Raw genomic sequence first — 54,446 nt, 5'->3', positions numbered from 1 at the left:
TCTCCAGGACCGACGGGCGCAACAGCACGAGACCGCCGCGAATTTTTTCGGCGAGGCCTTCGTCGATCATGGCCGAGAGTTCGCGGCTGACCTGTTCGCGCCGACAACCGATACGGGCGGCGAGATCATGCTGAAATGGCGGCGGCGATACGATCGACTGTCCCGTCGATCCCTTGCGCGGCGCCGACATGCGCAACAATTCGGAATAGAGCCGATGCTTGAGGTCGAGCACCGAGCGCTCGAACAGGCGCGTATTCAGTTCCCGCACCCGCGCCGTCAGCAGACGCAACAGCCGCTCGCAAATCTCCGGCTCGCGAAACAGGATCTCCTTGAAGACCACTGGCGGCACCAGCAAAAGTTCCGCGTTGGTGAGCGCCGTCACATTGGCGGAGCGCTTGGCCCCGTCGACCGCCGCCATCTCGCCGAAGAATTTGCCCGGTCCGAAGTCCCCGAAGATCATCTCCTTGCCGGCGGCGGTTCGTATCAGCACTCGAACGTCGCCACTGACGATGAAATACACATCGGTCGAAGGATCGTCGAAATCGAGGACCAGCTCATGCTCGGCGTAACGCCTGCGCACGCAATGGCGCGCCAGCTGCTCGCCGCGCGTCGGGTCAAGGCCAACAAAGAAAGGAATCCCGTCAAATAGGGACACATCGCGCTCCTGAATTGGAAATAGCGCCGATATTGCCGCTAAATGTCGACGTCGTCGAGGCGCAATCTGCTGGCGGACGCAGACTCTTCGGGCGATGATTGATGATGCAAGCGTTCCGAGTCGCGACGTTCAATCTGGAAAATCTCGATTGGTCGGGGACCAAGCCGGCGGCGTTTGCGCGCCGAACCGACGCGCTACGGCCCCTGCTGGAGACGCTCGACGCCGATATATTGTGCCTGCAGGAAATTCATGCGCAGAGGCGTCACAAGCACGACGCGCGGCAATATATCGCGCTCGACCAGTTGCTTGCGACGACCAGATACGCGAATTTTCATCGGGCGACGACCGTCAGGCCCGGCGGCGACGCCCCCGCCGACGTGCATAATCTGGCAATCCTTTCACGATGGCCGATGCGCGCGCAACGGCAGATCCACCACGACATTGTGGCGCGATGGGCCTGGCCGCCGCCGCGGGAGGCCGACGGCTCCCAGCAGGAGCCGGTGGAGATCGCTTGGGACAGGCCCCTGCTCTACGCTGCTGTCGAGCTTCCCAACGGTGGCGCGCTCCACGTCGTCAATCTGCATCTACGCGCGCCGCGCGCCATTCCTATCGCGACGGCGCGCGGCCTCGGATCGAGCCGCGCACAGATCGAGGGCCAGTTCGTGGCGGCGCTCAAGCGCGAAGGCCAGGCGCTGGAGGCCCGGCTGTTCGCCGAAACGCTCTTTGACGCGGAATCAGAGGCGCAGATCGCAATTGTCGGCGACTTCAACGCCGACGAGCATGACGCGCCGACCAGACTCTTGCGCGGCGGCGGAGACGAAGCGGCGGAAGGCGACCGGGCCCTCGTCGCCTTGGAAGAGCGCGTCGCGCCGTCGCGACGCTTCACCGTAGTGCATGCGGGACGTCAAACGCTGATCGACCACCTCCTCGCCTCGCGCGCGTTGGCCGCCAGTTGGCGCGAGACCACGATCCTCAACGAAGGGCTGCAGGACGAAGTCTATGCGAAAGAGCCTGTCGAAGGATCGCTTCACGCGCCCGTGGTCGCGCAGTTTGAGCTGGCGGCAAACTGAACCGCGGCGCCGCTTGGGAATCCAAGCGCGCCGCTCAAGCGTAAGGCCGCCGTCACGCGGAGGCGAACGATCTCAACTGTTCGGCCAGGGCGCGCGCTTCGCGCCAGTCCAGTTTGACGTCCGCTTGACCTTCGGAGGAGACGAGGATGCCGCTGTGCTCGACCCTCGCATCGAAGTCATGATCGCTGGCGATGGGGCTCATATAGATTTGCTGTTCGCCGTGGTCGCCCTTCGCGACGGAGTCGAGGGCGCGCGAAAGGATCGCCGCCTCTTCTTTGGTAAAGCGCCGCAGGGGGTGGCCGCGAAGGCGGAGCGTCGCCAATACGACAAACGATCGATGCTCTGAGGCGACAAGCTCGAAGAGCTGAGACATTTTCAAGATCCCATCCGCAGTTCAACACAGCAAGAGACGAGTTTTTGCACGCCGCGCGCAGGCGCGCTTCTTGAAGGACGGTCAGGAGCCCGCCTTTCGTGCATGAGCGCATCAAATTTCATGCCTACGATTCAGCCAAGGATCTCGCCGTGAGAGAAACAGATGAATGACAAGCGCCTCTTCGCGCCATCGACCGCGCGCAATCGCGGCCGATCCTCGACGTCCTGCGCAACGTCTTACCGGCTAAAGGGGTGGCGCTCGAGATTGCGAGCGGCGCAGGAGAACATGTCACATTTTTCGCGCAGCATCTGCCCGGAGTGACATTCTGTCCGTCGGACCCGAACGCTGAAGCGCGAGAGAGCATTTCGGCCTGGACCGCCTCGACGCGACTCGCCAATGTGAATGCGCCGCTCACGCTGAACGTCGAGTGTTTTCCTTGGCCGATCAGCACGGCGGACGCCATCATCTGCATCAACATGATTCACATTTCGTCCTGGAGCGCGACCGAAGCCTTGTTCGAAGGCGGTATCAGGACCTTGTCCGCGGGCGCGCCGCTCTATCTATACGGTCCATACAAGCGCGGCGGCGCGCATACAGCGCCCAGCAACGCTGAGTTCGATGCGAGCCTTCGCGCTCGCAACGCCGCGTGGGGCATCCGCGATCTGGAAGATGTCGTGGCCTGCGCGCGCGCGAAAGGATTTGGAGAGCCTCAAATCGTGGACATGCCCGCCCATAATCTCAGCGTCATCTTTCGCCGGTAACGAAAACGTTGACGCGCATTAGCCTTGAGCCAGCGTTGCTTGCGACAGGACCGCCGCGTGTCTCAAAATGACGACACGAGCGCAGCCATGCCGATGGAACCCGCGAACGGGCCCCCTCGGCACGTAGTGAAGTGAAGCCCACCTGGGAGAAAGACCATGGAACGTCGCGAATTCATCGCAGTCGGAACCGCCGCCGCCGTCGCATCCGCCACCCAAGCGTTTGCTCAGGCAACCGGCCAACAGGACAGCGCGGCCAAAATGGATGATATGCATCCGCCGCTCTACAAAAACCTGGAAAACGCGAGCATCGAATGCGTCTCCACCGGCAATGACTGCCTTCGCCACTGTTTCGGCATGTTCGCGATGAAAGACACGAGCATGGCTGAGTGTGCGGACGCCGCTTACCAGCTTGTCGCGGCCTGTAACGCGCTGGCGTCGCTTGCGGCGGTCAACTCCTCGCATGTCGGTCCGCTGGCTAAAACGGTGGCCATGATTTGCGATGACTGCAAAAAACAATGCGACAAATTCCCTAAGGTCAAGGAATGCGTGGAGTGCGGCAAATCGTGCCAGAAATGCGCCGACGAATGCCGTAAGGTCTAGCCGACTCCAAGCAGCACCTCCGGGAGCTTCGATGAAGACCACGCGATACGCATTCGCGCGCGTCGCCGCTTGCGCCGCCATCTCCATCGGGATTGGCGGCGCCTCGGCCAGCGCGGGCGCGCCGCGCGACACTGTCGCCCAGGCGACGGAAAACGCGGAGAAGACGACGGGCCAAGGCGAGGGCGTCGTCAGAGCGGTCGACGCGGACGATCGCAGGCTCATGATCACGCACGGGCCGATCGCCGGACCGCTGGAAATGTCGCCTATGACAATGGCGTTTCGCGTAGCGCCGGGCGTGGATCTCTCCAGCCTGTCGAAGGGCATGAAGATCAAATTTACGATCAGTCGCGACGCGAAGGGCCTCTATGTCATTGAGGACGTGCGGCCGGAAAAACCCTAATGCGCGCTCACGTCCGTGCGGCTATATCCCAGTCCGTCCATGCCGATGCGGTGCATCAGATAGCATAGACAATCCTGCTGCACGGCGCGGTGGTCAACTGTCAGCATGGCCGGAATGGCAGGGCGCGCGAGCCTGATTAGGCCACCCGCGTAGTCGAAATAGTTGATCGGCTGCGTGTCGAACCCCTCGCCGGAGAGGACTTCGAGACGCGCGCCTTCATGGCCCAACGCGCCGAAAGAGGCGCCCGCGCCCAATTCGCTGAAATTCAGATGGTCGATATCCGGGCGGAAAACAAAGTCCGCCGGCGTTCCGTCGAAAGAAAAGCTTGCGCCGGCGGGCGGCTTCACGATGGCGCATGTGCGCAGCAACTCGATGTCCTGCGGGGCCGGCGCGTGGTCGGGAAGCTCTGCGATCGAGAGGCAGGCGTTGAGCAGTTCGACGGCATGCGCCACGCCGGCATCGGCGCCCGACTTGCCGCATTCGACCGTGATCGCCGGGCATAGTTCGGCGAAGGCCGCTGCGCTGGTGCCGCGCGGGCGCTGAAAATGCACGACGATGCGGGAGAAAAGCTGCGCAAGCGCGACATATTTCGGCTCAAGCTTGGTGATGCAGCTGTAGTGAGGATTGAAACCCGTGTTGTTGTGGATGTCGACGGCCGCGAAAGCTCGGCGCTTCTCGACATATTCGTAAATCCAGCGGGCCATATGCGCGAGCGGATCATCGGGAAAGGCCGTGCCGCGCCACACCCGGTTGAAGTCGCGCTGGCTCGGCAGCGTGCGCACATTCGCCGCCGCGGCTTCGACATTGCCGATGAACAGAATGAGCGACCGATTGAGCCCGCGCGCGACGTGACGACGCAAAGTCTCCTGCACGGCGGCGAGCCCGCTCGTCTCATTCCCGTGCAGCAGCGTAGACACGAACAGCGGTTGCGGGTCGCGACCCGGAAGGTCGAACAGCGTCGGTCGGGGAAGGATGTCCTTCAGGCGATTGGCGGGGCAGTCGAGAAATCCGTCAGGCAGCCGGTCGAGCAAGGCGCAAGGCGCGTCGGTCACTGTTCTCGTCATGTTTCCCACTGATGGACGGGGGCGCCGCTCCGCTGGCGCTCGCAATAGGCCGCCATCAGGGCATAAAGGTCCCCGCCGCGCGCCTCAAGGGCTTTTCGCTGCCAAGCCGCCCCGGTCTGCCGCGTCTGCACCCGAGCTTCGACGATATCGAGGAAATCGGCTTCGGCGACGCCCAGGTCGCGAAGCCCCGCCCTGGCGTCGGGAATGAGCCGATCGAGCAGCAGACGATCGGCGGCGATCTCGCCTTCGCCCGGCCATTCGAGCTTGGCGTCGAGGCCAAAGCGCGCGGCGGCGTAAAAATTTCGCTTGGCGTCAGCGAATGCGAGGCCGCCGGCGCCGCCCTCCCCGCTCATGGCGATGGCGCGCGCGAGGCCAAGGTAAAGCGCGGCGTTCGCCATCATATCGATGAAGGTCGGTCCGGCGGGCAGAATGCGGTGTTCGACCCGCAGATGCGGCGCCCCGCCTTCGTCGAAGCCAATCAGCGGACGGTTCCAGCGCCAGATGACGCCATTATGCAACCGCAGGTGGCGCATCGCCTCGGGCGGGTCGTCATAGGCCACGGGAAGCAGCGCCTCATAGTCGCGTAAATTTTCCTCGAAGATCTCGATGAGAGAATGCTCGGCGTAGCCGGAGCCCATGCAGACCCTGGCCGGGCCCGGCATCTTCACTGCTTGTTCAAACAGCGGAATGCGGGTTTCCTCCCATAGCGCCTTGCCGAAGAGAAAAGGCGCGTTGCCGCAGGCCGCGAGGATCGGTCCCGACGCCGCCACCGAGGCGTTGTAATAGAGATGCGCCAGATCGGCCGGGGCTTTGAGATGGATCTGAAAGGACGTCGTCGCAGCTTCGAGCATCACATCTTTGTGCTCGGACGCAAGGCGATCGCGGCCCGCGATATTGACGTGCAACGGCTGCCCGCCGCGCAGACGAAGCACTTCCTGGTTGAGCGCGTAGTAGCGGTTCAGCGGCGACATATTGGCAATAGTCAGATCGCTGTCGCGAATCGTGGGCAGCGTGCCGATCATCACCAGATTGGCGTCGAGCTGGTGAGCCACGTCGTTGCATTTCGTCCAGAGGTCCGTCAGCGACCTGTGCGCTTGCGTCAGCGCATCGCCTTTGAGGTGGAATGGCGCGCAATTCAACTCGACGTTAAAGCGCGACAGCTCCGGCACGACGAGCGGATCATCGAGGGTTTCGAGGACATCCTGGTTGATCGAGGACGGCGCATAATTGTGATCCACGATCCAGGTTTCAACTTCGAAGCCGACCATGTGGCCGTCGCGCGAAAATTTGTCCTGTTCAAACAGGACGCGTGCCAGATCCGTTTCCTGCGCGAGCCGGCCGGCAAAGCGCGCCTTGTCGGCGGGCGTGAAGCCCGTGGTTTTGATGTCCTCGCCCAAGGATCCTCCTTCCGCTCGTAAGCGCAGTTATCCGCGTCTCAAGCGCACCGGCGCAACGGCGTCCGCGACCGAGGTCGCGAGGAGCCCTCAAGGGCGATCCGCCGCAGATCATCTATCTAGTTCTCCCCGGCCGTATCGATAGAGCCCGAAGCGTCGGCAGGACAAGCCGCGAGCGCTGCTGTAGGTTGCGCTTCCTTCTCCAGGGAGCCAACCGTGTCTGATATCGCTTACGTGAACGGCGCTTACATCCCCATCGACGAGGCGCGCGTGTCGATTCTCGACCGCGGCTTCCTGTTCGCCGACGGCGTTTATGAGGTTGCGGCCGTCATCGGCGGAAGGCTGATCGACAATGACTCGCATCTTTCGCGTCTCGAGCGTTCGCTGCGCGAACTGCGTATCGAAAATCCTGTTCCGATGGCGGGCATCGCGGAAATCGAGGCCGAACTTATCGCGAAGAATGGCTTGAGCGAAGGCCTCGTCTATCTGCAAATCACCAGAGGCGCCGCCGCCGAGCGCGAGTTCGGATTTCCCGCGAAAGCGGCGCCGACGTTCGTCGCCTTCGCTCAGAAGAAAAACATCATCGCTTCGCCCGCCGCCGAAACCGGCGTGAAGGTGCTCACCGTTCCGGATCTGCGATGGGCGCGACGCGACATCAAGAGCACGGCGCTGCTCGCGCAGGTTCTGGCGAAGCAAGCGGCGCTCGAGGGCGGCTGCCAGGAGGCCTGGATGGTCGATCAAGACGGTTTCGTGACCGAAGGCTCATCCTCGACCGCCTTCATCCTCACCCGCGAGGACGTGCTCGTGACCCGTCTAAACTCCTCGGCCGTTCTTCCCGGCTGTACACGGAAAGCCGTGCAGGTGCTCGCGGAGCGGCAAGGATTGACCGTCGAGGAGCGCAGTTTCTCGGTCGCCGAGGCCTATGAGGCGAAGGAAGCCTTTCTCACAAGCGCCTCCAATCTCGTGCTGCCGGTCGTCTCGCTCGATGGCCGCCCCATCGGATCTGGCGCGCCGGGCGACACGAGTCGCCTGCTGCGCAAGCTTTACATCGAATGGGCGACGAACGCGGCCGAAGTTCCTTAGCGCTCTTGTCCAGTGAATAAGGCGATTACAGCCGCAGCGAGACGCCACACCGCGTCGAGACCTGAGCAATGGCGAGGCGACGGTATCCGCAATTGTGGGCTCGGAACATGTGCGGTGCAGACGCGTTTTAGGACGAGAGTTCACAAGCGGAGGTCAAAATGGGCAACCTTCTGTATTGGGCCGTCGTGTTTCTGGTCATCGCTCTCATCGCCGGCTTTCTGGGCTTTGGCGGCGTCGCCGGCGTCGCGGTGGACGGCGCGCGGATATTGTTCTGGCTCGCGTTGGTTCTACTGGTCGTATCGGTTGTGCTCGGACTCGTCCGGCGCGCCTGACCGATCATCGTTCCTCGAAGGGTATGGGCCGACCGCTTTTCGTGAGCGGCCGGCTTGTCGTTGTCAGGGAATATCGTCCAGCGAACTCAGCCACGCATCCGCAACCGAATCCGACGGCGCGCGCCAGTCGCCGCGCGGCGACAGGGATCCTCCCGAACTGACTTTCGGACCGTTTGGCAGCGCCGACCGTTTGAACTGGCTTCCCTCAAAGAAACGCTTCACGAAAACGCCGAGCCAATGTTTGATCGTCGAGAGGTCATAGGCAATCTTGTCCTCTTGCGCGAGCCCTGTAGGCCATGAGCCGGCGGCCGCGTGCCGCCAGGCGCGCCAGGCGAGAAAGGCGATCTTCGCCGGCGCAAATCCGTAGCGCGTCGTATAATAGAGATTGAAGTCCTGCAGCGCATACGGCCCGACCGTATCCTCGGTCCGCTGTCTCGCTTCTCCGGGCACAAGCTCGGGGGAAATTTCCGTCGCGAGAACGTCCTCAAGCACCGCCGCCGTTTCCGCGCCAAATCGCGCGTCACGCGCGCACCAGCGGATGAGGTGCTGAATAAGCGTCTTGGGGACTGAGGCGTTGACGTTGTAATGCGACATCTGATCGCCAACGCCATAGGTGGACCAACCGAGGGCGAGTTCGGACAGGTCGCCAGTGCCAATGACGAGCGCGCCATGGCGGTTGGCGAGGCGAAACAGCAGCGACGTGCGGGCCCCCGCCTGCACATTCTCGTAAGTCGTGTCGTAAACCGCCTCTCCGCGCGCAGCCGGGTGATCGATGTCGACGAGCATTTGCTTGCACGCGGCGGTGACATCGATTTCCTGCGCGGTGACGCCGAGCGCGCGCATCAGCCGCCAGGCGTTGGCCTTGGTGCTTTCGCTCGTGGCGAAGGCCGGCAGCGTGAAGCCGAGGACATTTTCGCGCGGCAGACCGAGCGCATCCATCGCCGTCACCCCGACCAACAGCGCCTGAGTGGAGTCGAGCCCACCCGAGACGCCGATCACCGCCTTCTTTATTTTCGTCGCGCGCAGCCGTTGTTCGAGACCGTGCGATTGTATGTTGAACGCCTCGAAACATAGCTCGGCGAGCCGCGTCTCGTCCGCCGGGACGAAGGGAAAGCGTCCGACCTCGCGCAGAAACCCGAGATCGCGGTCGCAAGACGCGGCGAGTTCGAAAGCAATGCGACGGTAATTCGTCGCGCCCTGCTCCACGTCGGCGCAGGCCCCAAACGTGCCTTGCCGCATCCGCTCTGCGAGCAGGCGGCCGATATCGACATCGGCGAGCGTCAGCTGCGGCTCGTCGGAAAAGCGCGGCGCCTTGGCGAGGACCTCGCCCTTCTCGCAGATCAGCGCTTCTCCGTCCCAAGCGAGGTCCGTCGTCGACTCGCCCTGCCCCGCCGCCGAATAGAGATAGGCCGCTAGGCAGCGCGCCGAATGCGCAGCGCAGAGCGTCTCGCGATAGTCGGATTTGCCGACGATCGCATTCGACGCCGAGAGATTGAGCAGCACGGTCGCGCCCGCCAGCGCGGCGCGCGCCGAAGGGGGAATGGGAACCCAGACGTCCTCGCAGATCTCCGTGTGGATCACGAGTCCGGGAAAATCCGTCGCTTCGAGAAGCGTATCGGAGCCAAAGGGCGCTGTTTGTCCGGCGACCTTGGTGTCCTCGCCGAAGATGAAAGCGCCCGAAGCGAAATGGCGCTGTTCGTAAAACTCGCGATAATTCGGCAGATAGACCTTGGGCGTCACGGCGAGCACGCGGCCGCGCAGGATCGCCACGGCGCAATTATAGAGACGGCCACGATGGCGCAGCGGCGCGCCGACGACGATCAGCGGATGAATGCCGCAAGAGGCCTCGACGAGTTCGACGATCGCCGCATCGACGGCGTCAAGCAACGCCTCCTGCTGCAAGAGGTCGTCGATCGCATATGAGGAGATGCCCAGCTCGGGAAACAGCACGAGCGAAGCGCCGTGCTGATCCGCTTGGCGCGCCAGTTCGATCGTCCGTGCGACATTGAAAACCGGATCGGCGACTCGCACGTTCGGCGTCGCGACGGCGACTCGGACAAAGCCATGCGTGTGCAGACAATAGAAGGGATGGGTCATGAAGTCCGCCCGGGCGGCCGAAGGTTCGACTGGAGCGCTCGTCCATCGTGATAATGCAAGACGCTCGCGGGAAAGTCACATGCCTTGGGCCCGTCGCCGACGCCTAGCGCCAATCATCGTGACGCGCAGGCCGGTTCATTTGGCGAGCTTCTCATAAAGGGCGCCGTAGCGCCCAAGGCTCGATCATAGGCGTCCATGACGCGATGTCGCGGCTTCGTCCTGCTGCGTTTTCTGACATAGGTTCGCAGCGCGTCCTCTACGACGCATTCAAGCTGCCGGCCCTCATGCTTTGCAAGCACGCGAATCTCGGCGAGCAAAGCGCTTTCGACTTGGGTCGTAAAGTTCTCGCGAACGCGGGCCATATTCCTGAACCCAGGAGAAGCTCCTGATATTTATTTATTTTCAAAGACAAGTTCAAAAAGAGGGGCGAGGTCTCCCCCGCCCCTAATCGCGTGTCGCGTCGCTCAGTGCGCCAGGATCGCCAGCATCAGCAGCGCCACGATATTGGTGATCTTGATCGCCGGGTTCACGGCGGGGCCGGCGGTGTCCTTATAGGGGTCTCCGACCGTGTCGCCGGTCACCGCCGCCTTATGGGCCTCGGAGCCCTTCTCATGCTTCACGCCGTCCTTGTCGATGAAGCCGTCTTCGAAGGATTTCTTGGCGTTGTCCCAGGCGCCGCCGCCCGACGTCATCGAAATGGCGACGAAGAGCCCGTTGACGATGACGCCCAGCAGCAACGCGCCCAGCGCCGCGAAGGCGTTGGCCTTGCCGCCGAGGATCCAGGCGACGACGAAGGCGATGATCGGCGCCAGCACCGGCAGCAGCGAGGGCACGATCATTTCCTTGATCGCCGCCTGCGTCAGCATGTCGACCGCGCGGCCATAATCCGGCCGGTCCGTGCCGGCCATGATGCCGGGCTTTTCCTTGAACTGACGGCGCACCTCGACCACCACCGAGCCCGCCGCGCGCCCCACCGCCGTCATGGCGATGCCGCCGAAGAGATAGGGAATGAGGCCGCCAAAGATGAGACCCGCGACGACATAGGGATTGGAGAGCTCGAAGTCGATCTTCCCCAGCCCTTTGAAAAACGGCACGTCGGTGTCGATGAAATGCTTCAGATCGTTCGTGTAGGCGGCGAAGAGCACCAGCGCGCCGAGGCCCGCCGAGCCGATGGCGTAGCCCTTGGTCACGGCCTTCGTCGTATTGCCGACGGCGTCGAGCGCGTCGGTGTTGCGACGCACTTCCTTCGGCAGACCCGCCATTTCGGCGATGCCGCCGGCGTTGTCGGTGACGGGGCCGAAGGCGTCGAGGGCCACGACCATGCCGGCGAGGCCCAGCATCGTCGTCACCGCGATCGCCGTGCCATAGAGCCCGCCAAGCTCATAGGTGAGGATGATGCCGAGAACGATGACGAGCGCCGGCGCCGCTGTAGATTCAAGCGACACGGCAAGGCCCTGGATGACGTTGGTGCCGTGGCCCGTCACCGACGCCTGAGCAATCGACACCACCGGACGCTTGCCGGTGCCGGTGTAGTATTCGGTGATATAGACGATGGCGCCGGTGACGATCAGGCCCAGCACCCCGGAGAGGAACAGGCCATAGCCGTGGATGGCTTCGCCATTCGCCTTGCCGATCTCGCCCCAGCCGACGGTAAAAGTCGTCGCCAGGAAGAGCCCTCCGACCGACAGCACGCCGGCGGCGATGAGGCCCTTGTACAGCGCGCCCATGATGGAATCGTCGATGCCAAGCTGCTTGAAATAAGGCGAAGCAAACTTACCCCACGTCGTGTCCTCGTCGTCGCCCATTTTCACGAAATAGGTGCCGGCGATCGACGTGAGGATCGAAAGGCCGCCGATCGCGAGCGGATAGATCATCGCCGACGACAGGCCTTCCTGACCGGCGAAGAAGATCGAGGCGAGCACCATGGTGGCGACCACCGTCACCGCATAGGTCTCGAAGAGATCGGCCGCCATACCGGCGCAATCGCCGACATTGTCGCCGACATTGTCGGCGATCGTGGCGGGATTGCGTGGGTCGTCCTCGGGAATGCCGGCTTCAACCTTGCCGACGAGGTCGGCGCCGACGTCAGCGCCTTTGGTGAAGATGCCGCCGCCGAGACGGGCGAAAATCGAAATCAGCGATCCGCCGAAACCGAGCGCCACCAGCGCGTCGACGACCGTGCGATCCGAGGGCGCATAGCCGGCGAACCAGGTCAGGATCGCGTAATAAACAGCGACGCCAAGCAGCGCGAGCCCGGCGACCAGAAGTCCGGTGACCGCGCCGGCCTTGAAGGCGATGTCGAGGCCGCCGGCGAGCGATTTCGTCGCCGCCTGCGCCGTGCGGACATTGGCGCGCACCGAGACGTTCATGCCGATATAGCCGGCCGCGCCGGAGAGCACCGCGCCGAGCAGGAATCCGAAGGCGACCGCCCAGCCGAGCAGGATGACGAGGATGACGAAGATCACGCCGCCAACCATGGCGATGGTCTTGTATTGGCGGTTGAGATACGCCTGCGCGCCCTCGGCGACGGCGCCCGAAATTTCCTGCATCCGCGCCGACCCCGGATCGGCTGCGAGCAATTCCTGCGAGGTCTTCACGCCATAGACGATAGACATCAATCCGAAGACGATGGTTAGAAACAGAACCATTTTGGCTTCGCCTTTTCGTTCCTCGACCGGGGAATGGCCGAATTGGTCGCGTCGCCGCGAACGGAGTCGCGCAACAAAAAAAGGAGCAGCGGCCCCGCCGAGCGAATCGGGCGGGGACAGCAGCTTTCCAGCGGGCTTTCTGCCAGAAACGTGGCCGCACGGCAATGCTGCGCTACGCCGTATTCTTCAGAAGTGTTGGAAGGACAATTTTTTGAAAAAGACGGGCTTTTTGTGTCCGTCGAGAAAAATCGGCGGCGCGCTTCCCGCTACAAATTCGCCGATCCGGCAGGCGGTCGCGGCAGGCGGCGCTTGGCTCCCTGCGGCGATGAGGATTTCGTAGTCGTCTCCGCCGGTTATCGCTGTCTCGAAGAGATCTGGATCGATGGCGATCGCCTCTCGCGCCGCCGGTGAAAGCGGCACCGAGGCGAGATCGACAACCGCGCTCACGCCGGAGGCGCGGCAAAGCTTGGCGAGATCGCCGGCGAGGCCGTCGGAAATGTCCATCGCGGCGCTGGCGTTGGCGCAAAGCCACGCCGAGAAGTCGACGCGCGGCTGCGGCAGCAGATAACGCCCGATCAGATAGTCGCACGCCTCATCCGACAGTCGTCGCGCCAGCGCCGGGTCACAGCGCAGCGCGAGACCCAGCGCCGCGTCGCCGATCGGGCCCGAGACGAAGATGGCGTCTCCAGGCTTTGCGCCGGTGCGGGGCACGAAGCGCCGGGCGCGGCCGAGCGCCGTGATGGAGATGGTCAGCGGCCCCGGGGTCGCAGCCGTGTCGCCGCCGATGAGCGGCGCGCCATACGCGCGCGCATCCTCGGCGAGCCCGGCGGCGAACGCATCCAGCCAAGCGTTGGTCCAGTCATCGGGCAGCGCCAAGGCCAAGACAAAGCCGATCGGCTCAGCGCCCTTGGCCGCAAGGTCGGAGAGATTGACGCGCAGGGCTTTCTTGGCGATCAGCGACGCGTCGTCATCTGCGAAGAAGTGCACGCCGGCGACGACCATGTCGGTCGTGACGACGAGCGGCGCGCTTTCCGGCGCGAGAAGCGCCGCGTCGTCCTTAAGCCCGAGCGCGGCCGCCCCCGCGATCGGCGCGAACACGTGCGCGATGATGTCGTCTTCGCTATAGCGCTGCGTCATGATTTCTGCCTCGCGCTTCGAGACGCGAGCTTCGCTCGCTCCTCAGCATGAGGGCGAGGATGCGCGCGCCGGCTTCCTCATCCTGAGGAGCGTGCTCAGCACGCGTCTCGAAGGACCAGGAAGCCGGAGGCTACGTTCCTGTCAACTCAACTCCTCGGTGCGCTCCTCATGCGCGATCCTGTCGAGCACCGCGTTCACCATGCCTGACTCGGTCGGACCGAAAAAGGCGCCGGCGACGTCGACATATTCCTTGATGACGACGCGCGCCGGGACATCCTTGCGCGAACGCAGTTCGTAGACGCCGGCGCGCAAGGCGGCGCGCATGACCGACTCCAGGCGCGACAGCGGCCAGCCGCCGGAAAGCGCGCGATCGATCTGCCGGTCGATCGCGACCTGGTCGGTCAGGACTCCTTGCAGCACGTCGCGAAAAAAGGCGGCGTCCGCCGGCTTATACTGCGCGCCTTCAATTTCGCGCCCAATCCAGTGAGACTCGAACTCAGCGAAAATCTCGTTGAGTCCCTTGCCGGCGACTTCCATTTGGTAAAGCGCTTGCACGATCGCCAGACGCGACGCCGAGCGTTGATCGACGCTCATACGACGCCTCGTTTAAGGCGCACGAGCGCGATCGCCGCGCGCGCCGCATCCGCGCCCTTGTCGCCCTGTTTCGGATCGGCGCGCACGATCGCCTGCGCCTCATTCTCCACGGTGAGCACGCCGTTGCCGAGCGGCAGGCGGCGCGAGACGGAAAGATTCATCAGCGCCCGCGTGCTTTCATTGGCGACGAGTTCGAAATGATAGGTCTCGCCACGGATGACGCAGCCGAGCGCAACGACTCCATCATATGGCGCGCTGGCAAGCTCGGCGTCGTCGAGCGCGATCGCGGCAGCAGTGGCGATCTCCAGCGCGCCGGGAACTTCGATCACCGTCGCCTGCGCCTGGAGCGCGCGCAACGCGTCAAGCGCGCCTTCGCGCAACATGGCGACGATTTGGCCGTTGAACTTCGTCGTGACGACAAGAATATGCGCGCCGGGCACGGGCGCGACGTCAGCGTCGTCGGGTGCAAAACCAGCCATTCAGGCGACTCCATGAGTGCACGCAACCCTCTCCCGGCGGGAGAGGATTGGGCTGCGAAGCAGCCAAGCGAGGGTTAGCGTTCTCAATTGCAAAGGTGCGGGACGCGCCGCCGCAGCGAACGCAATATCGCTGAGGCGTGAACCCCGCACCGACCGGCCAAAAGCCTGTCGTTTACAACAGGCGTCCTTACAGACGCCCTTTGGCCGGGCTCCACTCTCCATGTGGGAGGGAAATCCGCGAACCAATTTTCTGGGCGCGTTATGTCACACGCGCGGCGCTCTGTCAGCCAGCATGGCCGTTATACACATCCTCGCCAAAACTCAGCCTACCGCGCTTCGCTCAGCCGCGCTGCGTAGCGCGCCATCAGATCGACTTCGATATTGATTGCGTCCCCTGCCCTGCGCGCGCCGAGCGTCGTAACGCTTAGCGTATGCGGAATGAGCAGCACCGAAAAGCGATCGCCGTCGACCTGGTTCACCGTGAGCGAAACGCCGTCGAGCGCGACGGAGCCCTTTTTCGCGATGAAGCGCGACAGCGCGCGCGGCGACTCGACCCAAAATCTGGACATGCTTGTTTCTTCGGACGGGCGTCCTTCGGGCGCCCTATCGCAAAAGTCGTCGCGCGATAGGATGCGCGCAACGCCATCGACATGGCCGGTGACGATATGGCCGCCAAGTTCGTCGCCGATTTTCAACGCGCGTTCGAGATTGACGCGCGTTCCGCAGGCCCATGTTCCGACCGTCGTGACGGCGAGCGTCTCGGCGGCGGCGTCGACCTCGAAGATCGTTCGCGCGCCCTCGCGCGCGACGGCGACCACGGTCAGGCACACGCCCGAGCAGGCGATCGAGGCGCCGAGGGCGATGCCGTCGGCATCGTATGAACAGGCGATGCGCAGGCGGCGCAGTTCGCCGCGCAGCGTCATCGCAACGATTTCGCCCACATCGGTGACGATGCCGGTGAACATCAGTCGACCCGCGCGTATCGGGTCATCGTGTCGGCGCCGAGCGCGCGCGTTTCGATCAGACGGTAGCGCGAATCGTCCTCGAGGGCGGCGCGCGCCGCAGGAGTCAGCGCCGGACGGCCTGCCCGCCCGAGCGGCTTGACGGCGGTGTGCAGGATGACCTCGTCGGCAAGATCCGCGGCGAGCAGACTTTCGGCGACGCGCGGCCCGCCTTCGCTGAAGACGCGGGTGACGCCACGATCTGCCAAAAGTCTTAGGGCGCTGGTAAGATCAAGCAGGCCTTCCCGCATCGCGATGCGAACAACCTCTGCGCCAGTGGCGTCTTCAAACGCTTTGGCCGCTTCATCGGCGACGGCCGCGCCAGCGATCACGAGCAGCGGCGTTTCGCGCGCGGTCGACGCCAGTCGCGAACGCGGCGACAGCGACAGCTTCTCATCGAGCACGACGCGGAGCGGTTTGCATTGTTGCATCCCCGGCACGCGTACGGTCATCAGCGGATCGTCATCACGCGCCGTGCCGCCGCCGACCATGATCGCATCGTGCAGCGATCGCTGCACATGCGTGAAGGCGTCAGCGATAGGTCCGGTGATGTGCAGGCGCGGATCATGCGCCGCGCCCGCCGCGTAGCCGTCCGCCGTCCGCGCGAGCTTGAGCGTAATCATCGGGCGGCGACGGGTGACGCGCAAAATGTGCCCGAGATGATCGGCGCGCGCGGCGGCGGCGCCAGGACCGACCAGCACCTCAATTCCGGCGTTTCGCAGCCGCGCATGGCCGTCGCCCGAGACGCGTGGGTCGGGGTCCTCGAGGGCGGTGACGACGCGCGCGACGCCGCCGGCGATGATCGAGTCGACGCAAGGCGGCGTCGCCCCATGATGCGCGCAGGGCTCCAAGGTGACGTAAAGCGTTGCGCCGCGCGCAGCCTCGCCCGCCGCCGCCATGGCGATCGCCTCCGCATGCGGGCGCCCGCCCGGCGCGGTCCAGCCGCGGGCGATAACGACGCCATCGCGCACGAGCAACGCGCCCACCGCGGGATTTGGCGCGGTGCGGCCCAAATTGCGCCGGCCGAGCGCAAGCGCCGCCGCCATATAGGCGTCGTCGGTCGCGGTCTGCGGAAAGGCTTCGTGGATCGTCATGCGTTCTCTGGGTCGTCGGCGTCCGGTGCAAAAGCCGCGCCGTCGCCGCCGCTCTCCAATTCGTCGATCACCGCGGAGAAGTCGCGAACTTCGCGGAAGTCGCGATACACCGAGGCGAAACGCACATAGGCGACGGGGTCGAGCGAACGCAGGCCTTCGATGACCAATTCGCCGATGCGCTGACTTTCGACCTCGACTTCGCCGAGGCTTTCGAGCTGACGAACGATTCCGGAAATCATCTGCTCGACGCGTTCCGCTTCGACCGGACGCTTGCGCAAGGCGATCTCAACCGATCGCATCAGCTTGTCGCGATTGAACGGCGCACGGCGACCCGACTTTTTCACGACGATGATTTCGCGCAGCTGCACGCGTTCAAATGTCGTGAAACGGCCGCCGCAAGTCGGACAGACGCGGCGCCGCCTTATGCAGGATGAATCCTCCGCAGGACGGGAGTCCTTCACCTGCGTGTCGACGGAACCGCAATAGGGACAGCGCATGTCGGGCGCCTTTTCCTCTCGCTCGGAGAGGCGGCCCCGCGGCGCGGGGTCGGGAGCTCCCTTCTCCCGCGAACGAGAGAAGGGAGCCGATTACTAGTAGATCGGGAACTTCGCGGTCAGCGCGTGAACCTTTTCCTTCACCGCCGCTTCCGTCGCGGCGTTGCCTTCTTCGCCCTTCGAGGAGAGGCCGTCGAGCACCTCGACGATCATCTGCCCGACCTCTTTGAACTCGTTCTGGGCGAAACCGCGCGACGTCGCCGCCGGCGAGCCGAGACGAATGCCGGAGGTGACGAAGGGCTTTTCCGGATCGAAGGGAATGCCGTTCTTGTTGCAGGTGATGTGCGCGCGGCCAAGCGCGGCTTCCGCCGCCTTGCCGGTGATCTTCTTGGGACGCAGATCGACGAGCATCAGATGGTTGTCGGTGCCGCCCGAGACGATCGCGAGGCCCGCGTCGACGAGCGTCTGCGCGAGCGTTTGCGCATTGTCCTTGACCTGCTGCTGATAGGTCTTGAACTGCGGCGTCAGCGCCTCGCCGAACGCCACGGCCTTTCCGGCGATGACATGCATCAACGGACCGCCCTGCAGGCCGGGGAACACCGCCGAGTTGATCTTCTTGGCGATGGCCTCGTCATTCGTCAGCACCATGCCGCCGCGGGGACCGCGCAGCGTCTTATGCGTGGTGGTGGTGACGACATGCGCATGCGGCAGCGGCGACGGATGAAGTCCCGCAGCGACCAGACCGGCGAAATGCGCCATGTCCACCATGAAATAGGCGCCAACGCTGTCGGCGATCTTGCGGAAGCCTTCGAAGTCCCAGATGCGGGAATAACCGGAGCCGCCCGCGATGATGAGCTTCGGCTTATGCTCCATGGCGAGCGCGGCGACCTGCTCCATGTCTATGCGCTGATCGTCCTTGCGCACCGTATAGCTCACCGGCTTGAACCAGCGGCCGGAGACATTGACCGGCGACCCATGCGTCAAGTGACCGCCGGCGGCGAGATCCAGCCCCATGAAAACGTCGCCCGGCTGAAGAAGCGCGAGGAACACCGCCTGGTTGGCCTGCGAGCCGGAGTTGGGCTGCACATTGGCGAAGCCGCAGTCGAACAGCTTCTTGGCGCGGTCGATCGCGAGATTTTCGGCGATGTCGACGAATTGGCAGCCGCCGTAATAGCGCTTTCCGGGATAGCCCTCGGCGTATTTGTTGGTGAGAACCGAGCCCTGGGCCTCCAACACCGCCTTGGAGACAATGTTCTCCGACGCGATCAGTTCGATCTCGTGCCTCTGGCGGCCGAGTTCGAGTTCGATCGCCTTCGCGATTTCCGGATCGGAAGCGCTGAGGGAGGCGGTGAAGAAACCGGATTGGCTCATTGGAATGGACCTCTATGCCTAACGGCGCTGAACGAAAACAAAAACCGGCTCCCGGTCTTAATCGGCGAAGCCGGTCCCTAGGACGCGCATCGTGAGACGCGTCGCTTATCACGGCGAAGCCGCGACGGGAAGAGCGGCCGTCGTCGCGGTCTGCGGCCAAGCCAAGTCTCGCGCGTACTTCGTCAGTTGTGGGGGCTTTTGGTGGGCCGCGCAAGCTTCGCACGCCAGCGTCTCCGTTTCCTCAAAGCGCCAAAATGACGCATGTTGCGCTCGCCCAAATAGCCAGAAATAGCGCGTAACCGCGCCGCCATAATTTCGCTTCATACGAGCGTTTGAATTTCAATCAGTCGTTTTAAACGGAGGTTCGCTATGGGCGATCATCTGAAAACAAAATTTTCCGCGCTTGGCGCCAAATCCCGCAGGCTGCTCATCGATGCTTCGCTGTGTTTCGTCGCGACCTGGCTCATCGCTTTCCTGCCTCCACAATGGAAAAATGGCGAAGCGCTGAAGGAAATCGCTTTCACGACCGACCCGGTGAGCGGCAAAATCATCGACCGGATCGAGTCCGCGGAGACGGAGCGCCCATCCTTGGAGTTGAAAAGCGCTTCGCCAGCTGCGGCGCTGTTCGCCGTCTATCCGCAGGAGCGCATCTCGGATTGGTCGAACTCGGAGTGGTCGAACGAAGCCGCCGCTGAACAGACGGAGACGATCCCTGTCAGGCCGACGAAAGTCGTCGCCTTGCGCAGGCCGTCTCCGGAAAAGAGAAACCCTGTCGAGTCGACGCCGCCGGCGCCTCCGACCTACAACGCCGAGCCGCCCGCCTCTCCCCAGACAATGGGCGAGAACGCGGAGCAACAGGAACGGAGTTTGTTGGCCAAGCTCGACCCGACAGGGCTCTCATCCAAACTGGCTCCGCTCGGCCGCAAGGCCTGGAATAGCGCGACCTTGCTTGGCGGCGCAGTGTCGAGCCTCGTCAACGCATATCCTTTTTGAGGATGACGCTTTGAGTAATCTGGATCAGGCGCGCGTCGCGTCTCGCTCGACAGAGACGACGCGCGCCGCGCTCATCAAAGCGGCGACGTCGGTCTTCGCGGAATATGGATATGGCGGCGGCTCCGTGCGGCTCATCACCCAAAGGGCGATGGCCAACCAGGCGGCCGTTAATTACCACTTCGGCGGCAAGGACGGACTTTATCGCGAAGTGCTGATGGCTGCGACGCGGGCCTTCGAAGAGAATGCGTTCTTGGACCCCGAAGAGCTCGATGCGCTTTCGCCCGAGGACGCGCTCCGGCGCTATCTGCATCAGTTTCTGCTGCCGCTCGTCAAGCGCGATCGCGTCAGCCGCTTCCTGCGCATCTTCGCCTGGGAAAGCGTGCAGCCGAGCGAAGTCTTCAGCGCTTTCATCGCGCATTCGCCGCCCCGCATCTTTCGTTTGGCGGAACGGGTCGTGCGGCGGTTCCTGCCGCAGGACGCCTCTGCGGAGACCGTCACATTCGCGATGCTGTGGCTCGCCCAGCAGCCGATGTTCTTTGTGCGAGACGCGGAGCGGCTGGCGCAGCCGCCCTTCTCGCTCAAATTCGACGAAGACGCGCTCGAGCGGCTCGTCGACACGCTGGCGGGCTTAAGTCTTCGTGGACTCGCCGGAGTCTAAACTGACCAATCGCTCCCGTCCGCTCGCGGTGCGTCTTAGGGAACAAACATGACAGCTCTGCTGCACAGCAATTATTTCTCCGCAGTCCTGACCGAGACCCAAAAGGCCCTGGAGTTCTCCGCAAACGTGCTCATTCTCGCCGCGACCGTGGCGCTCGTCGGCGCGTTCTTGACGCTGATCAGGGGCGCTTGAACTTTTGGGATGCGGCGGCGGCGGCTTCGCGCGCCGCGACAAGCTCGGTCCGCCGCATCTCTTGCAAACATTCGACGACAGGCGCGGGCGCTGTTTCCGGGTCGCCGGCGCTAAAGGGCGGCTGCGGATCATATTCGACGAGAAGTTGTAGAGTCTCGGCGAGTTCCCTGCCGCGCAACGCCGCGGTAAGAGCGAGTCCGAAATCAAGTCCGGCCGTCACGCCGGCGCCGGTGACCCGATTGCGGTCGACGACAACGCGCTGTTTCACGACTTCGGCGCCAAAAAGCGGCAGCAGATCCCGCACCATCCAGTAGCCCGCAGCTTTGTAGCCGTTCAATCGAGCGTCTCCCCGTCGCGCATGGCGGCGGTGGTCCCCTTCAGCCCGCCAGGAACGAAAAGAATGTCGAGGTCCTTTGGACAGGACTCGAAATCATGATGCGCCGAGTACGACACGCCGAGATCGCTCGTCACCGGCGCGCGGCTCTTCCCGACATAAAAGGCGTTCGCATTCCCAAGACGCTGGAAGAAGGTCTGCGGGCCAACGAGGTCGAGGTCGAACATCGCCGGATAGATCAGAGTCGCGATTTGCAACATGGCCGGCCGTCTCCCTGAACGGTTTCCCCACGCCTGCCGTTCCCACCCGCCATATCGGAGCGCGGCCTTACGCCGCCCGCTTCTGATAGTCCTTCACATCCGAGAATGTGATCGCCGGATTGCGCTCGGCGTCATAGTTAAGCTGGAACGCCGACGAACTCATGAACACCGGCGCGCCGTCGAGATCGTCGGCGATGCTCGAACCATTCGCATCGATGAAGCTTTTCAGCTTCGCTGCATCGTCAGATGCGATCCATCGACAAATGGCGAAGCGCGGCTGTTCATAGCGCGTCTGCAGTCCATATTCCCCCTCAAGCCGCGTCGCCAGCACGTCGAGCTGCAACGCGCCGACAACGCCGACGATCGCGCCAGAGCCGTCGTGCGGCGTGAAGACCTGCACGACTCCCTCTTCCGCAAGCTGCTGCAAGGCTTCACGCAGCTTCTTCGCCTTCATGGCGTCGCCGATGAGAATGCGGCGCAGAATTTCCGGCGCGAAGCTCGGCACGCCGCGAAAGACGATCTCCTCGCCCTCGGTCAGCGTGTCGCCGATGCGCAATTGTCCGTGATTGGGCAGGCCCACAATGTCGCCGGCGTATGCTTCGTCAGCGATCGAGCGGTCGCGCGCGAAGAAGAACTGCGGCGCGTTGATCGGAATGTTCTTGCCCGTGCGAATGAGCTTCGCCTTCATGCCGCGCGTGAGCCGACCCGAGCAGACGCGCATGAAGGCGATGCGATCGCGATGGTTCGGGTCCATATTCGCCTGGATCTTGAAGACGAAGCCGGTCATCTTCGGCTCCTTCGCCTCGACCAGACGCTTGTCCGCCTCCTGCGCACGCGGGCTTGGCGCATATTCCGCCATCGCGTCGATCAGATCGCGAACGCCAAAGTTGCGCAGCGCGCTGCCGAAAAAGACGGGCGTCAAATGGCCCTCGCGAAAAGCGGAGAGATCGAAGGGCTTGTTGCCTTCTTCGGCAAGCATCGCCTCCTCCCGCCATTCATCCGCGCCGCTCGGCAAAAGCGTGTCGAACAGCGGATCATCGAGCCCGCTCGTTTGCAGCAGTTCGGCGTCCTCGTCGATCCGGCGCACAGTTTTCGTCGCGAAGCGGTAGGTGCCGGCAAAGCCTTTTCCCGAGCCGATCGGCCAGGTGATCGGCGTCGCGTCGAGCGCGAGAGTCTTCTCGATTTCGTCGATGAGATCGAAAGGGTCGCGCGCTTCGCGGTCAAGCTTGTTGATGAAGGTGACGATCGGAATGTCGCGCAGGCGGCAGACTTCAAAGAGTTTGCGCGTGCGCGCCTCGATGCCTTTGGCGGCGTCGATCACCATCACCGCGGCGTCGACGGCGGACAGCGTGCGGTAGGTGTCTTCCGAAAAGTCCTCGTGGCCCGGCGTATCCAAGAGATTGAAGACGCAACCGCCGTATTCGAAGGTCATGACCGAGGTGACGACGGAGATTCCGCGCTCGCGCTCGATGCTCATCCAGTCCGAACGCGTCTGCTGAGCGTTGCGCTTGGCCTTGACGGCGCCGGCAAGCTGAATTGCGCCGCCGAACAGCAGCAGCTTTTCAGTGAGCGTCGTCTTGCCGGCGTCGGGATGCGAGATGATCGCGAAGGTGCGTCGGCGTGAAACGGGGTCGTTGGCGGGGGTTGTCAATGCACTGTCGGTTGTGAGGGAAACGCTTGAAGAGGACTTAACGGCAAGCGAGGCTCACGGCAATCTTGCTTCATTAGAGGCCGAGGGCATCATCGATCGCCGCCAAGCGCGGCTTCAGGCAAAATCCTCCGCGAGCGATGCCCGCGTCGCTTCCGACAAAACAGCCATATGGCTGTAGTTGGGATGCGACAGGCCCAAAATCACGCGCGTGTTCGGCTCCCTGAACGCCGCAATCTGCGCCTTCGTGAAGGGGAAGTGCACGAATTGCACGCTGCTGGCCTTGCCTTCAGCCGTGGTGCGATCCTGATCCTGCTCGGCCTTGCCGGCGACGCGCTCGCCGCCGACTTCGATGGAGGCCGTCTCCTCGACGCCGCCAAGTTGCGCCAATACGCGGGCCCGCCGCAGCGCGTCGTCGATCTCGATCATGAACGTCGCGACGAGTTCGTTACCCTTTGGAATCAGCGGATTATATGCCGCAAGCTCGTCCGTGATCTGCGCCTCGCCGCCTTTTTCGATGTGCAGCATCTCCTGCACCTGCAACCACATCGTATCGAAATTCTCGAAGTAGAAGGTGACGTAAGGGCCGACCTCAACCCGGCGATGCCGCTTGAGCGCCGTGATGCGCTTTCGATGTTCCGCGCGGTCCTTGGCGTATTCCGCCCAAGGGAGAATATCGGCGGGGATCAGTTGGTGACGATCTGTCATGAGGCGCCTCGCATCTAACACCCTCCCCTTGAGGGGGAGGGTCGAAGCGCGAAGCGCTTCGGGGTGGGGTGACTACAACGAAAACGAGGGGCGGGCCACCCCACCCCGCGCCTTCGCGCGACCCTCCCCCTCAAGGGGAGGGTAAGGTTCGGGTCCAGCCGCTACGGGTTTGACAACCCGTAAGCTCTCGCCATCAGCACAATCGGATGGCCGACGCGTTCCGGCTTCGGCGACTCGCCGCCGAGCGTCTCGATCTCCTGTTCGATATGCAGTCCGGCAAGCGGGCATTCGGAAACGACATGCTTCTTGTCGGCGTTCTGCAACTGCCGCGCGGCGGGCTTGCCCACCTTCATCGCCGTTTCGAAATTGCCCTTCTTGTAGCCCCATGCGCCGCCATGACCCGAGCAGCGCTCGACCACGGCCACATCGGCTTCAGGGATCAGCGCCAGCAGCTCCGCGCCTTTCTGGCCGATATTCTGGGCGCGCGAATGACAGGAGACATGGAAGGCGACGCCGCCATCGAGTGGCGCCATGCCTTCGGCCAGCCCCTCTTTGCGGGCGATGTCGACGACATATTCGGAAAGGTCGAATGTCGCCTCGGCCAAACGCTTGACGCTCTCTTCCTCCGGCAGAATCAGCGGCCATTCGAATTTCAGCATCAGCGCGCAGGACGGCACCGGCGCGACAATGTCGTAGCCCGCGTCGATGTAGGGCGCGAAGGCCGCGGCCACCTTGCGCGCGGCCTCCGCCACGTCGTCGAGCATCCCCTGTTCGAGCTTCGGCATGCCGCAGCAGGCCGGGTGCACGACTTTGGTGTCGACGCCGTTTCTCGCGAGCACGGCCAGCGCCGACATGCCGATCGACGTATCGTTGTAGTCGCCATAACAGGTGGCGTAGAGCACGGCCTTGCGCGCCTTGGCCGGCGCCGACTCGTCGCGCGCCGGTGGATTTGCGGCGGCCTGCGCTTCAAGCGTCTTGCTGGCGTATTTTGGCAGTTCGGCGTTGCGATCGACGCCCGCGACTTTCTCCTCGAGGCCGCGCATCGTTGCGTTGTCGCGGCGCGTCGCCCAATTGGCCGCGCCTGAGATCAGCGTCGCCCATTTGCCGTAGCGGTCAGTGTCGGCAAGCGCGCGATCGACGGCGGGCACGCCGTTCTTCTTCGCTTCCACCGCGCGGTAGCGCAGGATCAGATGCGGAAAGTCGATGTTGAACTCATGTGGCGGCACATAGGGGCACTTTGACATGAAGCACATGTCGCAAAGGGTGCAGGCGTCCACGACCTGTTTGAAGTCCGCGCTCGCGACCGTGTCGAGCTCGCCGCTTTTCGATTCGTCGATGAGATCGAACAGCCGCGGGAAGGAGTCGCACAGATTGAAACAGCGCCGGCACGTGTGACAAATATCGAAAACCCGGCGCATTTCCGCGTCGAGCTTCGCATCGTCATAAAAATCGGCGCTGCGCCAATCCAGCGGATGCCGGATCGGAGCCTCGAGGCTGCCTTCTCTCATCTTTGTTGTTCCAAAACACAACGGCCGTCATGGCCGGGCTTGTCCCGGCCATCCACGCGGGGATGCTGCAGAGCGGTCGCCGCACGACAGGGATACTGAAGCCCAGCCGCTGGCGCGCGGGTCAGGCTCTGAGCCTTTCGCGGTCCCATCGCGTGGATGGCCGGGTCAAGCCCGGCCATGACGCGAAGGACGTAATTCTCTGCTTACTTCAGCTCGTCCAGGGCGCGCTGGAAGCGGCCGGCGTGCGAACGCTCAGCCTTGGCGAGCGTCTCGAACCAGTCGGCGATCTCCTCGAAGCCCTCGTCGCGGGCCGAGCGGGCCATGCCGGGATACATGTCGGTATATTCGTGCGTTTCCCCGGCGACCGCGGCCTTGAGGTTATCGGCGGTCTTGCCGATCGGCAGGCCGGTCGCAGGATCGCCGACGGTCTCCAGGAACTCCAGATGGCCGTGGGCGTGGCCGGTCTCGCCTTCGGCGGTGGAACGGAACACGGTGGCCACGTCATTGTAGCCTTCGACGTCGGCCTTTTGAGCGAAATAGAGATAGCGGCGATTCGCCTGCGATTCGCCGGCGAAAGCGGCCTTCAAATTTTCTTCGGTCTTGCTGCCCTTGAGCATAGCCATTTTCTTGCCTCCGAGTATCTGAGTCGGCGCGGCCGTTAGGCCCGCGACGCAAGAATTAGAATAATTCAAAACTAGCTTCTGTCCAACCAAAATCCAGAGCGGAGACGCGGGGATTCGTCGCAGGCGCCGTGGACGCGTTCGCGCGCGCGGCGGCTCTATTTGACGCCGACCACCATGGAATCCGGCCCCGTCAGATGCTCAACCCGGGAGCTGGAGAACCCGGCTTCCTTCATCCAGCCCTCGCAGTCGGCCCCCGTAAAGTCGAAGCCGCCGTCGGTTTCGATCAGCATGTTGAGGCTCATCAGCAGGCCGAAAGCGTTCTCGCGACGATCATTGTCGATCATGGCTTCATAGACGATGAGCGCGCCGCCTTCTGGGAGAGCGTCATAGGCCTTCTTCAACAGCATCCGCTTTTGCTCAAGATCCCAATCATGAAGGATGTGCCCCATGATGATGACGTCGGCCTTGGGCAAATCGTCCTTGAAAAAGTCGCCAGGGTGGAACCGCAGTCGCTCCGCGAGCCCATTGGCTGCGACAAATTCCTCGAATATCGGTCCGACTTGGGGGAGATCGAAGCCGCCGCCCGAAAGATGCGGATGCGCCCGCGCAATTGTGACGGGGACCATGCCCTGCGCGGCGCCGACATCGACGAAGGTCCGATAGTCCCGCCAGGAGAATTTGTCGGCGATCGCCTGGGCGGCGCCGGCGCTCACGCCGCTCATCGCGGAGAGGAAGCCGCGCAGACGTTGCGGATCGGCGTAGAGGGCCGCGAAGAAATCGCTCGAGTCCTGATTTTCGCTTTGGCGTCGGCCGGTTTTCAGCGCCTCAGACAGATGTCCCCAGCTCTCGTAGAGGCGCGCATTGGCCATCTCCAGCAGCCCGCCGACATAGCTCGGCCGACCGCGCACAAGGAAAAAATCCGTTTCGGGCGTATTGGCGTAACGCCCGTTGGCGTCGCGCTCCAGAGCTTTCATTGCTACGAGCGCGTCGAAGAAGTCGTGCGCGGAGCGCTTATGTAAGCCGAGTTTCGGCGTCAGCGTCGCAAGGTCGGCGGGGCCGTCGGCGAGAGCGTCGAAGACGCCGAGCTCCACTGCCGAAAGCAGCGCCTTGGCGTTCCAGAACGACATGCCGAGAGCGAGAAGTTTTTCAGGAGAAGGCTTGAGCATGGCGCCACAATCTCGTGAGAGGCGTTATGACACAAGAGTCGCTCAGCCTTTGCGACGTCCTTCGAACGGGTTCTCCCCCGACTTTTTCGAGATCCTGATCGGCACGCCGGGAAGGTCGAAGGTCTTACGCAGACCGTTGATCAGGAAGCGCTCGTAACTCGTCGGCAATTCGTCGAGCTGATTGCCGAAGAGCACGAAATGCGGCGGCCGCGACTTGGCTTGCGTCATGTAGCGTATCTTGATGCGCCGCCCGGAAACCGCCGGCGGCGGCGTCTCCTCGATTTGCGTCAGCAGCCATCGATTGAGCCGCCCGGTGCCGATGCGCTTGTTCCAAATTTCATGAACCGCGACGATCGCTTGCATGAGCTTGTCGAGCCCCTGCCCCGTCGCGCCCGACACCGGAACCACCGGACAGCCGCGCAGCTGCGCCAGCAGGCGTTCTGCGTCTTCGCGCAGCTTGATGAGCGTCGCGTCGCGGTTCTCGACGAGGTCCCACTTGCCGAGCGCAATGACGACGGCGCGCCCCTCGCGAGCCGCGAGGTCGGCGATCGAGAGATCCTGCTTCTCGAAGGGAATCGTCGAATCGACGAGCAGCACGACGACTTCCGAAAACCGCACGGCGCGCAGCGCGTCGGCGGCCGACAGCTTTTCCAGCTTATCGACGACGCGGGCGCGCTTGCGCAGACCGGCCGTGTCGAAGAGCTTCATCTTCCGATCGCGCCACACGAAATCGACCGAGATCGAATCGCGCGTGATTCCCGCTTCGGGTCCCGTCAGCAGGCGCTCCTCGCCGAGAATGCGGTTGATGAGCGTCGATTTTCCGGCGTTGGGCCGTCCAACGACCGCGATGCGCAGCGGCTTCGTGACATCGAGGTCGCTGCCGTCCTCATCGTCGTTGCGCAGATTTTCTTCAATGGCGACGTCGTCTTCGAAAGGTTCGGCGGTCTCCTCGGGTAGAGCCTCGCGCAGCGCGTCATAGAGCGCCCCCATGCCTTCGCCATGCTCGGCCGAAAACGGCACGGGATCGCCAAGACCCAGCGAAAAAGCGTCGTAGACGCCAGGCCCGCCGGCTTTTCCTTCCGCCTTATTGGCGATCAGGATAACCGGCTTGCCGGCGCGACGGACCAGATCGGCGAAATATTTGTCGTCGGGCATGACGCCGGCGCGCGCGTCGATGAGAAAGAGAATTGCGTCGGCAGAGAGGATCGCGTTCTCAGTCTGGGCGCGCATGCGCCCTTCCAGAGTCGGGCCCCGACCTTCCTCCAGCCCGGCCGTGTCGATGATGGTGAAGCGCAGATCGGCGAGCTTGGCTTCGCCCTCCCGGCGGTCGCGGGTGACGCCGGGACGATCGTCGACGAGCGCCAGCTTCTTGCCGGTTAGCCGGTTGAACAGCGTCGACTTGCCGACGTTCGGCCGGCCGATGATCGCGAGCGAAAAGGACATGACTCGTTTCTCGCTGCGCTGCCGCGCCCCTTCGCCAACTATTTCGAGGGCTTCACCTCGAACGGCGCCTCGCCGGACGGCGCAGCGCCTTCCTGTTCCGGCTCGATCACCGGCGTCACGCTGATATTGCCGCCGCTCGGAGCTCCCCCAGCCGCCGCCGCCGCCGGCTTGGGTCCGCGTTTCGCGTGCAGCAGCCCCTGATAGGCCGCGGCGCGCTGACGCACGGATTGCGGAGCGTCGCGATCGCTGAGCAGAACGTTGAAGTCCCTCTCGGCCTCGTCGAAATCGTCATTGGCCAGCGCGTCGAGACCGTTCCATTCTTGCGCCGAGAAGCGGAATGCGCCGTTCGAGGTCATCATGGGCCCGAGCGCGCGTTCCATTTTCTGGCGGTCGCCGCTCTCGAGGATGATCAGCGCGGCGCGCAGCAGCGCGACTTCCTGGTTCAGTTTGTCGACGTTCTTGTCGTCGGCGATCGCGTCCAATTCTTGGAGCGCGCGCGCTTTGTCCTCGCGCAGTTCCGCTGCGCGGATGCGCGCGAGCGTCGCATAGCCTTTGGGAGCGTCCTTGGCGAGCGCGTCGAAAGCGGTCGCCGCCTCCTGAGCCTTGCCTTCGTTGGCGAGCGCGACCGCGGCTTCAAAACGAGCGTTCGCGGCCTCCGCCATTTTCTGACGGTTGGTCTGGTAATAGCTCCACGCGCCGGTCGCAGCGACGATCAGCACAGCGAAGATCAGAATCGGCGTGTGATAGCGCCGCCAAAGGTCCGCCGCCTTGTCGCGCCGGACATCTTCATCGACCTCATGGAAAATATCGGACATGTGCGCCAGACCCTTGACTCCGCCCGAAAAAACCGGGCTGACCGCAGCCGATAGCATAGGCGGCGGCCAAATGCGAGCGCAGCCGGCTAGTCGGTTTCCTTCTTAACCGCGCTTGCCCGCCACACGACGCCGCCGACGTCGTCGGCCACCAGCAGTGCGCCGCGCTTATCGACGATCACGCCGACCGGCCTGCCCTGCGCTTCGCCGCGCTCGTTCAGGAAACCGGTCAGCACCTCTTTGGGGGCGCCCACCGGCACGCCATTCTCGAACTTTACAAAAATGACGCGGTAGCCCACGCGGGGACTGCGATTCCATGATCCGTGCTGGCCGATGATCGCGCCGTTCTGGAACGGCCCGAGGGCGGAATCGCCGACGAAGGTGAATCCGAGCGAAGCCGTATGCGAGCCGAGCGCGTAATCCGGCCGGATCGCCTGTTTGACGAGTTCCCGATCTTGGGGCTGCACGCGCTCGTCGACATGCTGTCCGAAATAGCTGTATGGCCAGCCGTAAAACGCGCCGTCGCGGACCTTCGTCATGTAGTCGGGCACCAGATTGTCGCCGATCTCATCGCGTTCATTCACCGCGACCCAGAGATCGCCTGTCGCCGGGTTCCAGTCCATCCCGACCGGATTGCGTAGTCCCGAAGCGAAAACGCGGGTATCGCCGGTCGCCGGATCGATCTCCAGAATGTCGGCGCGGTTATGCTCTTCCTCCATGCCATTCTCGGCGGCGTTGGAGTTGGACCCGACGCCGACGTAAAGACGCGAGCCCACCGGGTCCGCGACAAGGCTCTTCGTCCAGTGATGATTGCGGCCGGCCGGCAGATCCGCGACATTTTCGGGGGCGGCCTCAATGCGCGTGTCGCCTTCCTTATAGGGGAAGCGCACGAGCGAATCGGCGTTGGCGACATAAAGCTGATCGCCCACCAGCGCCATGCCGAAGGGCGAATTGAGATTTTGCAGAAAGATCTCCTTCGTCTCGGCGACGCCGTCGCCATCCGCATCTCGCAGCAGCGTGATCCGATTGGCGCTGGGATGATCAGAGCCGGCTTGGCGCATATAGAGGCCCATGAAGAAGCCGCGAATGCTGCCGCCGCCTTCGTTTTCGGACTTGGGCGGCGCGTCGGTTTCGGCGACGAGAATGTCGCCGTTCGGCAATTCGTACAGCCAGCGCGGATGATCGAGACCCGTCGCAAAAGCTTCAACGCCCAGCCCCTCGGCGGGCGTGGGTTTTTCGCCGCTTGGCCAGCCGACCGCGCGCGCGATATTCACATATGGAAAGGCCCCCGTCGGATGCGGCGCCGGCAGCGTCGGATTGGGTCCGTAGCCAGCGCTCTCCGGCAGTTCGGGGCCGCGATCGCAGGCGGCGAGCGCGGTTGCGGTCAGCGCAAATATAAATCTTGATAACAATTTCGCCGCCATGGCGACCCCTTCCCCAAACGACCCGGTAGATGCGATCGGCGCAGCTTCTGACGATCGACACCCGGCGACGAAGACAAATATGTTGTCGATGACGCCGCTAAAAATGGCGCAGCAGGGGCAAGTCTCAAGCCCTCGCCAGTCGACACGCCAGACTGGAGCACAAATGAGTCAAAAGACGGGACGCATCTATGTCGGCGTCGGCGGCTGGAATTACGCCCCTTGGCGCGCATCCTTTTATCCCGCCGGCTTGCCGCATAAGCGGGAACTCGAATATGCGAGCGGTAACGTCACCTCGATCGAAATCAACGCCACCTACTATCGCACGCAAAGCGCCGCGAGCTTCGCCAAATGGCGCGATGAGGCGCCCGAAGATTTCATTTTCAGCGTCAAGGCGCCGCGCTTTGCGGTGATGCGCAAGACGCCACGAGAAGCGGGCGAGTCGATCGAACGCTTTTTTGCTAGCGGCGTGATGGACCTCGGGGACAAACTCGGACCCATCTTGTGGCAGTTCCTGCCCAACAAGAAATTCGACGCAGGGTTCTTCGACGCCTTTCTTTCCCTGCTGCCAAAGAACATCGGCGGCCGACAGCTGATGCACGCGATTGAGCCGCGCCATGAGAGCTTCAAGACGGCTGAATTCGTCGCGTTGGCGCGCCGGCATGGCGTCGCCATCGTCATTGCCGGCGATTCAAAATATCCGCTTATCGCCGATCTGACCGCGCCCTTTGTCTATGCGCGCATCATGGGAACGCGTGAGCAAGAACCGCAGGGCTATGACGCCGCCGCCCTCGATGAATGGGCGAAGCGCGCGCGACGTTGGGCGAGCGGCGCTGCGCCGAGCGAACTCAACTATATTGCGGAAACACAACGGAAGGCGGCGACGCCGCGAGACGTGTTCCTCTACGTCATCAGCGGCGCAAAGGAACGCAATCCGGCCGCCGCCATGGCGCTGATCGAGCGACTCTCCCGCTAAAGATCGATATCGGCCCATATCGCCGCATGATCGGAGGCGGCGTCTTCCTTGCGAGCGACTTCCGGATAGGCCTCCCAGCGTTTGGCCCGCGCGCCGGGCCACATGCCTTTGCGAAACGCGCCGCCGCTTGTGACCCTGTCGAACAGCGCCGGCGACAGCAGAATGAAGTCGATCTTATTGCCCGCGGCGCAACTGCCGTAAGTGCCTGGGAAACCGCCGTCGTCAAATTTCGGATGCAAAAAGATGTCCTTCAGATCTGTCCCTTCGATGAGAGGACTCAAAGGTTCGCTGTCCGGCGTGTCGTTGAAGTCGCCCATCACGACGATGTTCTTGATCCCCATGGCGACGCGTTCGTCGTAGATTTGAGCGACGCGTTTTGCCTGCGCGCGACGTTTGGCGTTGGATGAATGCTGCGAGCCGAAACCCTTGCTCTTGAAGTGATTGAGCATCACCAGCATGCGCGCGCCGGACGGCGCCGTCACCTCGAACTCGGCGCAGTCACGCGAAAAGATCGGATTCCGCTCGTCAAGCATTTCGTCGACGTGGCTGCGCAGCACGCCGATGGGAAACCCCTGCCGCGTCAAGAGGCCGACGTCGATGCCGCGCGTGTCGTTGCCGTCGATCACCATTGCGTGCCGGAATGCCTCGCCGCCGAGCGCAGCGACGACGTCCGCATTGAAATCCCGCAGCACCGGCCGGCTCTCGACTTCGACGACGCCGAGAACGTCCGCCTCGACATCTCTCATCACCCGCGCCGTATTCCGCATCGCCTGTTCGTCGACGGGCTCGTCGCGCAACTCGAGCGAGCCGACCCAATCGGCGCGCCCGCTCGCAACAATTTGAACGCCGCCCGACTTGGGGCGTTTGATCAGTCCGCCTCTGTTGCGCCGCAGAATGACGAAATCGCCGACGTCGGATTTTTCCAAATCAAGTTCAATGACAAGTTTCGCCATGCGCTTCTTGTCGTCGGCGCCGTAAGAAGGCTGCGCCAGCAACGTATTCAGTTCCGCGAAGCGTTCGAGAATAGGTTTGCCTTGCGAGAGGCTCTTGAGATTCATCGCGCGTGCGCGATCGAATAGATTCTCAACGTTGTATGAGGCGAGTCTCATGAAATTCCCCAAGCGCAAAAAACAACAGAACGCGCTGGAGGCTAAAGCTCGACGCGCGCCGTGACAAGCGCATGACGGGCGACGCAGGCCTTCGAACTCACGCTACGCCGGGGCCGAACTCGGCTTTTCGCCTGCGCCTTCCGGCGACGGAGGACGCGCTTGCTTGAGCGCAATCTTCGTCGCGAACGCGGCGCCGACAAGCCCCAAGGCGCCCAACCAGGCGGTCGCTTGAAAACCGGCGCAAAAGGCGTCGCGCGCGGCGGAGAGCGTCCGCTCGGCCACTTCGGGAGGCAAGAATTTGACGGCATCCGCCGCGCCGCCGAGCGTCGCGCCGGCCGCCCGCGCGACGTCCGCCGGGAGCCCCGCGACGACGTGGGCCATTTTGGCTCGGTAGATCAGCGTGCCAAGACTGCCGAGCGCGGCGATGCCAAGGGCGCCGCCAAGTTCAATCGCTGTTTCCGACAAGGCTGACGCCGCGCCGGCGCGCTCGGGCGGCGCCGACGTGACGATGATTTCCGTCGTCAGCGCGATCACCGGCGTGAAGCCGACGAGAAGCAGAGACGATAAAAGCACCCCGTAGAATCCTTCCGCCAGCGCGAGGCCGACAAATCCAGCCGCAGCGACGATCAGTCCGCCGGCGAGAAGATTGACGGGCGTGATGCGGCGCGCGAGCGCGGGCGTGGCGAAGGAGCCGATCATGAAGACGATCGCCGACGGCGTTGACCACAGCCCGGCATCGAGCGGCGTCAAACCAGCGACGAGCTGAAAATACTGGGCGAGCAGAATGAACGACCCGAACATGAAGAAGACGCCAAGCATGTTGATGCAAAGCGCGGTGTTCAGCGACCGCGAGCGAAACAGCGCGAGATCGATCAAAGGATCTTCGAGCCGCGACTGCCGGCGCAGGAACAAGAGCGCGAGCGCGACGCCTGCCGCCGTCGCTCCGATCGCGTCGGCGCCGAAGCCCGCCTCGGCGGCGCGCTTCAATCCGTAAACGAAGGACAGCACCGCCGCGAGCGACAGAAGCGCGCTGGCGAGATCTAGCCGGCCCGCGTCGGGATCGCGATATTCCGGCAGAAGCACCGGCCCAAGAATAAGCAGAAGGACCATTACCGGGACGCCCGCGAGAAAGACCGATCCCCAGCCGAAAGACTGAATGAGCGCGCCGCCGACGAGCGGCCCGATGATGGCGCCGGCGGAGAAGCTCGAAATCCACATGCTGACCGCAAAAGTGCGTTCAGACGGATCGCGGAACATGTTGGCGAGCAGCGACAGCGTCGACGGCGCGAGGGTCGCTCCCGCAACGCCGAGCGCGGCGCGCGCAAAAATCAGCATCTGCGCCGATTTCGAGAAAGCGGCGATGATCGATACGGCGCCGAACGCCGCGGCCCCCAGCAGCAGCACCTTGCGCCGGCCGATGCGATCGCCGAGCCCGCCCATGATCATCAGGAAACCGGCGACCATGAAGCCGTAGACATCGATGATCCACAGCAGTTGCGACGCGCTCGGCCGCAGTTCCGCCGTCAGCGCCGGAATAGCGAGATTGAGCACCGTGAAGTCCATCGCATAGACCAGGCAGGGCAGAGCGAGGATGGCGAGCCCGATCCACTCCCGGCGCGTCGCCTTGAGCGAAGGATCGGATGCGTCTGGCGCGGCGCTATGCAAGGAGTCGCTCCGTCGGCCCTCTTGGGCGTGAGCGCGCAGCGTTTATCGGTTTTGAAGAGCGACATCAATAAACGCCCCTGCCCGAGGCGTGGCAGCGCGCCTTGAAAGCACGATTGAGCCTTGAAGTTCACACGACGGGCGCTTGACATCGGCGAGAGGCAATGTCACACGCTATGACATGACGTCATACAAACTGACATCGCTTCGCGAGACGCATAAGGATCATACGCGAACGCGTATTCTCGAGGCCGCGATCGACGAGATGCGCGAGGGAAAGCTGGATGCGTTCACCATCGCCAAAGTGGCTGAGCGGGCGAAGGTGACCGAACGAACGGTCTACCGCCACTTCCTGACCCGCGAGGATCTCTTGAAGGCGGTCTGGCCGCGCATGCAGGCGCGCGTCGGCAGTTCGGGCTTTCCGCAGACCGCTGACGATTTGATCGCCACGCCGCTGCGGCTGTTCCCTCGATTCGATGAAGAAGAGGGACTGATCAGAGCGTCGATCTCTTCCGAAGCCGGACGCGAAATGCGCTTAAGTTCGAACCCGCAGCGTCAGGCGGCGATGCTCGCCTGCGTCGCCGACGCGCTGCCCGAGATGGACGACGCCGCCAAACGCCGGCGGGCCGCGATCGTCCAGCTGATCGACAGCGCCTACGCCTGGTCGGTCCTGAGGGATTTCTGGGGATTGGAGGGCGCCGAGGCCGGCCGCGCGGCGTCCGAGGCGATCGCCGTCCTGCTCGGTCGCCGCTCGGCCGCCGATGACCGCGATTTTTCACATGGAGAAGAGAAATGACCTGCATCGCCCACGCTTCCATCCCAGCGGACAATCCGGAGGTCGTCGCGACGCCCTTCCCGCCTGCGGGGCCAAACTCCTGGATGGCTTGGTCTGGCGACGGCGAAGTCGAGCTTGAGATCGCGCCGCGCGGCCACGTGCTCGCCTACGGCCCTGACGAGGGCTACTGGACCCCGCAAAATCAGGGAACGCGTCTTTCCGAAGCGCATCTCGCCATTTGCGTGGCTCGGCCGGCGGAGGAGATTATCGCCATCGCGACACGGGCCGGCTGGCCGGCGCGGGCTTGCGATCGCGGCGACGGATTGTTCCAGCTGTCGGAAGTGTGGGTCGAAGGCGCATTCATGCTGGAATTCCTGGACCCGGCGCAGACCGCGCGCTATCGCGAGGTTGTCACGCCTGAGAACTGGAAGCGTTTCCTGCAGTCGATGCAGAACGCGGAAGCGACCGCCGGCTGATCCACGCTTACGTCGCGTCCGTGGCGACCTCAAAATATCGCGCATAAGCATGATATACAGAGGCGCTGTTCCGAGGACTTCATGAGCCTATCCGATCTATCCGCTGCGCCCACGATGACGCTTAAGCCTTCGCTCGCCGGGATGACCCGCGCCGAAATCGCCGACGCGTTGCGGACGCTCGGCCTGCCGGAGCGCGAGATCCGCATGCGCGCGTCGCAGATCTGGCATTGGGTCTACTTTCGCGGCGCGCGCGACTTTAACGAGATGCTGAATGTCTCGAAGGCGATGCGGGTCCAGCTCGCCGACGCCTTCGCACTGCGCCTGCCGGAGATCGTCGAGGAGCAGATATCCGTCGACGGCACGCGCAAATGGCTGCTGCGGCTGCAGCCGGTCGACGCCTTCGACAAGGGCGCCGAAGTCGAATGCGTCTATATTCCGGAAAGCGACCGCGGAACGCTGTGCGTCTCCTCTCAGGTCGGCTGCACTTTAAATTGCAGCTTTTGTCATACGGGCACGCAGCGGCTCGTGCGCAATCTGACGACCGCCGAGATTGTCGGGCAATTGCTGGTCGCCCGGCAGCGGCTCGGCGATTTTCCCGATCGCGAGCGGCCGACGGACGGGCTGGTGCCAGCGGGAGAAGGCGTGCGCGCGGTCTCCAACATCGTCTTCATGGGCATGGGCGAGCCGCTCTATAATCTCGACAGCGTCATGGCGGCGGTCGAGGTCATGGCCGACGGCGACGGGCTGTCGCTCTCCAAGCGGCGCATCACCGTCTCGACCTCCGGCGTCGTGCCGCAGATTGAGCGTCTGGGCGCCGAATGCGGGCCGGCGCTGGCGATTTCGCTGCATGCGGTGCGCGACGAATTGCGCAACGAACTCGTGCCGCTCAACAAGAAATATCCGATCAAAGAGCTGCTGCAGGCCTGCCGCGACTATCCCGGCGCGTCGAATGCAAGGCGGATCACCTTCGAATATGTGATGCTGAAGGGCGTCAACGACTCGCCCGCCGACGCCAAGGAGCTGGTCCGTCTCCTGAAAGGCCTGCCGGCGAAGATCAATCTCATACCCTTCAATCCCTGGCCGGGCGCGCCCTACGAATGTTCGGACTGGGAGACGATCGAGCGCTTCTCCGACATCGTCTTCAACGCCGGCTACGCCAGCCCGGTGCGCACCCCGCGCGGGCGCGACATTCTCGCCGCCTGCGGGCAATTAAAGAGCGAGACGGAAAAGCTCAGGGCGAGCGCCAGGATGGCGGCGGGGTGAGTGCTGCCGCGCTTGTTATCCTATTTACATTATTGTATATACAGGACTGGGATATCGAGCGTGGAATTCGAGTGGGACGCGAGCAAGGCGCGGCGAAACGTCGCCAAGCATGGCGTTTCATTTGAAATTGCACGACGGGTTTGGGACGATCCCCTGCATGTCATCCTCCCGGACCGTTTCGAGGATGGCGAAGAACGTTGGCATGCGATCGGCGTTGTTGGGGGAGTGGCGCTTTTAGTCGTTGTGCATTGCTACCCCCACGCAAACGAAGGCGAGCGCGTGCGGATCATCGGCGCGCGAAAGGCGACGCCTCATGAGAGAAGGCGCTATGAGCAAGAAGGAGTTTAGCCCCGAGGAGCTTTGCGAGCTTGAGAAGCTTGCCGCCTTGTCTGACGACAAGATCGATACGCAGGATATTCCTGAAGCGCCTGCCGAAAACTGGGCTTTCGCTCGTCGCGGCGCATTTTACAAGCCCGTCAAACAGCCAGTGAGTATTCGCATCGATGCGGACGTCTTAGACTGGTTCAAGCGCCATGCAGAGGGAAGAGGCTATCAGACAGAAATCAACCAGGTGTTGCGGCGCCATGTCATTGCGAAGGAGAGACAGCGTTGAACTTGCGCCGGTTAAACCGGTAAGCGCAACCCGCCAGCGCCGCCAGCGCCGCCGAGATCGCGACGTTCCAATTCGCCAGCGTCAGGCCGAAAATCCACAAGTTCGGCTCGTCGCAGCGCACGACCTTCACCGACTGAAGCTGCTTCATGAAGTCGGCGACCGATGGCGCGGTCGACAGCGGCCCGGAACAGTCGGATGGCCCGGCGAAAATCTTCCACTCGACGCCCGAATGATAGATTGAAAGTATGGCGTCGCCGGCGAAGAGCAGCGCCATCAGCAGGAAGGCCGCACGGGCCATTCCCCTCCGCCCTGCCTGCGCGGCGAAGGCCGCGAGCGGCGCGAGCGCCAAAGCCGCGTAATAGGGCACGCGCTCCTTGTAGCAGAGTTCGCACGGCAGATAGCCGAGCGACTCATAGGCCCAGGCGCCGCCGATCGCCGCAACGGCGGCGGCGAGGATGAGGAGCGAGGCGTTGCGCGGCTCGAAGATGCAATGAACGACGCTGCGCCACTCCATTCGACTGACTCGCACGCTAAAACATCTTCGCCGCGAGCGCGAAGCCGGCGACGACGATCACCGCCAGCGACGCGATGAAAAGTCCGAAGTGGCTTTCGAGCTTCGAGCGGATCGGATCGCCAAAACGATTGATCGCCGCCGCCAGCACGAAGAACCGCGCGCCGCGCGTCACCATCGACAGCACGATGAACAGCGGGAAATTATAGGCGAGAAGCCCGGAGACGATGGTCACGAGCTTATAGGGAATGGGCGTGAAGCCCTTGACCAGGATGAAGATCGCCCCCCATTGCGCGTAGAAGGCGCGCAGCGCCTCCATCTTCTCGCCGTAGCCATAGAGACTGATCAGCCACTGGCCGATCGTATCGTAGAACAGCGCGCCGAACGCGTAGCCGAGCGCCCCGCCCGCGACCGAGGCGATCGTGCAGATGCCTGCGAAATACCAGGCCTTCTTCGGCTCGGCGAGCGTCATCGGCACGAGGATCACGTCGGGCGGCACCGGGAAAAAGGAGCTCTCCGCAAAAGCGATCGCGCCGAGCGCCAGGGGCGCATGCCGGCTCGCGGCGAGCGACATGGTCCAGTCGTAGAGCTTTTTCATCTGTTTCCGGGGTTGGCGCGGCGCGCTGCCCGCGCATAGCACGTAAGCGTTGAAGAAAGAAGTTTCCCGGGTTGACGGGCGCCGAGGCGCGGCTAATATCCGCGCCGCTTCGCCGGCTTCCCGCCGGCCGGGCCCCTGTGGCGGAATTGGTAGACGCGCTCGACTCAAAATCGAGTTCCGCAAGGAGTGCTGGTTCGACTCCGGCCAGGGGCACCACTTAGTTTCAGTTCATCCTCAATATCAGCCAGTAATTATCAATTCGATGTGTCGGCCCTCGCCAGGCTTGGCTCCCATCGCGACGAGCGCGGAACGAACGCTCGAAAGCCGCGTTATAGGGACGCTCGCTTCCGCAAACGCGACCATAAGCTTTCGATCCGCCGAAGCGACGATTTCCCTAAGATGCTTCAAAGCTTGGCTGAGGGATTGTGCGCATGTACATGACGCCCATCGACTTTATCGATCTCGGGTTTCGCACCTTCATGCGCAACCCATTTTCCAGTCCCGAACAGATCTCGCTCCGGAAAGGGGAAAGTGACTTTCGCTTGTTGGGCGCGCGCGAGGGACTCGTGGTGACGCTCGGTCCGGAGACGTCCTTTTTTGATCGTCCCAGCAGGTCTGTTTGCCGATGGCCCGGAACACGCACCATTCCGCGTCAAAGTCCTCATTTCGTGCCGAAACGCTCCTGGATGATGAACGAGTTCGCCACATTCCTTTACGTGTTCTGCGGCGGCGGAGACGTGAAACTCAATCGGATCGCCACTTCCGAGAAGCAAAGAGAGATTTTGCTGACGGCTGGCGAAGGCAATGTCGTCGAGAAAATCGATCTGACGAAACTTGCAGGCGACAATTCGCTCCCGCTCCTGTTTCTCCAGCCTGCCTATCTTTGTTCATCCGCCAATGTCGTGATTGAATCCGTTCCCTGTGACGCATCGACCATGAGTTGGGCGCGAGCGCCTTATGTCCACAGAACACGCCCTGTCGACGATTCCTCGACGCCCGCGATCTTATGTCTTGCCGGCAAAACCATGATCTGGTGCGAACGGATCGAGCCTGGCGAGAGTCGGGACTACGCTCTGGGAAACGTCATTGCGACAACCGCCAATGTTGTTTCCAAACTGCGGCCAACCAGCCAAGCGCATCCCGAGGATCGCAAGGCCGCCACATCAAAACATGATCGCTCTCGAGCGAACGCAATCGTTTCGGCGTCCGCAAAGACGAGCCGCGATAGTTCGATCCGCGCGCGCCTGCGTGAGTGCGCCGCCGCCACGAAAATCCTCTTTGAATCGATGCGCGCCCGTGAAGGATTCTTTGTGTGCGAAGTGACCAATGAATCTGACGCGCCGGCCCATGTTTTTATCCAACTCAACAAAGGCAATTTTTATGGCGGCTCAGGGCTCGTTGGCATCGTGATAAAACTCGTCTCCAGCATCTTCCGTATGTCGCACTTGTCGCTGGGTCATTGATGGAGCCGCTTGAAGGCAGTCGACGCCAAGGGCCCGAGGGGTGAGATTCCCAGATGCTGTGACTATGCTCGCTTAAATAGGTCTTGGTCCGCCCCCGTGGGTGTCCTCTTACTGGCGACACCGCCGAATATGATAGAATCACTCAGACAAAATTGTCAGCGACTCCTCTATCCTACCGCCCGTAGGCGCCGAGCGGGCGCGGCGCGCCGGGCGCCTCCGGATATTTTGCCGGCTCGAACGCGTCGCCGCGACGTATTTTGGGGCGCCGCAGTCCCTCGCCGACTTTCACCGTCGCGGAGACGGTCGTCCGCCGCGACCCGCCTTGTTCGAGGATGACGTATTCGCTTCGCGGCGAACGCGCGCCGACTTGCTCCGAGGACGCGCCTGTCTGCGCAGGCTTGGCGGCCGCGTCGCGCCGCAGTCCCTCGACCTGACCTGACAGCGCGCCGATCGCGGAATTCGTTTCCGTCTTCATCGCGTCGATACGTTTGCCGAGAGTTTCGACAGCGTCGGCGCCGGGAGACGCCGCTTGCATCGAAGATCGCATCGCCTCCATCTCAGCGCGGAGCGCACGAATGTCCTCCTCCGTCTTCTGCGCGGTTCGCAGAGCGGCGGCGCGCTCGGCGTTTTCCTGCGTCGCCATCGTTCGGACGAGATCCGGCAAGGCGGAGACCGTCGGCCAAGCGGCCTCGGCGATGAGCCAGCCGGCGAGTGCGGCGGCGCCATAGAGCAACGCAGCCCAAAGAAGCCGTGAGCCGTGGATGAAAGCGCTTTTGAACGCCGGCAGCTGGCGTTGCGCGACTTTTGTCTCAGAACCAGCGGAGACATTTCCGGAGATCGCCGCGTCCGCGGACCCTACCTTCAGCTCCGGAACGTCAGCCGCCGGCGCCGCGGCAGGGCTGAGGTCGAGGGCGGCTAATCCCGTTTGCTCGGTCATGGCAAGGCCTCGAATTGGGGACGCATGACTTTTGAGCCTCACGCCGATTGCTTGAGAATGGATTAACGGTCTGCGCGACTTGCGCCGCCGCCACGCCAAGAATTCAAAAACCATGATTCAGGAAATAGATTTGATCCGGAGGAAAATCGTTCGTTCTTCGGGAATAAAAGCTTCTTCATGAGGGCTCCCGGCCCTTTCGCGAATTTGAAAGCCGATCTTCCTCAGTCACGTACAGGCTCGAAGCTGGCGTCAGAAGATTAAGGCGATTTTCGCAGCGCCGAAGCGCGGCGCCTTTCCCAGACCCGCGCAAGCTCGCTGTCTGAAGCATCGTTTACAATTTGATAACAGGATGCTGCTCCCCTCGTCTGCCATTGGATATTCGCCACACAAGCGAGGAGTGAGCTGATGGACGAGGCAAGCTCTTCAACTGAGACCTCCGACGAAGCGGTTACGCGAGCGCGCGAGGACAAAGCTCCGCCAACTCGCGCGGGGGCCGAAGCCGCAGTAAAAATTTCGGCGTGCGAACACGCGACATTGGTCTCTGACAGCGAGAGTTCAGACGCGGGAAGAAAGGTCGAGATCAGGATCAATCTCGGGTTCGACGACCAGACGCTGCAAAGCTTTCTGTCCTCTCTCAAAAACGCGCAAATACAACCGCAGACTTCTGAATATATCAGCCTGACCGCGCCTTATCGGGAAGAGGCTTGCGCCACGCGCAGGCAGGCCGGCGACGAACAAAGCGCGCGCGTTTCTCCAGTCGCTCTAATGCTGATCTTCGCCGTCGGATTCGGACTGAAACTGCACTTCCACGACGTTCATTTTCCAGTTTTTCCCGATCAGGCCGCCTCGTCGCTCAAGGCTCTGGTCGACAGGATCACCATGTCCGAGTCACAGGGAAATCCGGACGCTAGAAACAAGTTTTCCTCCGCGGCCGGACTGGGACAATTCATCAACGCCACATGGATGGCGCTAATCAAGAAACATCGTCCGGACCTCGCTGGCGCTCTGAGCGACAAAGAGATTCTCGACTTGCGCAAGGATCCTGAACTCTCTCGAGAAATGACGGCGCGCTATGTCGAGCAAAACACGTCGATCCTGATGAAGAAGGGTCTGCCGGTCACGCCCGGCGCGCTTTATCTCGCGCATTTCGCCGGACCGGGCGGCGCGGCGGCGATCCTGTCCGCGCCGGAAGCGGTCGATGCGGCGACAGTGATCGCCAGCGTCGACGGACAGCCGGGCAAAACCCGCGAAAAAATCGTCAATGGAAATCCCTTCTTGAAAGGCTTTACGGTGAAAGACCTCAAGAACTGGGCTCATCTCAAGATGCAGGGGATCAGCTTGGAGCTGGGCGCGACGCCGCAGGAGAGTTTGACGCAGCCAGATTGATCGCAACGTCAACGCCTCCGGGCCGCCGCCGCCGATCCGTCGCTGTGACTGAATCGCTACTTCCTGACCGTTCTTCGGACCCCCTCTCTTGATTTCAGCGCCGCTCTGCTTAATTCGCGACTGCGGCTCTTTCACGAGGACTTTGCAATGGCGGATGACAAAAATCCCATCGTTGAGAACAAACTGACCGACGAAAACCCCACCGTTAAAAAGAACAAATATCTTTTCGGCGGCGTCGGAGCCGTTCTCGGCGGTCTGACGGGCGTCGCGATCGGCGGCCCGCTCATCGCAGTCGTCGGGGCGGGACTTGGCGGTCTGCTCGGATACAATATGCTGAAGCGGTTGTGACGCGTTAATCGTCGCGCTGACCGAGAAACAGCATCACCAGCGCCGCGCAGCCGATGAAGCGGAACGCGGCTTGCTCGGCGTCTGGCCAGGACCGCCACATCTGGAACCATTCCCCGCCGACGGCCATGAAGCCGAACAGGTAGAGGCCGACGGCGAGCGCAAGACCCGCAATCGCAACATCCTTCGCGGCGTTGAACCGGGCCGCCTCCGCCTTGCGCCTCAGCAACAGCCGCCACACGCCCGCCAGAATGAGCGCGCCGGCGGAAAATTCCACCGCGATGATGAAGGCGTAAAACATCCGATGCAGCGTGGGACTGGCGATGGCGCGCCACTCCAGCGGGCTGCCGGCCGGCACTTGGGCCATCGACATCACACGGCTGACAATGTCGAAATTCGTGTCGTAGTCGGTCACATTGTTGATTGCGACGAGCAGAATGAGCGCGCCGAGCGCCGCCGCCAGCAAGATTTTCGAATATCTGATCAACATGGCGATCCACTCCCCGGCCCCAGCCTAGCATGACCTGAGCGATTGATCTTGCGACGCGAGGGCTTACAACAGAGTCTGGTCTCCCGTCGGACATGCGTCCATGATCGATCTTCATTATTGGCCGACCCCCAACGGCCACAAAGTCACGATTTTTCTCGAGGAAGCGGGACTCGCTTATCGGATCAAGCCCGTCGACATCACCAAAGGGGAACAATTCAAGCCTGAGTTTCTCGCGATTTCTCCGAACAATCGCATGCCGGCCATCGTCGACCGCGAGACGGCGGATGGCGGCGCTCCGGTCGCGCTCTTCGAATCGGGCGCGATCCTCGTCTACCTTGCCGAGAAGACCGGACGACTTCTTCCCGCGGACCTCCATGCGCGTGCGCGAACGCTCCAGTGGCTGTTCTGGCAGGTCGGCGGGCTTGGCCCGATGGCCGGTCAAAACCACCATTTCGCCAAATACGCGCCGGCGAAAATTCCCTACGCGATCGAACGCTACCGTAACGAGACCGGCCGGCTCTATGGCGTCATGGACGGTCAGCTCGCCAAGACGCCCTATCTCGCCGGCGAATATTCGATCGCCGACATCGCCTGCTATCCCTGGATCGTTCCGCATGAGGATCAGGGCCAGGATCTGCACGACTTCCCGCATCTCAAGCGCTGGTTCGAGGCGATCCATTCCCGGCCAGCGGTGGTCCGCGCCTATGCGGCCGGCGCGCCCTATGAGCGGACGCGTCTCGATTTCACGGCGCTGGAGCGCGAAATACTTTTCGGCCAGACCCCGGAGCGCGACGGCGCGAAATAGGCTATGGCTGCGCGGCTTTTTTGAGAAGGACACGCCGCATCCATGTCGAACGACCGCCAAACCGCCGCGCGAGAGACCGCCAAGGCGCTGATCGAAGTGCAAGCGGTGCTCGTGAATGTCGATAAGCCTTTCATAACCACCGCCGGCTGGGCGTCGCCGGTCTATATCGACATGCGCAAGATCATCGCCTTTCCACGGCTGCGGCGGCGCCTCGTGGATTTCGCGACCAGGACCATCGAGCGCGACATCGGCTATGAATCGCTCGACGTCGTCGCGGGCGGCGAGACGGCCGGCATTCCCTTCGCGGCGTGGATCGCCGACAGCCTCATGCTGCCGATGCAATATGTGCGCAAGAAGCCCAAGGGCTTCGGCCGCAACGCCCGCATCGAAGGCGATGTGATGGAGGGCGGCCGCGCCCTGCTCGTCGAGGATTTGGCGACCGACGGCGGCTCGAAGAAGGATTTCGTGCAGGCGCTGCGCGACTCAGGCCAGCGCTGCGATCACGTCTTCGTGTTCTTCTTCTACGATATATTCGCCGGCGCGCGCGAGGAGCTGGCCGCGCTCGGCATCAGCCTGCATACGCTCGCAACCTGGCGCGACGTGCTCGCCGTGGCCCGCGAGCACAAATATTTCCCCGATGACGCGCTCAACGAAGTCGAAGCCTTCATCGCCGATCCCGTCGCCTGGTCGGCGGCGCATGGCGGCCTCGCCAAGGCGAAGGGATAGCCGGCCGAAGCGGCGGTCTTAGCTGCAGCGGATAAATTCGCGATAAAGCCAGCCCAGCCGTTTGCCGCCCGGGCTCGCCACATAGGCCCAGGGCTTACCGTGATCGTCCTCGCCATAGCGCTGCACGATGATAGTCTTGCCGTCTTCAATAACGCCGATGACAGTCTTGCGCTGATCGTGGAGGGCGATCGAAGCGCCCATGGCGCCCGTCGCCTTGCAACGATCGCCAGCGAGCGCCGTCGCGCCCCATGCGATCGCGGCGGCGAGAGCGGCAAGAGTGAGGCCGGCGAAAGGCGCGAGTTTCTCGGACATCAAAGGCCTCCCGATTGCGTTGGAAAGACCTATAGTCGGGGTTCGGGAGCAGCGAATTGCGCCAACGCACGTGGAGCCGCCATGCGCAGAGTGATGTTTCTTTTTATCGGGGCGCTTTCCGCGCCATATGCGCACGCCGGCGAGCCGCCGCCAGGCTTCGCACGCCTGGCTGACGTTGCGCCGACCATCGTTCAGGAGATGCGCTATGCCGGCGCCGATAATTTCACCGGCGCCCCGGTCCCCGGCTATGAGGCGCCGCAATGCTGGCTGCGCACTGACGCCGCCAAAGCGCTGGCCGCCGCGCAGAAGGATGCGCGCGCGCGCGGGATTTCGCTCGTCGTCTACGATTGCTACCGACCGCTGCGCGCCGTTTCGGCATTCGTCGACTGGTCGCGCAACGCCGACCAGCGGACGAAGACCGAACATTATCCGCGCCTCGCCAAGAGCGCGCTGTTTCCCGAGGGCTATATCGCCGAACATTCCACCCATTCGACGGGATTGGCCGTCGATATCGGCGTTAAAGGCTGGGATTTCGGCACGCCATTCGATTTTTTCGATACGCGCTCATGGACGAAAGCCAAAACCTCAAAGACGGCGCGGGCGCATCGCGACGCGCTCGTGACGCTGATGCGCCGCCACGGTTTTGAAAATTTTCCGCGCGAATGGTGGCATTTCACTTACAAAGGCGCGGACGGCGCGCCGAGCTACGATGTCGAGATCAAGTGACCCGTTCCGCGCCGGCGAGCTGAACTGAACCTTCATGCGTCCTTCCCTGCTCGACCCCTTCTTCGGTCGCGTCGCCGCACTGCCTGGCGTTGGACCGAAAACCGCCAGGCTGTTCGACCGGCTGCTCGCCAAGCCGGGGACGGAAGCGCGCCTCGTCGATCTGCTTTTTCATCTTCCGTCGACCGTCATAGACCGCAGCGTGCGGCCCACGATCGCGGCCGCGCCGCTCGAGACGATGGTGGTGTTGAAGGCGCGCGTCACCGAGCATCGTCGCCCTCAGGGCCGATATTCGAAATCGCCCTATCGCGTGCTCGTCGAGGATGACACCGGCGATGTCGAACTCGTGTTCTTTCTCGCCAACCCCGACTGGATCGAACGCAGCCTGCCGCTTGGCGCGACGCGCTGGATTTCGGGACGCATCGAGCTTTATGACGGGCGCCGCCAGATCGTGCATCCGGACCGCGTGCTCGACGAAGCCGGACTGGCGAAGCTCCCCGCATTTGAAGCCGTCTATGGCCTCACCGAAGGCCTGCAGGCGCGGTATGTCTTACGCGCGACGGAAGAAGCGCTGACGCGCCTGCCGAACCTTCCAGAATGGCAGGACGCCAGCGTTCTCGCCGCCAATAAGCTTCCCGCGTTTGCCGAGGCGCTGCGCGCCGCGCACCGGCCGGCAAGCGCCGATGCGCTCTCGTCGCAGCATCCCGCCCGTCAGCGTCTCGCGCTCGATGAATTGCTCGCGAGCCAGCTCGCGCTGCGCCTCATTCGCGCCAAGATGCGCCGCCCTCCGGGTCGCGCGCACAAGGGCGACGGCCGCTACGCCCGAGCGATCGAATCCGCCCTGCCATTTCGCTTAACGCGCGCGCAGCAGCGCACGCTCGACGAAATCCGCGCCGATCTTGCGTCGGAACAGCGCATGCTGCGGCTTGTTCAGGGCGACGTTGGATCCGGCAAAACTGTCGTCGCGGCGCTCGCCATAGCGAGCGTCGCCGAGAGCGGCCGGCAAAGCGCCTTGATGGCCCCGACCGAGATCCTCGCGCGGCAGCACTATGATCGGCTTACGCCAGCGCTCGCGTCCGCGGGACTGCGCGTCGCGCTGCTGACAGGCCGCGCTAAACCGAGCGAGCGCGCAGCGCTCCACGCCGCCATTGGAGTGGGGGAGGTCGACGTCGTCATCGGCACGCATGCTCTCGTGCAAAGCGATCTCGCTTTTCACGACCTCGGCCTCGCCGTCGTCGACGAGCAGCATCGCTTCGGCGTCGAGCAGCGGCTGGCGCTCGGCGCCAAGGGCGACGCCGTCGACGTGCTGGTGATGACCGCGACGCCCATCCCGCGCACGCTGGCGCTGACCGCCTTCGGCGACATGGATTGCTCGGCGCTCGACGAAAAGCCGCCCGGCCGCACGCCGATCGCGACGCGCGCGCTACCGGCCGAGAGAATCGACGAGGTGATTGGCGGCTTGCGGCGCGCATTGGCGGAGGGCGCGCGGGCCTATTGGGTCTGTCCGCTCGTCGAGGAAAATGAGGAGTTGGACCTCTCCGCAGCGCAAGCGCGCCATGCGGATCTCTCGAAGCTTTTCGGAGCGGCGGTCGGCCTCGTTCACGGCCGCATGAAAGGCGGCGAGAAGGACGCTGTGATGGAAGCCTTTCAGCGCGGCGAGGTCAAAATTCTGGTCGCGACCACGGTCATCGAAGTTGGCGTCGACGTTCCGGAAGCGACGATCATGGTCATCGAGCACGCCGAGCGCTTCGGCCTTGCGCAGCTGCATCAGCTGCGCGGACGCGTTGGGCGCGGCTCGGGAAAATCCTCATGCCTGCTTCTGTACAAGGGCCCGTTGAGCGACGCGGCGAAGGCGCGGCTGATGATCATCCGCCAGACTGAGGACGGATTTCGCATCGCTGAAGAAGATCTGCGACTGCGCGGCGAAGGCGAAATTCTCGGCGTGCGGCAGGCCGGTCTGCCAAGCTTTCGGCTCGCCGACCTTTCCGCCCACGCGCGTCTCCTCGCCGTGGCGCGCGATGACGCCGAATTGATTCTGCGTCGCGATCCCGAGCTTGCGAGCGACAGAGGCCAGGCCCTGCGCGCCCTGCTCTACCTCTTCGAACGCGACGACGCCGTGCGCCTGCTGCGCGCCGGCTGATGCGACGTCAAAAGCGACGCGCGATCACGATTCGGTTGCTGTTGACGCCCTTCACATTGTTGGCGACGCCCCAGCAATTGCTGGTTTTCGTGAAGCTTTGCTCATTGACGAGCACGCCCAATCGCTCGAACGGGAGATCGTCGAGCGCGCGCCAGACCAGTTGTTCGAGCGGCAGCGCCCCGCCCCTGACCTCGCCAACTTCATAAGCGACGTGACCGCCCGGCTTCACGACACGCGCCAGTTCTTGGAAAACGTTGCGAGTCATCGCGCGCCAGTCTTCCGGCGCGCGAAGTTGCGAGAGGCGAATGCTTTCGACGTCGATTCCCGCAAACCAGTTGCGCAGCCAATTGTCGCCGCGATAGTCGACGACGTCGAGAAAAGGGGGCGACGTTACGACGAGATCGACTGTCGCATCGGCGATATGCTCCAAACGGGCGGCATTCGCCACGACGAGTTGCGCGTCGCAGGCAGCCGGCGCGTCCTCCGCCAGAAGCGCGCGCGATTTCTTGAAAATCAGCTCGGCGATATCGCGCCGCGGCGGCGATTGTGCGCGACGCGCATTGATCTTCAGTTGCGCCTTAACGGAAACGGCCTGGTTCGGCGGCATCGTATAGACTGAAAAGAATCCCGGCGAGTGGCCGGTCAATCGATTGAGCGCCACCATGCGAATCCAGCCATCCACGGCGTCGAGGCGGCCATCATTTGCGCGGATCAGCAAATAACGGCGCAGCGCGCATATCTGCCGCAGCGTCTCAGCGTGGTAAAACGCGAGAAGGTCTTCGCGTTCAACCTCGCCGCGCCCCCAGGGCGCGGCCGCAAGCCGCGCCTCGATATCGCAAAGCGCAGGCGGCCGCAGCCGCGGGCGCGTCAGCAGCAGCGACAGCGGATTGGCGTCAGAGCCGATGGGCGTCCGCCCCATCAGCGCCGCCTGCAGGATGGTCGTGCCGCGGCCCATGAAAGGATCGCAGACGACGTCTCCCGGCTGCGTCAGCCGATCGATGAAAAAAGCCGGGAGCTGCGGCTTGAAACAGGCGCGATAGCTGATCTCATGCAGCGGATGCGCGCGTCTTTGCCCGGCGGTCCAAAAGGCGTTGATGTAATAAGGAACGCCGTCAGCGACAACGGCGCGGGTCGCCGCGCCGAATTCTGCGGACCAAAGCAGGTCGTGAAAAAATTCCGTTTCCGCGAGCTTTTGAACTGCGCCCATGCTTCAGTCGCGCTGACGATCGGCGAGGCTCGGCAATGACTTGATCCTCGCTCCGGCCGCGCGGCGCGCGAGCGAAAGCTCATATTGCGTCTGCAACTCGAGCCAATCTTCGGGCTGGACGCCAAACCAGTGTCCGAGTCGCAGCGCCGTATCGGCGGTGACCCCCCGCTGGCCATTAATGATCGCGGTGACCCGATTCACCGGCACGTCGATATCACGCGCCAGATCCGACGCGGTCAGGCCGAGGTCCTGCAGATGACGGGCAAGAATTTCGCCAGGATGCGACATCCCATTCTCCATCGACGCCAGTTTGGATTTTGACGGGCGCGCGCGAACGCTCTCGCGTCGCAGATGCGTCTGCCGACGAGCATTTGCTGGCGCTTCCAGCCGAACGCCGATCAAAAATCTTCTGGTGAGCTCTTCATGGTAGCGGCCCATGCTCCGCCCCCGCCGAATATTGTTTTCGTAAACCATATTATCTGGTCCGTAAACTCGGCTGAGGTGACTTAAGCGCTTTCGCCCTCGATCCATTTGGCGCGCGTCTCGGCGATGAAGTCGGCGAGGCGCCCGGCGCCGATGGCCACGCGCAGGCCTGCCATCAGCTCCTGATAATAGGCGACATTGGCCTGCGTCAGCAGCATCATCCCGAGGATTTCCCCTGCCTTCACGAGGTGATGCAGATAGGCGCGCGAATAGTCGCGCGCGGCGGGGCAGGATGACCGCTCGTCGAGCGGCCGCGGATCGTCGGCGTGGCGCGCATTGCGCAGCGTCACCCGTCCGTGGCGGGTATAGGCGAGGCCGTGGCGGCCGGCGCGAGTCGGCATCACACAATCAAACATATCGATACCCCGCGCGACGGCCTGAACGATGTCGTCAGGCGCGCCCACGCCCATCAGATAACGAGGTTTTGATTCGGGCAAATGCGGGGCGGTCGTCTCAAGCATGTCGAGCATCACGTCCTGAGGTTCGCCGACGGCCAGACCGCCGACGGCGATCCCGTGGAAATCCATGCCGGCGAGCGCTTGGGCGCTTTCGATCCGAAGCCGCTTCGACTCGCCGCCTTGCACAATGCCGAACACCGCCCGGCCCGGGCGTTCGCAAAACGCCTTACGTGAACGCTCGGCCCAACGCAGCGAAAGACGCATGGCGCGTTCGGCCTCTCCTTCCGAACATGGCAGGCGCACGCATTCGTCGAGCTGCATCTGAATGTCCGACCCGAGGAGATCCTGAATTTCCATCGAGCGCTCGGGCGACAGGTGATGTCGCGAACCGTCGATATGCGACTGGAAGGTCACGCCGCTTTCATCGAGCTTGCGCAGCTTCGCAAGCGACATCACCTGAAAGCCGCCGGAATCCGTCAAGATCGGATAGGGCCAGCGCATGAATTCATGCAATCCGCCCAGCCGCGCGATCCGTTCTGCGCCCGGCCGCAGCATGAGATGATAGACATTGCCGAGCAGAATGTCGGCGCCCGCGGCGCGCACGTCTTCAACGAACATCGCCTTCACCGTCGCCGCGGTGCCGACCGGCATGAAGGCGGGCGTACGGATTGTTCCGCGCGGCGTAACGATTTCGCCTTGACGCGCAAGGTCGTCGGTCGCGAGGACAGAAAAGGAAAAACCCTGCGTCACTTGTTGTCCTTCGCGCCGAGTACGGCGAGCTTCACGATGCGATAGCGGCCGCTGTCGCTTTCATTGAACCACACAGAGAACTCTGACCCGACCTTTATCGTCGCTTCGCGCAAGTCAGATCGCCAGCTCTCTCCAACACCGAAGTCGATTCGTCCGTCGCGCCGTAGAATGAATGGACGCAGGCCATCGGCGTCGAGAGCAAATGCGCCGAAAAGATCCCATGTCGAAACGATGCGCGCATCGTCAATCCGCGCATCAATGGTCATCGGCGCTTCTTTCGGATCGTCGCGCCACAGCGCTACAATGCGCACGTCTCGGGCGGCGCTCATTTTTCGCAACGCTGAAGCAAGCAAGCGTCGCCGTAGGAATAAAAGCGATAGCCGCTTTCGATGGCATGCGCATAGGCGGCCTTCATGCGCTCGAGGCCGGCGAACGCGGCGACCAGCATGAACAGCGTCGAGCGCGGGAGATGGAAATTGGTGAGCAGCATGTCGACAGCGCGGAAACGGTAGCCGGGCGTGATGAAGATCCGGGTGCGCGCACCATAAGGCGCAAACCGTCCGGCGTCGTCCGCGGCGCTTTCCAGCACGCGCAGCGCCGTCGTGCCGACCGCGACGATGCGCCCGCCTCCCGCCCGCACCTCGTTCAGCGCCTGCGCCGTTTCAGCGTCAAGTCGCGCGAACTCCTCATGCATCCTGTGCAGGTCCGTGTCCTCCGCCTTCACGGGAAGAAAGGTGCCTGCGCCCACATGCAGCGTCACGCGGTAAAGACGAACGCCGCGCGCTTCGATCGCTGCGAGCAGCTGCGGCGTGAAGTGGAGGCCGGCGGTCGGCGCGGCGACCGCGCCCGCTTCGCGCGCGAAGATCGTCTGATAGTCACTTTCGTCGCGCGCGTCGGCCGAACGCTTGCCGGCGATATAAGGCGGGAGGGGCATGACGCCCGACTGTTCGATCGCCTCGTCCAACGCCGGTCCGTGAAGCTCGAAAGCGAGCGTGATCTCGCCGTCTTCGCCTTTCGCTTCGACGCGAGCGTTAATCTCAGCCTTTCCGATCTCATCGTCTTTCGCGCAGCCTCGGCGCGCGAAGCGAATGCGATCTCCCGTCGTGAGCTTCTTGGCCGGGCGCATCAGCGCGCGCCAGCGGGAAGCGTCCAGCCGTTCGATCAGCGTCGCTTCGACATGGGCGCTCAACGCGTCTCGAAAGCGCCGACCGGAAAGCCGCGCGTGAATGACGCGCGAGTCGTTGACGACGAGCGCGTCTCCCGGACGAAGGTAATCCGGTAGATCGAGAACAATCCTGTCCTGGAAGGATCCGCCGGCCGGAACGACGAGCAGACGCGCGCTGTCGCGGGGATCGGCGGGCCGAAGAGCGATGCTATCTTGCGGAAGGTTGAAGTCGAAGAGGTCGACGCGCATAAGGAGCTTGCAAAAACCATAAGCTCCGTCAGGTCAAGCCAGAACGGTCGGCGGCGCCGATTGCCGATCAACCGGCGCCGCCGCGAGAGCTTATTGGTATGAGCCGACGCGCCGGCGACGCTCGTCGAATCGGAACTCCGGAGCGTTCCGCAGATCGTCGCTAGTCGTGTTCACAACCGCTTCGACCTCGCCATCTTCGTTCCGGGAAACGACCATTGATGACGGGTCAATCGCGATATGGCGCTCGCCGATGCCGAGGAAACCGCCGACGCTGACGATGACCGCGCGCAAATTCCTGTTATTGTCGAAGATGACGTCCTCGATCTCGCCGATGTCGTCATTCTGCAGATTGCGGACATCGCTGCCGATCAGCTGCGACATGCGCATGTCGGTAGGTCCGAGCCTATAAAAAATCACGCGGGCGGAGCCGAGCTGCTCCAATTCGCGCATTTCAGCGGCGGATCGTCCTCTCGTCGTCTGCCGATCCCTGCCCGTGCGGTCCATGCCCGTGCGGTCCATGCCCGGCTGGCTGTCCTGATCGCGCATCCGTTCGCGCGCGGCGCTGCCTCGCCAGCTCGGCGCGGCGTCGTCATCGCGACCCATCTCGCGCCAGCCGCTGCGAGATGTCGTATCCTCCGCATCCTTGACGGCTTGGCCCGGCTTTTCCTGCTGAGTGCTGCGAGACTGAGTCTGATTTTTGCTGGAACTCGCGCCCGTGCGATCGCGCGCTGCATTCGCTGTCACGCTGGCGGAAAGCGCGATCGCCGCTACTGTAGCGATCAACAACTTGAGCGATTTCATCGGATACTCTCCACTGTTCCGCTCGCCCGTCTCGGCGAACGATACTTTGCAACCAGCGTCTGGAGAGATAGTTCCGAATCTCGCGTCGAACTCAGGTCTTTACTGCACATGCGCCCAAGGCTGCGGGCGCATGCTTGAACAGAAGCTCGACGCTGCAGAGTTACTCGATCAACCCAACGTCGCCTTAACGATCTTGTCGGGATCTTTCACCGGTTCGCCGCGCTTGATCTTATCGACATTCTCCATGCCGGAGATCACTTCGCCCCAAACCGTATATTTGTTGTCGAGGAAGCGCGCATCATCGAAGCAGATGAAGAACTGCGAATTGGCGCTGTCGGGGCTTTGCGCGCGGGCCATCGAGCAGGTTCCGCGCACATGCGGCGTGCTGTTGAACTCTGCCTTGAGGTCTGGATATTGCGACCCGCCCGTGCCCGTGCCGCGCGGGCATCCGGTCTGAGCCATGAAGCCGTCGATCACGCGATGGAAGACGATGCCGTCATAGAAGCCCTCCGAGACGAGCTTCTTGATATGCGCGACATGATTGGGCGCGAGGTCCTGACGAAATTTGATGACGACCGGCCCTTTCGTCGTCTCAAGCGTCATGGTGTCGGCGGCTTCGGTCATTCTGTTTCCCTCTCCACTTGTCTAAAAGCCGGTCCTTCACGCGCTGCAACCGGGCATGGCCCGGCTGTTTGCGGAGGGGGCGGCTACGTTATGCCCGACAAGCGCGGACATAACGCATTTGGATCTCAGCTCTCGTCGCCAGCGACGCGCATCTTGATGATCTTGTCCGGATTCTCGACCATACCGTTATTGGACTTTGAACCCTTCTTGATCTTGTCGACGACGTCCATGCCGGAGACCACCTCGCCGAATACGGTGTATTTGCCGTTGAGCTGCGGCGCGTCTGCATAGACGATGAAGAACTGCGAATTGCCGGAATTGACGTCGCCGCCTTCGCGCGCCATTCCAACTGTGCCGCGCTTGAACGGCGTATCCGTAAACTCGGCCTTCAGATCCGTATAGCGCGAACCTTGCATTCCGGTGCCGGTTGGATCGCCAGCTTGCGCCATAAAGCCGTCTATGACGCGATGGAAGACAATACCGTCGTAGAAATGCTCCTTCGCGAGCTTCTCAATACGCTCGACATGCTTGGGCGCGAGATCAGGCCGCAGCTTGATGGTGACGCGGCCGTCCTTCGTGTCGAGGTAGAGCAGACGATCATCTGCCGCGCTGGCAGGCATGGCGCTAAGCGCGGCGGCGGCCGCAGCGGCAAGGATGAGACGGCGCGTGAAATTCATGAAGCCCCCCTATTTGTTGCCGCGCCTTTTGACGGCGCGTTCAAGTGCGGCGACGGAGGCGGCCGGCGCAAAGGCCGACACGTCGCCGCCAAGCGCCGCGATCTGGCGCACGAAGGTTCCGCTGACATGGCGTAGCCCTGGCGAAGCTGGCAGGAAAACAGTGCGAATGTCGGGCGCGAGCGTCCCGTTCATCCCCGCCATCTGCATCTCATAGTCGAAATCGGCGCTGTCGCGCAAACCTCGTAGAATGGCGCAGGCGCCGTGCTGGCGCGCCGCCTCGACGACAAGACCGTCAAAGCGCGCGACCTCGAATGCGCAAGATGCGCCCAGTCCGGCGCAGGCGGCGCGAATGACCGCCGCGCGCTCGTC

Annotated in this window: 60 protein-coding genes, 1 tRNA gene and 1 pseudogene (2 of these 62 only partly in view); 23 read left to right on the top strand and 39 right to left on the bottom strand. The window is 63.1% G+C overall.

The features are described from left to right. On the bottom strand, positions 1–655 hold the 5' portion of the coding sequence (locus IYX23_RS08440) for a Crp/Fnr family transcriptional regulator (RefSeq protein ID WP_196392475.1). Its footprint begins 35 nt before the window's first position; the window shows 655 of its 690 coding nt (coding positions 1–655); it begins with the start codon at positions 653–655; its stop codon lies beyond the left edge, outside the window. A 101-nt stretch (positions 656–756) separates the two neighbouring features. On the opposite strand from IYX23_RS08440, the gene IYX23_RS08435 reads away from it, so the two are divergent. Then, complete coding sequence (locus tag IYX23_RS08435; RefSeq protein ID WP_196392474.1) at positions 757–1,725, top strand: endonuclease/exonuclease/phosphatase family protein; 969 nt, start codon at positions 757–759, stop codon at positions 1,723–1,725. A 52-nt stretch (positions 1,726–1,777) separates the two neighbouring features. Here the strand turns inward: IYX23_RS08435 and IYX23_RS08430 are convergent, their stop codons facing one another. Beyond that, positions 1,778–2,098, bottom strand: a complete 321-nt coding sequence (locus IYX23_RS08430) for a hypothetical protein (protein ID WP_196392473.1) — start codon at positions 2,096–2,098, stop codon at positions 1,778–1,780. 162 nt (positions 2,099–2,260) lie between these two features. Here IYX23_RS08430 and IYX23_RS08425 point away from each other — a divergent pair. From IYX23_RS08425 to IYX23_RS08415, 3 genes and pseudogenes are all read left to right on the top strand, one after another. Beyond that, positions 2,261–2,859 (top strand): annotated as a pseudogene (locus IYX23_RS08425) (DUF938 domain-containing protein). A gap of 156 nt (positions 2,860–3,015) precedes the next feature. Next, entirely contained in the window at positions 3,016–3,459 is a 444-nt protein-coding gene (locus IYX23_RS08420; protein WP_196392472.1) for a four-helix bundle copper-binding protein, read from the top strand. A gap of 31 nt (positions 3,460–3,490) precedes the next feature. Next, positions 3,491–3,859, top strand: coding sequence for a copper-binding protein (locus IYX23_RS08415; protein WP_196392471.1), 369 nt, complete (start codon positions 3,491–3,493; stop codon positions 3,857–3,859). On the opposite strand, the gene IYX23_RS08410 is transcribed toward IYX23_RS08415, so the two are convergent. Then, the gene (locus tag IYX23_RS08410) at positions 3,856–4,923 is read right to left on the bottom strand and encodes a M14 family metallopeptidase (RefSeq protein ID WP_196392470.1); all 1,068 of its coding nucleotides are present in this window, start codon (positions 4,921–4,923) and stop codon (positions 3,856–3,858) included. The two genes, IYX23_RS08415 and IYX23_RS08410, sit on opposite strands and share 4 nt — an antisense overlap. Further along, positions 4,920–6,320 carry a hypothetical protein gene (locus IYX23_RS08405; RefSeq protein WP_196392469.1) on the bottom strand — a complete coding sequence of 467 codons (1,401 nt, stop codon included), beginning with the start codon at positions 6,318–6,320 and terminating at the stop codon, positions 4,920–4,922. The genes IYX23_RS08410 and IYX23_RS08405 overlap by 4 nt, the downstream gene beginning before the upstream one ends. 213 nt (positions 6,321–6,533) lie before the next feature. Here IYX23_RS08405 and IYX23_RS08400 point away from each other — a divergent pair, with 213 nt between their 5' ends. Then, entirely contained in the window at positions 6,534–7,400 is an 867-nt protein-coding gene (locus IYX23_RS08400; protein ID WP_196392468.1) for a D-amino-acid transaminase, read from the top strand. Between the two features lie 158 nt (positions 7,401–7,558). Next, entirely contained in the window at positions 7,559–7,732 is a 174-nt protein-coding gene (locus IYX23_RS08395) for a DUF1328 domain-containing protein (RefSeq protein WP_196392467.1), read from the top strand. A 63-nt stretch (positions 7,733–7,795) separates the two neighbouring features. Here IYX23_RS08395 and IYX23_RS08390 read toward each other — a convergent pair whose 3' ends face one another. The 9 genes from IYX23_RS08390 to glyA all read right to left on the bottom strand — a co-directional run bounded on the left by IYX23_RS08390 (position 7,796) and on the right by glyA (position 18,647). Continuing rightward, the gene (locus IYX23_RS08390; protein WP_196392466.1) at positions 7,796–9,829 is read right to left on the bottom strand and encodes an NAD(+) synthase; all 2,034 of its coding nucleotides are present in this window, start codon (positions 9,827–9,829) and stop codon (positions 7,796–7,798) included. A 464-nt stretch (positions 9,830–10,293) separates the two neighbouring features. Then, complete coding sequence (locus tag IYX23_RS08385; protein ID WP_196392465.1) at positions 10,294–12,477, bottom strand: sodium-translocating pyrophosphatase; 2,184 nt, start codon at positions 12,475–12,477, stop codon at positions 10,294–10,296. 186 nt (positions 12,478–12,663) lie between these two features. Then, entirely contained in the window at positions 12,664–13,614 is a 951-nt protein-coding gene (thiL, locus tag IYX23_RS08380; protein WP_196392464.1) for a thiamine-phosphate kinase, read from the bottom strand. A 141-nt stretch (positions 13,615–13,755) separates the two neighbouring features. After that, entirely contained in the window at positions 13,756–14,208 is a 453-nt protein-coding gene (nusB, locus tag IYX23_RS08375) for a transcription antitermination factor NusB (protein WP_196392463.1), read from the bottom strand. Continuing rightward, positions 14,205–14,687: a 6,7-dimethyl-8-ribityllumazine synthase gene (ribH, locus tag IYX23_RS08370; protein WP_196392462.1), complete on the bottom strand. Its 483-nt coding sequence runs from the start codon at positions 14,685–14,687 to the stop codon at positions 14,205–14,207. The genes nusB and ribH overlap by 4 nt, the downstream gene beginning before the upstream one ends. 326 nt (positions 14,688–15,013) lie before the next feature. Continuing rightward, the gene (locus IYX23_RS08365; RefSeq protein WP_196392461.1) at positions 15,014–15,652 is read right to left on the bottom strand and encodes a riboflavin synthase; all 639 of its coding nucleotides are present in this window, start codon (positions 15,650–15,652) and stop codon (positions 15,014–15,016) included. Continuing rightward, the gene (gene ribD, locus IYX23_RS08360; RefSeq protein WP_196392460.1) at positions 15,652–16,782 is read right to left on the bottom strand and encodes a bifunctional diaminohydroxyphosphoribosylaminopyrimidine deaminase/5-amino-6-(5-phosphoribosylamino)uracil reductase RibD; all 1,131 of its coding nucleotides are present in this window, start codon (positions 16,780–16,782) and stop codon (positions 15,652–15,654) included. The genes IYX23_RS08365 and ribD overlap by 1 nt, the downstream gene beginning before the upstream one ends. Next, positions 16,779–17,279 (bottom strand): transcriptional regulator NrdR, encoded by a 501-nt coding sequence (gene nrdR, locus IYX23_RS08355; RefSeq protein WP_196392459.1) that lies wholly within the window; start codon positions 17,277–17,279, stop codon positions 16,779–16,781. The genes ribD and nrdR overlap by 4 nt, the downstream gene beginning before the upstream one ends. A gap of 93 nt (positions 17,280–17,372) precedes the next feature. Then, on the bottom strand, positions 17,373–18,647 hold the full coding sequence (gene glyA / locus IYX23_RS08350; protein ID WP_196392458.1) for a serine hydroxymethyltransferase: 1,275 nt from the start codon (positions 18,645–18,647) through the stop codon (positions 17,373–17,375). A 369-nt stretch (positions 18,648–19,016) separates the two neighbouring features. On the opposite strand from glyA, the gene IYX23_RS08345 reads away from it, so the two are divergent. From IYX23_RS08345 to IYX23_RS08335, 3 genes are read left to right on the top strand one after another with little or no spacing between them, the layout of a single operon-like run. Then, entirely contained in the window at positions 19,017–19,640 is a 624-nt protein-coding gene (locus IYX23_RS08345; protein WP_196392457.1) for a hypothetical protein, read from the top strand. 10 nt (positions 19,641–19,650) lie between these two features. Beyond that, positions 19,651–20,298, top strand: a complete 648-nt coding sequence (locus tag IYX23_RS08340; protein WP_196392456.1) for a TetR/AcrR family transcriptional regulator — start codon at positions 19,651–19,653, stop codon at positions 20,296–20,298. Positions 20,299–20,346: 48 nt separating this feature from the next. Then, on the top strand, positions 20,347–20,490 hold the full coding sequence (locus tag IYX23_RS08335; RefSeq protein WP_196392455.1) for a hypothetical protein: 144 nt from the start codon (positions 20,347–20,349) through the stop codon (positions 20,488–20,490). Here IYX23_RS08335 and IYX23_RS08330 read toward each other — a convergent pair. From IYX23_RS08330 to IYX23_RS08285, 10 genes are all read right to left on the bottom strand, one after another. After that, a complete protein-coding gene (locus IYX23_RS08330; protein ID WP_196392454.1) occupies positions 20,477–20,827 on the bottom strand; it encodes a DJ-1/PfpI family protein in 351 nt (116 codons plus the stop codon). The two genes, IYX23_RS08335 and IYX23_RS08330, sit on opposite strands and share 14 nt — an antisense overlap. After that, positions 20,824–21,084: a hypothetical protein gene (locus tag IYX23_RS08325; protein ID WP_196392453.1), complete on the bottom strand. Its 261-nt coding sequence runs from the start codon at positions 21,082–21,084 to the stop codon at positions 20,824–20,826. The genes IYX23_RS08330 and IYX23_RS08325 overlap by 4 nt, the downstream gene beginning before the upstream one ends. Before the next feature lie 67 nt (positions 21,085–21,151). Continuing rightward, positions 21,152–22,735 carry a peptide chain release factor 3 gene (locus IYX23_RS08320; protein WP_196392452.1) on the bottom strand — a complete coding sequence of 528 codons (1,584 nt, stop codon included), beginning with the start codon at positions 22,733–22,735 and terminating at the stop codon, positions 21,152–21,154. 114 nt (positions 22,736–22,849) lie between these two features. After that, positions 22,850–23,440 carry a DUF3501 family protein gene (locus IYX23_RS08315; protein ID WP_196392451.1) on the bottom strand — a complete coding sequence of 197 codons (591 nt, stop codon included), beginning with the start codon at positions 23,438–23,440 and terminating at the stop codon, positions 22,850–22,852. 161 nt (positions 23,441–23,601) lie between these two features. Then, positions 23,602–24,948, bottom strand: coding sequence for a heterodisulfide reductase-related iron-sulfur binding cluster (locus IYX23_RS08310; protein WP_196392450.1), 1,347 nt, complete (start codon positions 24,946–24,948; stop codon positions 23,602–23,604). A gap of 203 nt (positions 24,949–25,151) precedes the next feature. Then, complete coding sequence (locus IYX23_RS08305; protein WP_026223003.1) at positions 25,152–25,571, bottom strand: rubrerythrin family protein; 420 nt, start codon at positions 25,569–25,571, stop codon at positions 25,152–25,154. A gap of 155 nt (positions 25,572–25,726) precedes the next feature. Continuing rightward, positions 25,727–26,737: a methyltransferase gene (locus IYX23_RS08300; protein ID WP_196392449.1), complete on the bottom strand. Its 1,011-nt coding sequence runs from the start codon at positions 26,735–26,737 to the stop codon at positions 25,727–25,729. A 42-nt stretch (positions 26,738–26,779) separates the two neighbouring features. Then, a complete protein-coding gene (gene der / locus IYX23_RS08295; protein ID WP_196392448.1) occupies positions 26,780–28,180 on the bottom strand; it encodes a ribosome biogenesis GTPase Der in 1,401 nt (466 codons plus the stop codon). Between the two features lie 38 nt (positions 28,181–28,218). Further along, the gene (locus IYX23_RS08290) at positions 28,219–28,995 is read right to left on the bottom strand and encodes a tetratricopeptide repeat protein (RefSeq protein WP_196392447.1); all 777 of its coding nucleotides are present in this window, start codon (positions 28,993–28,995) and stop codon (positions 28,219–28,221) included. 86 nt (positions 28,996–29,081) lie between these two features. Further along, positions 29,082–30,416: a sorbosone dehydrogenase family protein gene (locus tag IYX23_RS08285; protein ID WP_196392446.1), complete on the bottom strand. Its 1,335-nt coding sequence runs from the start codon at positions 30,414–30,416 to the stop codon at positions 29,082–29,084. Between the two features lie 163 nt (positions 30,417–30,579). Between IYX23_RS08285 and IYX23_RS08280 the strand changes: the two genes are divergently transcribed. Then, entirely contained in the window at positions 30,580–31,389 is an 810-nt protein-coding gene (locus IYX23_RS08280; RefSeq protein ID WP_196392445.1) for a DUF72 domain-containing protein, read from the top strand. Here IYX23_RS08280 and IYX23_RS08275 read toward each other — a convergent pair. Beyond that, complete coding sequence (locus IYX23_RS08275; protein ID WP_196392444.1) at positions 31,386–32,498, bottom strand: endonuclease/exonuclease/phosphatase family protein; 1,113 nt, start codon at positions 32,496–32,498, stop codon at positions 31,386–31,388. The two genes, IYX23_RS08280 and IYX23_RS08275, sit on opposite strands and share 4 nt — an antisense overlap. Positions 32,499–32,600: 102 nt before the next feature. After that, complete coding sequence (locus IYX23_RS08270; RefSeq protein WP_196392443.1) at positions 32,601–34,163, bottom strand: MFS transporter; 1,563 nt, start codon at positions 34,161–34,163, stop codon at positions 32,601–32,603. A 178-nt stretch (positions 34,164–34,341) separates the two neighbouring features. Here IYX23_RS08270 and IYX23_RS08265 point away from each other — a divergent pair, with 178 nt between their 5' ends. From IYX23_RS08265 to IYX23_RS08245, 5 genes are all read left to right on the top strand, one after another. Continuing rightward, positions 34,342–34,956, top strand: a complete 615-nt coding sequence (locus IYX23_RS08265; RefSeq protein WP_196392442.1) for a TetR/AcrR family transcriptional regulator — start codon at positions 34,342–34,344, stop codon at positions 34,954–34,956. Next, a complete protein-coding gene (locus IYX23_RS08260; protein WP_196392441.1) occupies positions 34,953–35,411 on the top strand; it encodes a hypothetical protein in 459 nt (152 codons plus the stop codon). Before IYX23_RS08265 ends, IYX23_RS08260 begins: the two co-directional genes overlap by 4 nt. An 81-nt stretch (positions 35,412–35,492) precedes the next feature. Further along, positions 35,493–36,674 carry a 23S rRNA (adenine(2503)-C(2))-methyltransferase RlmN gene (gene rlmN / locus IYX23_RS08255; RefSeq protein WP_196392440.1) on the top strand — a complete coding sequence of 394 codons (1,182 nt, stop codon included), beginning with the start codon at positions 35,493–35,495 and terminating at the stop codon, positions 36,672–36,674. After that, positions 36,675–37,022 (top strand): BrnT family toxin, encoded by a 348-nt coding sequence (locus IYX23_RS08250; RefSeq protein ID WP_348643640.1) that lies wholly within the window; start codon positions 36,675–36,677, stop codon positions 37,020–37,022. Beyond that, positions 37,003–37,287, top strand: coding sequence for a BrnA antitoxin family protein (locus tag IYX23_RS08245; protein ID WP_196392439.1), 285 nt, complete (start codon positions 37,003–37,005; stop codon positions 37,285–37,287). The genes IYX23_RS08250 and IYX23_RS08245 overlap by 20 nt, the downstream gene beginning before the upstream one ends. On the opposite strand, the gene IYX23_RS08240 is transcribed toward IYX23_RS08245, so the two are convergent. Together IYX23_RS08240 and IYX23_RS08235 are read right to left on the bottom strand one after the other, a co-directional pair. Then, on the bottom strand, positions 37,262–37,801 hold the full coding sequence (locus IYX23_RS08240; RefSeq protein ID WP_196392438.1) for a disulfide bond formation protein B: 540 nt from the start codon (positions 37,799–37,801) through the stop codon (positions 37,262–37,264). The two genes, IYX23_RS08245 and IYX23_RS08240, sit on opposite strands and share 26 nt — an antisense overlap. Positions 37,802–37,817: 16 nt before the next feature. Then, entirely contained in the window at positions 37,818–38,396 is a 579-nt protein-coding gene (locus IYX23_RS08235) for a YqaA family protein (RefSeq protein WP_196392437.1), read from the bottom strand. A 131-nt stretch (positions 38,397–38,527) separates the two neighbouring features. On the opposite strand from IYX23_RS08235, the gene IYX23_RS08230 reads away from it, so the two are divergent. Next, positions 38,528–38,612 (top strand) — tRNA-Leu (locus tag IYX23_RS08230). Between the two features lie 215 nt (positions 38,613–38,827). Then, positions 38,828–39,859: a hypothetical protein gene (locus tag IYX23_RS08225; protein WP_196392436.1), complete on the top strand. Its 1,032-nt coding sequence runs from the start codon at positions 38,828–38,830 to the stop codon at positions 39,857–39,859. Between the two features lie 172 nt (positions 39,860–40,031). Here IYX23_RS08225 and IYX23_RS08220 read toward each other — a convergent pair whose 3' ends face one another. Continuing rightward, positions 40,032–40,796 (bottom strand): hypothetical protein, encoded by a 765-nt coding sequence (locus tag IYX23_RS08220; RefSeq protein ID WP_196392435.1) that lies wholly within the window; start codon positions 40,794–40,796, stop codon positions 40,032–40,034. 405 nt (positions 40,797–41,201) lie between these two features. Between IYX23_RS08220 and IYX23_RS08215 the strand changes: the two genes are divergently transcribed. Both IYX23_RS08215 and IYX23_RS08210 read left to right on the top strand, forming a co-directional pair. After that, the gene (locus IYX23_RS08215) at positions 41,202–42,182 is read left to right on the top strand and encodes a transglycosylase SLT domain-containing protein (protein ID WP_246716583.1); all 981 of its coding nucleotides are present in this window, start codon (positions 41,202–41,204) and stop codon (positions 42,180–42,182) included. A gap of 147 nt (positions 42,183–42,329) precedes the next feature. Next, positions 42,330–42,530: a hypothetical protein gene (locus IYX23_RS08210; RefSeq protein WP_018408588.1), complete on the top strand. Its 201-nt coding sequence runs from the start codon at positions 42,330–42,332 to the stop codon at positions 42,528–42,530. A 4-nt stretch (positions 42,531–42,534) separates the two neighbouring features. Here IYX23_RS08210 and IYX23_RS08205 read toward each other — a convergent pair whose 3' ends face one another. After that, positions 42,535–43,017 carry a DUF2165 domain-containing protein gene (locus IYX23_RS08205; protein WP_196392434.1) on the bottom strand — a complete coding sequence of 161 codons (483 nt, stop codon included), beginning with the start codon at positions 43,015–43,017 and terminating at the stop codon, positions 42,535–42,537. Positions 43,018–43,117: 100 nt separating this feature from the next. Here IYX23_RS08205 and IYX23_RS08200 point away from each other — a divergent pair, with 100 nt between their 5' ends. Both IYX23_RS08200 and IYX23_RS08195 read left to right on the top strand, forming a co-directional pair. Continuing rightward, positions 43,118–43,822, top strand: coding sequence for a glutathione S-transferase N-terminal domain-containing protein (locus tag IYX23_RS08200; protein WP_196392433.1), 705 nt, complete (start codon positions 43,118–43,120; stop codon positions 43,820–43,822). A 42-nt stretch (positions 43,823–43,864) separates the two neighbouring features. Further along, positions 43,865–44,548, top strand: a complete 684-nt coding sequence (locus tag IYX23_RS08195; protein WP_196392432.1) for an orotate phosphoribosyltransferase — start codon at positions 43,865–43,867, stop codon at positions 44,546–44,548. Positions 44,549–44,566: 18 nt separating this feature from the next. Here IYX23_RS08195 and IYX23_RS08190 read toward each other — a convergent pair whose 3' ends face one another. After that, the gene (locus IYX23_RS08190; RefSeq protein WP_196392431.1) at positions 44,567–44,860 is read right to left on the bottom strand and encodes a peptide-binding protein; all 294 of its coding nucleotides are present in this window, start codon (positions 44,858–44,860) and stop codon (positions 44,567–44,569) included. Positions 44,861–44,941: 81 nt separating this feature from the next. Between IYX23_RS08190 and IYX23_RS08185 the strand changes: the two genes are divergently transcribed. Further along, the gene (locus IYX23_RS08185) at positions 44,942–45,586 is read left to right on the top strand and encodes a M15 family metallopeptidase (protein WP_196392430.1); all 645 of its coding nucleotides are present in this window, start codon (positions 44,942–44,944) and stop codon (positions 45,584–45,586) included. 34 nt (positions 45,587–45,620) lie between these two features. Next, positions 45,621–47,723, top strand: coding sequence for an ATP-dependent DNA helicase RecG (recG, locus tag IYX23_RS08180; RefSeq protein ID WP_196392429.1), 2,103 nt, complete (start codon positions 45,621–45,623; stop codon positions 47,721–47,723). Positions 47,724–47,730: 7 nt separating this feature from the next. Here recG and IYX23_RS08175 read toward each other — a convergent pair whose 3' ends face one another. The 9 genes from IYX23_RS08175 to coaD all read right to left on the bottom strand — a co-directional run. Next, the gene (locus IYX23_RS08175; protein WP_196392428.1) at positions 47,731–48,930 is read right to left on the bottom strand and encodes a DNA methyltransferase; all 1,200 of its coding nucleotides are present in this window, start codon (positions 48,928–48,930) and stop codon (positions 47,731–47,733) included. 3 nt (positions 48,931–48,933) lie between these two features. Then, positions 48,934–49,218: a HigA family addiction module antitoxin gene (locus tag IYX23_RS08170; protein WP_245434835.1), complete on the bottom strand. Its 285-nt coding sequence runs from the start codon at positions 49,216–49,218 to the stop codon at positions 48,934–48,936. A gap of 218 nt (positions 49,219–49,436) precedes the next feature. Then, complete coding sequence (tgt, locus tag IYX23_RS08165; RefSeq protein WP_196392426.1) at positions 49,437–50,561, bottom strand: tRNA guanosine(34) transglycosylase Tgt; 1,125 nt, start codon at positions 50,559–50,561, stop codon at positions 49,437–49,439. After that, positions 50,558–50,890, bottom strand: coding sequence for a hypothetical protein (locus IYX23_RS08160; RefSeq protein ID WP_196392425.1), 333 nt, complete (start codon positions 50,888–50,890; stop codon positions 50,558–50,560). Before IYX23_RS08160 ends, tgt begins: the two co-directional genes overlap by 4 nt. Next, positions 50,887–51,975, bottom strand: coding sequence for a tRNA preQ1(34) S-adenosylmethionine ribosyltransferase-isomerase QueA (gene queA, locus IYX23_RS08155; RefSeq protein ID WP_196392424.1), 1,089 nt, complete (start codon positions 51,973–51,975; stop codon positions 50,887–50,889). Before queA ends, IYX23_RS08160 begins: the two co-directional genes overlap by 4 nt. Before the next feature lie 90 nt (positions 51,976–52,065). Further along, the gene (locus IYX23_RS08150; RefSeq protein WP_196392423.1) at positions 52,066–52,776 is read right to left on the bottom strand and encodes a PRC-barrel domain-containing protein; all 711 of its coding nucleotides are present in this window, start codon (positions 52,774–52,776) and stop codon (positions 52,066–52,068) included. Between the two features lie 168 nt (positions 52,777–52,944). After that, positions 52,945–53,400: a peptidylprolyl isomerase gene (locus tag IYX23_RS08145; RefSeq protein WP_196392422.1), complete on the bottom strand. Its 456-nt coding sequence runs from the start codon at positions 53,398–53,400 to the stop codon at positions 52,945–52,947. Between the two features lie 125 nt (positions 53,401–53,525). Continuing rightward, on the bottom strand, positions 53,526–54,077 hold the full coding sequence (locus tag IYX23_RS08140) for a peptidylprolyl isomerase (RefSeq protein WP_196392421.1): 552 nt from the start codon (positions 54,075–54,077) through the stop codon (positions 53,526–53,528). Positions 54,078–54,086: 9 nt separating this feature from the next. Next, a protein-coding gene (coaD, locus tag IYX23_RS08135) for a pantetheine-phosphate adenylyltransferase (RefSeq protein ID WP_196392420.1) crosses the window boundary here: on the bottom strand, positions 54,087–54,446 show its 3' portion. 165 nt of this gene lie beyond the right edge of the window; only the last 360 of its 525 coding nucleotides appear in the window; the start codon falls outside the window, past its right edge; its stop codon occupies positions 54,087–54,089.

The sequence above is a fragment of the Methylocystis sp. L43 genome (genome assembly GCF_015709525.1).
Taxonomy (GTDB): domain Bacteria; phylum Pseudomonadota; class Alphaproteobacteria; order Rhizobiales; family Beijerinckiaceae; genus Methylocystis.
The sequence above is the reverse complement of the archived record's forward strand: the minus strand, read 5'-3'. Positions and strand labels throughout refer to the sequence as shown.

Bases quoted from the DNA above. Each gene is read 5' to 3' on its own strand.
- IYX23_RS08435 (WP_196392474.1), top strand. From the start codon at position 757: ATGATGCAAGCGTTCCGAGTCGCGACGTTCAATCTGGAAAATCTCGAT.
- IYX23_RS08430 (WP_196392473.1), bottom strand. From the start codon at position 2,098: ATGTCTCAGCTCTTCGAGCTTGTCGCCTCAGAGCATCGATCGTTTGTC.
- IYX23_RS08420 (WP_196392472.1), top strand. From the start codon at position 3,016: ATGGAACGTCGCGAATTCATCGCAGTCGGAACCGCCGCCGCCGTCGCA.
- IYX23_RS08415 (WP_196392471.1), top strand. From the start codon at position 3,491: ATGAAGACCACGCGATACGCATTCGCGCGCGTCGCCGCTTGCGCCGCC.
- IYX23_RS08410 (WP_196392470.1), bottom strand. From the start codon at position 4,923: ATGACGAGAACAGTGACCGACGCGCCTTGCGCCTTGCTCGACCGGCTG.
- IYX23_RS08395 (WP_196392467.1), top strand. From the start codon at position 7,559: ATGGGCAACCTTCTGTATTGGGCCGTCGTGTTTCTGGTCATCGCTCTC.
- IYX23_RS08390 (WP_196392466.1), bottom strand. From the start codon at position 9,829: ATGACCCATCCCTTCTATTGTCTGCACACGCATGGCTTTGTCCGAGTC.
- IYX23_RS08385 (WP_196392465.1), bottom strand. From the start codon at position 12,477: ATGGTTCTGTTTCTAACCATCGTCTTCGGATTGATGTCTATCGTCTAT.
- thiL (WP_196392464.1), bottom strand. From the start codon at position 13,614: ATGACGCAGCGCTATAGCGAAGACGACATCATCGCGCACGTGTTCGCG.
- nusB (WP_196392463.1), bottom strand. From the start codon at position 14,208: ATGAGCGTCGATCAACGCTCGGCGTCGCGTCTGGCGATCGTGCAAGCG.
- ribH (WP_196392462.1), bottom strand. From the start codon at position 14,687: ATGGCTGGTTTTGCACCCGACGACGCTGACGTCGCGCCCGTGCCCGGC.
- IYX23_RS08365 (WP_196392461.1), bottom strand. From the start codon at position 15,652: ATGTTCACCGGCATCGTCACCGATGTGGGCGAAATCGTTGCGATGACG.
- ribD (WP_196392460.1), bottom strand. From the start codon at position 16,782: ATGACGATCCACGAAGCCTTTCCGCAGACCGCGACCGACGACGCCTAT.
- nrdR (WP_196392459.1), bottom strand. From the start codon at position 17,279: ATGCGCTGTCCCTATTGCGGTTCCGTCGACACGCAGGTGAAGGACTCC.
- glyA (WP_196392458.1), bottom strand. From the start codon at position 18,647: ATGAGCCAATCCGGTTTCTTCACCGCCTCCCTCAGCGCTTCCGATCCG.
- IYX23_RS08345 (WP_196392457.1), top strand. From the start codon at position 19,017: ATGGGCGATCATCTGAAAACAAAATTTTCCGCGCTTGGCGCCAAATCC.
- IYX23_RS08335 (WP_196392455.1), top strand. From the start codon at position 20,347: ATGACAGCTCTGCTGCACAGCAATTATTTCTCCGCAGTCCTGACCGAG.
- IYX23_RS08325 (WP_196392453.1), bottom strand. From the start codon at position 21,084: ATGTTGCAAATCGCGACTCTGATCTATCCGGCGATGTTCGACCTCGAC.
- IYX23_RS08315 (WP_196392451.1), bottom strand. From the start codon at position 23,440: ATGACAGATCGTCACCAACTGATCCCCGCCGATATTCTCCCTTGGGCG.
- IYX23_RS08310 (WP_196392450.1), bottom strand. From the start codon at position 24,948: ATGAGAGAAGGCAGCCTCGAGGCTCCGATCCGGCATCCGCTGGATTGG.
- IYX23_RS08305 (WP_026223003.1), bottom strand. From the start codon at position 25,571: ATGGCTATGCTCAAGGGCAGCAAGACCGAAGAAAATTTGAAGGCCGCT.
- IYX23_RS08300 (WP_196392449.1), bottom strand. From the start codon at position 26,737: ATGCTCAAGCCTTCTCCTGAAAAACTTCTCGCTCTCGGCATGTCGTTC.
- der (WP_196392448.1), bottom strand. From the start codon at position 28,180: ATGTCCTTTTCGCTCGCGATCATCGGCCGGCCGAACGTCGGCAAGTCG.
- IYX23_RS08290 (WP_196392447.1), bottom strand. From the start codon at position 28,995: ATGTCCGATATTTTCCATGAGGTCGATGAAGATGTCCGGCGCGACAAG.
- IYX23_RS08285 (WP_196392446.1), bottom strand. From the start codon at position 30,416: ATGGCGGCGAAATTGTTATCAAGATTTATATTTGCGCTGACCGCAACC.
- IYX23_RS08280 (WP_196392445.1), top strand. From the start codon at position 30,580: ATGAGTCAAAAGACGGGACGCATCTATGTCGGCGTCGGCGGCTGGAAT.
- IYX23_RS08275 (WP_196392444.1), bottom strand. From the start codon at position 32,498: ATGAGACTCGCCTCATACAACGTTGAGAATCTATTCGATCGCGCACGC.
- IYX23_RS08265 (WP_196392442.1), top strand. From the start codon at position 34,342: ATGACGTCATACAAACTGACATCGCTTCGCGAGACGCATAAGGATCAT.
- IYX23_RS08260 (WP_196392441.1), top strand. From the start codon at position 34,953: ATGACCTGCATCGCCCACGCTTCCATCCCAGCGGACAATCCGGAGGTC.
- rlmN (WP_196392440.1), top strand. From the start codon at position 35,493: ATGAGCCTATCCGATCTATCCGCTGCGCCCACGATGACGCTTAAGCCT.
- IYX23_RS08245 (WP_196392439.1), top strand. From the start codon at position 37,003: ATGAGCAAGAAGGAGTTTAGCCCCGAGGAGCTTTGCGAGCTTGAGAAG.
- IYX23_RS08240 (WP_196392438.1), bottom strand. From the start codon at position 37,801: ATGGAGTGGCGCAGCGTCGTTCATTGCATCTTCGAGCCGCGCAACGCC.
- IYX23_RS08235 (WP_196392437.1), bottom strand. From the start codon at position 38,396: ATGAAAAAGCTCTACGACTGGACCATGTCGCTCGCCGCGAGCCGGCAT.
- IYX23_RS08225 (WP_196392436.1), top strand. From the start codon at position 38,828: ATGTACATGACGCCCATCGACTTTATCGATCTCGGGTTTCGCACCTTC.
- IYX23_RS08220 (WP_196392435.1), bottom strand. From the start codon at position 40,796: ATGACCGAGCAAACGGGATTAGCCGCCCTCGACCTCAGCCCTGCCGCG.
- IYX23_RS08215 (WP_246716583.1), top strand. From the start codon at position 41,202: ATGGACGAGGCAAGCTCTTCAACTGAGACCTCCGACGAAGCGGTTACG.
- IYX23_RS08210 (WP_018408588.1), top strand. From the start codon at position 42,330: ATGGCGGATGACAAAAATCCCATCGTTGAGAACAAACTGACCGACGAA.
- IYX23_RS08205 (WP_196392434.1), bottom strand. From the start codon at position 43,017: ATGTTGATCAGATATTCGAAAATCTTGCTGGCGGCGGCGCTCGGCGCG.
- IYX23_RS08200 (WP_196392433.1), top strand. From the start codon at position 43,118: ATGATCGATCTTCATTATTGGCCGACCCCCAACGGCCACAAAGTCACG.
- IYX23_RS08195 (WP_196392432.1), top strand. From the start codon at position 43,865: ATGTCGAACGACCGCCAAACCGCCGCGCGAGAGACCGCCAAGGCGCTG.
- IYX23_RS08190 (WP_196392431.1), bottom strand. From the start codon at position 44,860: ATGTCCGAGAAACTCGCGCCTTTCGCCGGCCTCACTCTTGCCGCTCTC.
- IYX23_RS08185 (WP_196392430.1), top strand. From the start codon at position 44,942: ATGCGCAGAGTGATGTTTCTTTTTATCGGGGCGCTTTCCGCGCCATAT.
- recG (WP_196392429.1), top strand. From the start codon at position 45,621: ATGCGTCCTTCCCTGCTCGACCCCTTCTTCGGTCGCGTCGCCGCACTG.
- IYX23_RS08175 (WP_196392428.1), bottom strand. From the start codon at position 48,930: ATGGGCGCAGTTCAAAAGCTCGCGGAAACGGAATTTTTTCACGACCTG.
- IYX23_RS08170 (WP_245434835.1), bottom strand. From the start codon at position 49,218: ATGTCGCATCCTGGCGAAATTCTTGCCCGTCATCTGCAGGACCTCGGC.
- IYX23_RS08160 (WP_196392425.1), bottom strand. From the start codon at position 50,890: ATGAGCGCCGCCCGAGACGTGCGCATTGTAGCGCTGTGGCGCGACGAT.
- queA (WP_196392424.1), bottom strand. From the start codon at position 51,975: ATGCGCGTCGACCTCTTCGACTTCAACCTTCCGCAAGATAGCATCGCT.
- IYX23_RS08150 (WP_196392423.1), bottom strand. From the start codon at position 52,776: ATGAAATCGCTCAAGTTGTTGATCGCTACAGTAGCGGCGATCGCGCTT.
- IYX23_RS08145 (WP_196392422.1), bottom strand. From the start codon at position 53,400: ATGACCGAAGCCGCCGACACCATGACGCTTGAGACGACGAAAGGGCCG.
- IYX23_RS08140 (WP_196392421.1), bottom strand. From the start codon at position 54,077: ATGAATTTCACGCGCCGTCTCATCCTTGCCGCTGCGGCCGCCGCCGCG.